Genomic DNA, 57,671 nt, shown 5'->3' with positions numbered 1-57,671 from the left:
TGCTCGATCAGCAGATGTTCGCCACGCAGCTGTGGCGCCTCAGCCGCCAGCGTCACCAACCGATCCTGGCCATTGCAGCTCAAATGCAGCGAAACTTCGGCAGGCAACCCGGCGCGAAACCCTCGTGTATCCGCCCAAGGCCCATCACTCTTCGGCACGCTCTGAATGAAGGCCGCGCCTGCCGCTTGCCAAAATTCATTACACAATTCCCCAGGTGCTGGCAGCAGCTGCTCCTGATAGCGCGGAATAAACCCGGTATCCAACTCAGCCGCCGCAAACGCCGGGTGCCCGATGATGCGCCGCAAAAATCCCAGGTTGGTCTTCAGCCCGCCGATGGCAAACTCGTCCAGCATGGTCAGCAACCGCAATCGCGCCTGTTCACGGTCTTCACCCCAGGCAATCAGCTTGCCGAGCATGGGGTCGTAGAACGGCGACACACTGTCGCCTTGCTCCACACCGCTGTCCACGCGGCGCCCAGGACCCGGTGCGGACTCACGGTACAGCGCCAGGTGCCCGGTGGCGGGCAGGAAGTCATTGGCGGGGTCTTCGGCATACAGCCGCACTTCGATGGCATGGCCGATCAGCGGCACCTGCTCCTGGGTGATCGGCAGCGCTTCGCCTTGGGCGACACGGATCTGCCAGGCCACCAGGTCCAGGCCGGTGATCGCTTCGGTCACCGGGTGTTCCACTTGCAGCCGCGTGTTCATCTCCATGAAGAAGAACTCGCCGCGGGCGTCCAGCAAGAATTCCACGGTGCCTGCGCCGACATAGCCGATGGCCTGGGCCGCCCGCACGGCGGCTTCGCCCATGGCCTTGCGTTGTTCAACACTCAGGCCTGGTGCTGGCGCTTCTTCGACGACCTTCTGGTGGCGACGCTGGATCGAGCAGTCACGTTCATTGAGGTACAGGCAATGCCCGTGCTGGTCGGCAAACACCTGGATCTCCACGTGACGTGGCTTGAGCAGGTACTTTTCCACCAGCATCTGCCCGTTGCCGAAGGACGACAGCGCCTCGCGCTGTGCCGAGGCCAGGGCTTCGGCCAACTGGCTGACATCCTCGACTACCTTCATGCCCTTGCCGCCACCACCCGCCGTAGCCTTGAGCAGCACGGGATAGCCGATGCGCTCGCAGGCGGCGCGGAAGGTTTCCAGGTCCTGGGCTTCGCCGTGATAACCCGGCACCAAAGGGACTCCGGCGGTTTCCATCAAGGCCTTGGCGGCCGATTTGCTACCCATGGCATCGATGGCCGAGGCGGGCGGGCCGAGGAAGATCAAACCTGCTGCTTCAATCGCACGGGCAAAACCGGCGTTCTCCGACAAAAAACCGTAACCCGGATGAATCGCCTGGGCGCCGCTGGCCTGGGCCGCCGCGATCAGTTTGTCAATTTGCAGGTAGCTGTCCGTGGCCTTGCTGCCGCCCAGGTCGACGCGGATATCCGCCTCACGGCTGTGGCGTGCATCGCGGTCAGTGGCGCTGTGCACCGCCACGGTGGTCAGGCCCATGGCCTTGGCGGTGCGCATCACCCGGCAAGCAATCTCGCCCCGGTTGGCCACCAGCAGGGTCGTCAACGTACTCATGAACGCGGCTCCTGCGATTGCCAGCTGGGTGGACGTTTTTGGAGGAAGGCGCGCAGGCCTTCCTGGCCTTCGGCGCTGACACGAATGCGCGCGATGGCATTTTCGCAATAGCGGCGCAGGGCCGGGGTGAGGGCGCCGTGGCCCACTTCGCGCAGCAAGTCCTTGCTGGCGCGCATGGCCGCCGGGCTGTTTTGCAGCAGGTTGGCGATCCACTGTTCGACCTGCTGATCCAACTCGCTGATCGGATAGCTTTCCGCCAACAGGCCTATCTCCCGCGCACGCTGGCCACCAAAGCGCTCGGCGGTCAGCGCATAGCGCCGTGCCGCACGCTCGCCGATGGCTTGCACCACGAACGGACTGATCACCGCCGGCGCCAGGCCAATACGTACTTCCGACAGACAGAACTGCGCATCGTCCGCGCCAATCGCCATGTCACAGCAACTGATCAACCCCAGCGCTCCGCCGTAGGCCGCACCTTGCACCACCGCCAGGGTCGGGATTTTCAGCTTGGCCAGGTTGTACATCAACTCTGCCAGTTCGCGGGCATCGTCCAGGTTGGTGTGGTAATCCAGCTCGGCCGATTGCTGCATCCAGGCCAGGTCGGCCCCGGCGCTGAAATGCTTGCCGCGCCCGCGCAGCACCAGAAAACGCAGGGCCGGGTCACCCTGCACCTGGTCGAGGGCGATGATCAGTTCGCGGATCATCTCGGCATTGAACGCGTTGTTCTTGGCTTCACGACTGAACCACAGCGTGGCAAAGCCACGGCGGTCGGTGATCAGTTCGAGGGTGTTGAAATCGCTCATGGGATACAGCTCCATTTACATGCGGAACACGCCGAAGCGGCTCGGCTCGATGGGGGCATTCAGCGAAGCGGACAAGGCCAGCGCCAGCACGTCTCGGGTCTGCAACGGATCAATCACACCGTCGTCCCACAGGCGCGCGCTGGAGTAGTAGGGGTGGCCCTGGGTTTCGTACTGGTCGAGGATCGGCTGCTTGATGGCGGCCTCTTCTTCGGCGCTGAACCCTGTGCCTGCGCGCTCAGCCTGCTCGCGCTTGACCTGCACCAGCACGCCGGCCGCCTGCTCGGCACCCATCACGCCAATGCGCGCGTTTGGCCACATCCACAGGAAGCGCGGATCATAGGCGCGGCCACACATGCCGTAGTTGCCGGCGCCAAAGCTGCCGCCAATGATCACCGTGAACTTCGGCACCTTGGCGCAGGCCACTGCGGTGACCAGCTTGGCACCGTGCTTGGCGATGCCCCCGGCTTCGTATTTCTGGCCGACCATGAACCCGGTGATGTTCTGCAGGAACAACAGAGGAATGCCACGCTGGCAGGCCAGCTCGATAAAGTGCGCGCCTTTTTGCGCGGCTTCCGCAAACAGGATGCCGTTGTTGGCCAGGATCGCAATCGGGTAGCCGTGCAAATGCGCAAAGCCGCACACCAGGGTGGTGCCGAACAGTGCCTTGAACTCATCGAATACCGAAGCGTCCACCAGCCGTGCGATCACTTCGCGCACATCGAAGGGCTGCTTGGCGTCGGCCGGGATCACGCCGTACAGCTCCTCACTGCTGTATAACGGCGCCACGGGCGGGCGTTGTAGCAACTCGCCCTGTTTGCGCCAATTAAGATTGGCCACGCTGCGCCGAGCCAGCGCCAGCGCGTGTTCATCGGTGTCGGCATAGTGGTCGGCCACGCCAGAGATCTTGCAGTGCACATCGGCACCGCCGAGGTCTTCGGCACTCACCACTTCACCGGTCGCGGCCTTCACCAGCGGCGGGCCGGCGAGGAAGATGGTGGCCTGGTTGCGCACCATGATCGCTTCGTCGGCCATGGCCGGCACATAGGCGCCACCGGCGGTGCACGAGCCCATCACCACCGCGATCTGCGGGATGCCCTGGGCGCTCATGTTGGCCTGGTTGAAAAAGATCCGTCCGAAGTGCTCGCGGTCGGGGAACACTTCGTCCTGACGCGGCAGGTTGGCGCCGCCCGAATCCACCAGGTAGATGCACGGCAGGCGGTTCTGCTCGGCGATGGTCTGCGCGCGCAGGTGTTTTTTCACGGTGAGTGGGTAGTAGGAGCCGCCTTTCACCGTGGCGTCGTTGGCGACGATCATGCACTCGACGCCTTCCACCCGGCCGATCCCGGCAATCACGCCAGCGGCAGGCACGTCTTCGCCGTACACCTGATGGGCGGCCAATTGGCTGAGTTCGAGGAACGGCGAACCGGGGTCGAGCAAGCGATTGATGCGCTCGCGGGGCAACAGTTTGCCGCGTGAGGTGTGCCGCTCCTGGGCCTTGGCGCCGCCGCCTTGCTGCACGTGGGCGAGCAGGCTGTGCAGGGCGTCGACCTGTTGGCGCATCGCCGCGCTGTTGGTGGCAAACTCTGCCGAACGCGGATTGAGTTGGGTGTGCAGGGTGGCCATGGTGCGCTCCTTCAGCGGGTTTCGTTGAAGAGTTCGCGACCGATCAACATCCGGCGGATCTCACTGGTGCCGGCGCCGATTTCATACAGCTTGGCGTCGCGCAGCAGCCGACCGGCGGGGAATTCATTGATATAGCCGTTACCGCCCAGGATCTGGATCGCGTCGAGTGCCATCTGCGTGGCGCGCTCGGCGCTGTAAAGGATCACCCCAGCCGCATCCTTGCGCGTGGTTTCGCCACGCTCACAGGCCTGGGCCACCGCGTACAGATAGGCGCGGCTGGCATTGAGCTGGGTGTACATGTCCGCAACTTTGCCCTGGATCAGCTGGAATTCGCCGATGCTCTGGCCGAACTGCTTGCGGTCGTGGATGTAGGGCACGATCAGGTCCATGCAGGCCTGCATGATCCCGGTGGGGCCGCCGGACAGCACCACGCGTTCGTAGTCCAGGCCGCTCATCAGTACTTTCACGCCGCCGTTGAGCACGCCGAGGATGTTTTCTTCGGGCACTTCCACGTCATCGAAGAACAGCTCGCAGGTGTTGGAGCCGCGCATGCCCAGCTTGTCGAACTTGTTGCTGCGGCTGAAGCCTTTCCAGTCACGCTCGACGATGAAGGCAGTGATGCCGTGGGGGCCTTTCTCCAGGTCGGTCTTGGCGTAGATCACATAAGTGCTGGCGTCGGGACCGTTGGTGATCCATGTCTTGCTGCCGTTGAGCACGTAATGATCGCCGCGTTTGTCGGCACGCAACTTCATCGAGACCACATCGGAACCGGCGTTCGGCTCGCTCATGGCCAGGGCGCCGACGTGTTCGCCGCTGAGGAGTTTGGGCAGGTACTTGAGTTTCTGGGCGTGGTTGCCGTTGCGGTTGATCTGGTTCACGCACAGGTTGGAGTGCGCGCCGTAGGACAACGCCACCGAGGCCGAGCCGCGGCTGATCTCTTCCATCGCCACCACATGGGCCAGGTAACCCAGGCCGGCGCCGCCGTATTCCTCCGGGACGGTGATGCCCAGCAGGCCCATGTCGCCGAATTTCTGCCACAGGTCGGCGGGGAACAGGTTGTCGCTGTCGATCTGCGCCGCGCGCGGCGCGATTTCCTTGCTCACGAAGGACTGCACCTGGTCGCGCAGCATGTCGATGGTTTCACCGAGGGCGAAGTTCAGGGACGGGTAACTCATGGACAGGCACCTTAATGTGAGCGTTGTTTTTGTGTGGAGGACGCGCCAGGGGAGGGCGCTCACCTTTACGTTAACGTAAGCTTGCGTTGCGGCGCTGTCAATCGTAGTTTACGTTTACGTCAACCTACAAAAAAGACAACAGGGGTCGTTATGGATCAACCGAACCAGAGCTACAGCCGTGGCTCCCAGGACAAGACCTTGCTGGCCATGACCATTGGCCAAGCCTTTGACCGAACCGTCGCGCAATTCCCGGAGGGCGAGGCCTTGGTGGTGCGCCATCAACAGCGCCGCTACACCTGGCGGCAACTGGCCGAAACGGTGGATTTGCACGCCCGTGCGTTTCTCGCCCTGGGCATGCAGGCCGGCGATCGCCTGGGCATCTGGGCACCCAATTGCGCCGAGTGGTGCATCAGCCAGATCGCCAGCGCCAAGCTCGGCGTGATCCTGGTGAACATCAACCCGGCCTACCGCAGCAGTGAATTGGACTACGTGCTCAAGCAATCCGGCTGTCAGTGGCTGGTGTGCGCCGGGTCGTTCAAGACCTCCGATTACCATGCGATGCTGCTGGAATTGATGCCCGACCTACGCGGCATGATCAGCCTCGACCTCAGCCCACCCACAGGATTCATGCCCTGGTCGCAGCTATCGGCCCTCGGCGCAGGCATACCGCCCGAACAGCTGCACACCCGTCAGGCCAGCCTGCATTTCGACCAGCCCGTGAACATCCAGTACACCTCTGGCACCACCGGTTTTCCCAAGGGCGCCACCCTCAGTCATCACAACATCCTCAATAACGGCTACATGGTCGGTGAAAGCCTGGGCCTCATGGCGCAAGACCGCCTGGTGATCCCGGTGCCGCTGTATCACTGCTTCGGCATGGTCATGGGCAACCTGGGTTGCATCACCCATGGCACCACCATGATCTATCCCAATGACGGTTTTGACCCGCTGCTGACCCTCAGCGCCGTCGCCGAAGAACGCGCCACTGGCCTGTATGGCGTACCCACCATGTTCATCGCCATGCTCGATCACCCGCGCCTCGGCGAGTTCGACCTGTCCACCCTGCGCACCGGCATCATGGCCGGCGCCACATGCCCTATCGAAGTCATGCGCCGCGTGATCAGCGAGATGCACATGAGTGAAGTGCAAATTGCCTATGGCATGACGGAAACCAGCCCGGTGTCCTTGCAGACCGGCGCGGATGACGACCTGGAACGCCGCGTGACCACAGTGGGTCGGACTCAGCCACAGTTGGAAAGCAAGATCATCGACACCGACGGCAACACCGTTGCACGCGGCGAGATCGGTGAACTCTGCACCCGTGGCTACAGCGTGATGCTCGGCTACTGGAACAACCCCGACGCCACCCGCGAGGCCATCGACGCCGCGGGCTGGATGCACACCGGCGACCTGGCGAGCATGGACGCCCATGGTTACGTGTGCATTGCCGGGCGCAACAAAGACATGATCATCCGTGGCGGTGAGAACGTGTACCCGCGTGAGCTGGAAGAATTTTTCTTCACCCACCCGGCAGTGGCGGATGTGCAGGTGATCGGCATTCCGGATGAGCGCTACGGTGAAGCCATTGTCGCCTGGGTCAAGTTCCACCCCGGCCATGTGGCCAATGAGCTTGAACTGCAAACCTGGTGCAAGGGCCGCATCGCGCACTTCAAGACGCCCAAGTACTTCAAGTTCGTGGAAGAGTTTCCGATGACGGTCACCGGCAAGATCCAGAAATTCCGCATGCGTGAGATCAGTATCGAGGAGCTGCGCGACGACGCCTGACACGCGGTGCATGTCTACGGCTCCATGCTGAAACGCGATGCCTAAAGTGGCGGATTATTTCGCCACTTGAAGGCTATACCGATGACAAGTCCCACGATTGATGCTGCGACGCGGCCTGTTCAGGCTGAGCAGAGCCCCCATGCGCGGGTGATCAGCGACAACACACCGGACTGGTACACCGATGCGCTGGACTCGCGCAAAACCGAACTGGGGGCGTTGGCCCTGCGCATCCCCGATTGGTACAAAAAGGCGTCGACCACTGCGCGCGACCGCATGAGGGCGGTCCACCTGCGCAGCCGGACGTCATTGAACCAACTCGATCAGATGTTCAGTGACCTCAAGGGGCCGGCAGAATACGCCGAGCCGTTGCTGACGGCAGCGATCGAAAAACAGTTCGGGCAACGGCTGGACACCAGAACCGTGTTCTATGCCCGCAAGATGGAACAGAAAGAGTGTGAACCTGGCCCCCGGGAGCTCCCGACCACCCACGCCAGTACCTTGGCCCCGCAGTTCTACTTCTACCGAGGTATCAGCCTGCTGGAAGCGGCGCTGAACAACTTTACCTCGGACGAAGCCAGCGAGCCGGTTTGCACGGATTGCCACCTGATTACCTATTACAATTTTTATAAGTATCCCTCGACCAAGGTGCATTCCCCCGGCAACGTCCAGTCACTTCCGCTGCGTATCAAGGCGCATGAGTTTGCGAAACTGTGTCGGGACCTGGACCTGGGGAGCTCCTACTACGAGTACGTACGCACCTTTATCAACAACCAGATTCGGATAACCACCACACCGGCTGGGATTGGCAAGCTTTACAGCACCCTGATCACCAGCCATCGGAACCAGTTGAAACTGGCCGCCGAGATCGCCTTGATGAAGGGTGACATCGGAACTGATCACCATCAGGTGATCAATGATCTGCTGATTGACCAGGTGAAGAGCAAGTGGCAAGGAGAGGCGGTCAAGTGTTCGCCGTTGCGATTACTCAACGTTGTGATCGAGAACATCCTGATCATCGGGCCGGTTGTGTGGCGGGCAAATGTGAGGAATGCAGAGCTCGTGCCCTTGCCGTGCTTGATCTATATCCCTGGCGATCCACTTCATCCGCTCAAGGTCTATGACCATATCGCGGCCTTTACCGACCACCTGACGACGCGACTGTGTCGGCTCGAATACCGCAAGTTCTTCAGCCAGTTCGTGCCGCTTGCCGATCAGGATGCATTCTTCACGCAACTGAAGGCGTTGCTGGACCCCGGCGCGCTGTATGCCCACGACCAGGATTTTGCCCCGGCACAGAAAAGCCGCATCCACCGCCAGGGCACCTACGCGCCACCGTGGCACGATGCCTGGATGGACTGCGCGATGCAGCGAATACGGCTGATCATGAGCAATGCCAGCACCAGCGTGGTGGCAACCCAGGATGTCGACGATCGTGTGTTCAACGCCTGGCTCTGGTCGTTTGGTAGTGCAGCCCTGGATATTCTCAACCTTGCCGCTTTTGTGGTGCCGTTCCTGGGCGAGGTGATGCTGGTCGTCGCCGCTGTGCAGGTGGTGTATGAAATAGGCGAAGGCATTGATGCCTGGTCCCACGACGACGCCCAAGCGGTCTGGGCACACTTTTCAGCAGTGGGCTTGAATCTGGCAGGTCTGGCGGTGCCCAAAGTGCTGGTGGCCGCCAAAGACACGGCGTTCATCAAGCGCCTGGCGCATATAGAACTCGGCGGGCACCCGCGTTTGTATGATTTCAACCCAAGCCGCTATGTGCACCGAATCGCGTTGCCCGAAGGGCAGCGGCCGAACGCGCAAGGCCTGTACGCCCATGAAACTGGCCTGTACCTGCCGACGCAGGACGGTGGTCACTACAAGGTCCAGGCCAGCGGCACTGATAATGAGTTCAGGCTGCTGCACCCTGAAGGCGATTCCCGATATGCGCCACGCCTGCGCCACAACGGCGAGGGCGCCTGGGTGCATGAGTTCGAAGACCCTTTGAGGTGGGATCGCAAGACCCTGTTGCGCCGCATGGGGCATACCGTCGATCGCCTGAGCGATAGCCAGCTTGAGCAAGCCAGGGCGATCAGTGGTGTGACAGATGATGAGTTGCGTCGGGTATTTATCGAGCATCGAGCGCCTGCGCCGCTGTTCAAGGACATGCTCCGGCGGTTCGAATGCGCGAACAGGTATCAAGCATTTATCGACCAATTAACGCACCCTAATCCTGAGGTTTTCAGCCAGGTCGATTGGTACACACAAGTACAGTTGTTGGTCGAGTGTGGGATGTGGCCCGAGTCGCGTGTGTTGGTGGCGCTCGATGAAGAGGGTAATCAAGTGTGGTGTTCAGCCGACCCGAGTGATTCAACCTCGACGGTCACGCTCGGACATGAAGAGCTGGCCAATGGTCGCCTTTTTCCATCATTCAGGGAGCAGTTGACGGAACCTGAGATTCGCCACCTGTTGGGCGAGAAGGCGATGACACAAGAGGCAATATCAAACCTGTTCGTAAGGACACGAGACGTTTCGTCCGACCCACCTGCATCTTCTGGCGAAACACTTGCAGGTGACGATGAAGAGGCTGATTCGCTGATGCAATATTTGCGTACTCCCTTCGCCAGGGTGATGCGCTACCGGGACTGCTTGCTGGAAGCGGCGTACAGCACCAAAGGCGAGCTGTTCAATCGCGAGATAGCCGCCGGTGATGTATCCAGTGACGCCAATGTTCAATTGATTCAGCGTGACTTTCCAAGTCTGCCCAAACTGGTCGCCGAAGAAATAGTCAGCCATGCCAACAGTCAGGAGTTGGCCAGCCTGCAGTCCCACTCACGTTTGCCGTTGCGCCTGGCCGAGGAAGCGCGTGTTTACGTGCAGAAAGCACGTGTCATGCGGGCACATGCCGATCTTTTATTCGACACCCCACTCACGGTGGACGGCGTACGCCTGGCCCTGCACAAGATGGCTTCCCTGCCCGAACTTCTGGAGGGGGTCGCCCTGGAGCTGCGCAGCGGGACTTACGACGGCCCATTACTGGACCGCGTAGGCGATTTGGACGCCCCCCGGCAACTGCGTCTTTTCCACTCTGACCTGAAGGAGTGGAGACTCTACAACGGTCCGGAAAAAACAGAGTATTGGCGCAGTGACAAGGATGCTTTCTTTAATGCGCTCTGGATGGCGAGCAGTGGCAAGTTCACACGGTGGGCTGAGTTCAATAGGGCTGCGCAACATTTAAAGGTGCGGCTAGCGCAACAGCCGTTGAGTGAGCCGGCGAGCCGGCGTGCACTGGGCTTGCAAGCGATCAAGCCTGGCTTCAAGTCACCCATGCGTTTGGCTGACGGGCGAGTCGGGTATCCGCTCAGCCCGGTGGGTGGCGCGGCTGAGCGACCATTGGCCTGTAAGCGGGCGGCGATGTCAGCCTATCCCTCCAAATCCATGGAAGAAGTCGAGGCAATGCTGGGGTTGGGGGACGCAAGCGATGCTGTACTGCTGGAGAAACTGACCCAGCTTGAAGCGGAGTTTGTCGAGCTGGACAAGGCGCTGATCACTTGGCAGCGGGAAGGTGGGGTGGGCTACGCAAGCGCCAGGCGCAGAGTGTCGGGCACCCTCAAAGCCGCCTGGCGCCGAACGGGGGCTCAGGCGTTGGCGGGGGACGGTACGCCAATCGGCTATGCACTTGACCTGTCGGATGAGGCGATCGGTGAGCTGCCAGCGATTACCGCAAATATGGATCACGTGGGCAGACTGGTGTTACGACGAATGGCACTGTCGGACAGTTCACTGCCGTTTCTGAAGGCATTCGGTGGTTTGCGCTGGCTGAACATGAGCGACAACCACCTCACGCAACTACCGGAATTCGCCAATGGCGGGGCAGGGCTGACGAAGCTCAACTTGAGTAGAAATGATATCCAGCTGACCGAACCGAGCCGTCTGCGCCTTGAAGGTATGCAGAGTTTGAAGATTCTCAAACTGGCAGACAATCGTCGCCTGGGTTGGCAGGCCGACCTGCGCCGCCTGCGCCATTTGAACCAGCTTTATCTGGCGGGCACCGACACCACCACCTTTCCCGTCGGCGCCGAGCAACTGCCCAACCTGGCCCGCATCGATCTGCATTCAAACCGGATCACTACCTTACCCGAGTACGCCTACCAGCATCTTGAGCGCATCAATGTGCATGACAATCCCTTGTCGGCCGCTACGGTTGCCCGACTGGGTGAGCCTTTCAATCCGGTGCAGTGGGGTGAGCACATCACTGTGGACGAGGCACGTGGCTTGTGGCTGGAGGGAATGCCACCCGAGGAGTTGGCGCGGCGTGGAGATGTCTGGGATGAACTGAAAGGCAGCCCTGAGTCTGCGGCGTTTTTTACTGTCGTGGCCGATATCACCCGCAGTGCCGAGTACGCCAGCCAAGTGGCCCGTCCGGTATTGGCCGAGCGGGTGTGGGACATGCTGGAGGCCGCGAGCGAAAGCCAGGACATTCGTGAGGCGTTGTTTACAGCCGCCGATGATCGGGTGACCTGTGGGGACGGCACGTCGGTCGAGTTCATGAACCTTGAGAGTGAGTTGATGGGAGCAAGGGCACTTGCGCTGGCAGGCACGGAAAATGCCGAGGGGGCATTGATTGGCACGGCTAGAAAATTGTTTCGTTTAATGCTGGTAGACGCCATTGCGCTACGGGATGTTGCGGCGAGAGGGCCAGGGTTCACCGAGCAGGTTGAAGTCGTACTGGCCTATCGGACGCGACTTGCAGACCGACTGGCGTTGCCGGTCAAATCCCGCGAGATGTTGTTTCCCCAGCAGGCTGATGTGGCCGAGACAACGCTCAATGCGGCTTACGAACAGGTGCTCAGGGACGAACGCAACCCCGCTGATGAGGAAGCCTTTTTTGTCGGACGCCCATTCTGGGAGAAACACCTTCGTGCACGCTACCTTCAGGCGCTCAACGCGCTGATGGGGCCGGAGCTTGAGCCGATCAATGAGAAAGTTGATGCATTGTTCGAACTCTCAGAGCTGGAACGTCAGCAGGACGCAAGCCCTGAGTGGCAGACCACCCACGACGAGGCGGCCGACCGCCTGGCGGGCCTGTTGGGCAAGCGCAGGGATGGAATCCTGGTGAATGGCTCGATGCAAAGTGCGTTCTACCGGCGAGAGCTCGATCAGGGGGTGGCCGAACGGTATGCGCTGGAGCAAAGATCCCTGAAAGTGTTGACGCGAAGGGTACTGAACAACTTCGCGGCAACAGACGGAACATCGCTCTAAACGGTTAGTGCAGACAGCACAAAGGGGACCCGAGGGTCCCCTTTAATTTGTCGTTGCGTGCTCTTTTTTTATTATTGAGGGGCGGTCTATTGTTGTTTTTGGCAACCGTTACCCTTTACCGCTGTTTTTGGCGACCCCCATCCGGGGTCAAGAGCAAACGTATTTTTTTGAGCGCTGATCTGCTTCTTCGTTAACGATCCAACCAGTGGGTAGCTACCTGAGGTAGTTTTATTTTTCTCTAACCGGTTGCGGGTTTCGGCACGCCGTACCCTGCGAAGCACATCTTCTCCAAAAAAATCTGTTAGCTGCGTCTCTGCCGTGTTGTTTTTGTTATGTCAGAGTCGTTTCGTCTTATTTTTATTAGGTTTGGCGCTTTTTATTCTTGTTATGCCATAGAGATAGCAGAAGCCGTGCCAACTTTTAAAAATCCTTTAAAATCAATGGTTTGATTTTTATGTAGGATTTGGCCTGCAGAAAATACGACAAAATATGTTCCCGTGTTACTCGATGTGTAGGCGTGCGGTAACACATTGTCACGGCTAAGCGACTCAACCGGCGTTACGCGCCTTGGCTACGCGTGACCCTGTCGGCCGGCCCAGCACGTTGCTGATTTGCTGGCCCGCGCCAATCAATGCCTCCAGGTCGATACCCGTCTCGATACCCAGGCCGTTGAGCAGGTACAGCACATCTTCTGTGGCGACGTTACCGCTGGCGCCCTTGGCGTATGGGCAGCCGCCGAGGCCCGCGATAGAGCTGTCGAACACCGTGATTCCTTCCAGCAGGCTGGCGTAGATGTTTGCGATGGCCTGGCCATAGGTGTCATGGAAGTGCCCGGCCAATTTCTCTCGAGGCACCTGCGCGCCGACCACCTCGAACAGCCGCCGCGTGGCGCCCGCCGTACCGGTGCCGATGGTGTCACCCAGGGACACCTCGTAGCAGCCCATGGCGTACAACTCCCGCGCGACTGTTGCCACTTGTTCCGGTGCGATCTGGCCTTCGTACGGGCAACCCAACACGCACGACACATAACCTCGCACGCTGATCCCATGTTGCTTGGCCGCCGCCATGATCGGTGCGAATCGCTCCAGGCTTTCGCTGATGGAGCAGTTTATGTTGCGCTGGGAAAACGCCTCGGAAGCCGCCGCAAACACCGCCACTTCCTTTACGCCCGCCGCCAGCGCGTCCTCAAAACCACGCAGGTTCGGCGCCAGCGCGCCATAGGTGACGCCGGGTGTGCGCTGGATCTGGGCAAACACCTCGGCGGAGCCGGCCATCTGCGGCACCCACTTGGGCGATACAAAACTGCCGACTTCGATATAGCTCAAGCCCGCCGCGCTGAGGGCGTCCACCAACCGGACCTTGTCGGCCACGCTGATGGGTTGGGCTTCATTCTGCAAACCGTCGCGCGGGCCGACTTCCACCAGGCGCACGTGTGTGGGGAGGGACATGGCGGTTACCTTCTGATCAATGGCCAGCCTGGCGCAGGGTGTGGGCCAGGGCCTGGGTGCAGCGCTCTTCGGCGGTGTCCAGTTCCAGCTTCATCTGTTCGATATCCAGCAGTTGCTGTTCCAGCTGCTCACGGCGCTCGGCGATTTTTGCCAGCATGCTATTGAGTTGCACGTGGTTGCCGCTGGTGGGGTCGTAGAGTTCGATGAGTTCACGGCATTCGGCCAGGGAGAAACCGATGCGCTTGCCCCGCAGGATCAGCTTGAGGCTGACCTTGTCCCGCGCCGAGTAGATGCGCTCCTGGCCCCGACGTTCCGGGGCCAGCAGGCCTTGTTCTTCGTAGAAGCGAATGGCGCGGGTGGTGATGTCGAGCTCGCGGGCGAGGTCGGAGATGCTGTAGGTGGTGCTCATGGATGTGCCCGAGAAAATGTCTTGGGTGCTAAGCTAATGGCTGGTTGACGTTAACGTCAAGGCTCGCATCTTTTGTGGTGAGCGGGCTTACCCCACAACAAGCCCATTCACCACAGGTCAAGCCTGCTTGCCATCCAGTTTCTTCTCATGAGCCGTCACCTGCTGGCACAACTCGATCATCTGCTCGCGCATCCAGCGGTTCGCCGGGTCCTGGTCGGTGCTTTCGTGCCAGTACAGGTGGGTTTCCACCGGCGGCACGTCGTTGACCGGCAGGTTGAACCAATGCAATTCGTGGCGGCGGGCGAAGCGCTCGGGCACGGTCATGACCATGTCGGTCTGCTGCAAAACCTGCGACGCCATCAAATAATGCTGGGAACGCAGGGCGATCTTGCGCTGCAGGCCCATCTTGCCCAGCGCCAGGTCCACATGGCCCAGGCCGTTACGGCGGCTGGAGATATGGATGTGCGTCAGCCCCAGGTAATCATCCAGAGTCAGCTTGTCCTTGCCTGCCAGCGGGTGGCCCTTGCGCATGGCGCACACGTAGCGGTCTTCCATCAGCTTGACGTGGCGCACCTGCGGGTCGGTGTTAAGTGGTGCATCCACGGCAAAGTCCAGGCGCCCGGCGGCCAGCTCCTTGGTGGTTTCGCGGCGTTTGGACAGGAAACTCTCGATCACCACCGTGGGCGCCAGGCGGCGCAGGCGCTGGAACAGCAGCGGTAGGATCACCGCTTCGGTGAGGTCGGTCATGCTGATGCGGTAGGTCTTGGCCGCCTGCTGCGGGTTGAAGATGCGGCTCTCTTGCACCGACACCCGCAGCAACGACAACGCATTGCGCACCGGCCCGATGATGTTCTGCGCCATCGGCGTGGGCACCATGCCTTGGGCGGTGCGCACGAACAGCGGGTCGTTGAAGGTTTCCCGAAGACGTGCCAGAGCGTTGGACACCGCCGGCTGGGTGATGCCGACAATCTGCCCGGCGCGGGTCAGGTTGGCTTCGGTGTAGATCGCGTCAAAGACGATAAACAGGTTGAGGTCGACCTTGCTCAGATTCATTTCGTAGCGCTCTTATTGTTAGGTGGCCATACGTCGATCATATATCGGTGATGAATGTTAATACACGCCGAGAATAGGCTAGGTAAATTATCAGCGCTGTTCTAGCATCGATTGCATGACCTAAACAACCTCTCAGAGAAGGGAGCTGCTCATGGATTTCGCCTATTCGCCCAAGGTTCAGGAACTGCGTGAACGCGTCACTGCGTTCATGGACGCTTACGTTTACCCGGCCGAGCCGGTGTTCGAACGCCAGGTCAGCGAAGGCGACCGCTGGCAGCCCACCGCAATCATGGAAGAGCTGAAGGCCAAGGCTAAAGCCGAAGGCCTGTGGAACCTGTTCCTGCCGGAATCCGAGCTGGGCGCCGGCCTGACCAACCTTGAATACGCGCCGCTGGCTGAAATCATGGGCCGTTCGCTGTTGGGCCCGGAGCCGTTCAACTGCTCCGCCCCCGATACCGGCAACATGGAAGTGCTGGTGCGCTACGCCAACGAAGAACAGAAACAACGCTGGTTGCAGCCACTGCTGCGCGGCGAGATCCGCTCCGCGTTCGCCATGACCGAGCCGGATGTGGCGTCTTCGGACGCTACCAACATGGCCGCCCGCGCCGAGCGCCAGGGCGACGAGTGGGTGATCAATGGCAAGAAGTGGTGGACCTCCGGCGCCTGCGACCCGCGCTGCAAGATCCTGATCTTCATGGGCCTGAGCAACCCGGACGCACCGCGCCACCAGCAGCACTCGATGATCCTGGTGCCGGTGGACACCCCCGGCGTGAAGATCGTGCGCCCACTGCCGGTGTTCGGCTATGACGATGCGCCCCACGGCCATGCCGAAGTGCTATTCGACAATGTGCGCGTACCGTATGAAAACGTGCTGCTGGGTGAGGGTCGTGGCTTTGAAATCGCCCAAGGGCGCCTTGGCCCTGGCCGTATCCACCACTGCATGCGCTCTGTCGGCATGGCCGAGCGCGCGCTGGAATTGATGTGCAAACGTTCCGTCAGCCGGACTGCATTCGGCAAGCCGTTGGCGCGGCTGGGCGGCAATATCGACAAAATCGCTGACTCGCGCATGGAAATCGACATGGCGCGCCTGCTGACCTTGAAGGCGGCGTACATGATGGACACCGTGGGTAACAAAGTCGCGAAAAGCGAAATCGCCCAGATCAAGGTGGTCGCGCCGAATGTGGCCTTGAAGGTGATCGACCGTGCGATCCAGATCCATGGCGGTGCGGGTGTTTCCAATGACTTCCCGCTGGCCTATATGTACGCCATGCAACGTACCTTGCGCCTGGCCGATGGCCCGGATGAAGTGCACCGGGCGGCGATCGGCAAGTTCGAGATTGGCAAATATGTGCCTAAAGAACTGATGCGCAGCGGGCAATAAACAGCAATAGGTGGGGAGGTTGGGTATTCAATATACCCAAACCTCCACCCGCCGATTCTTGATCCGCCCTTCATCCGCCGTATTCGCCGCCACCGGCATCTGCGCGCCAAACCCGCGGATATCGCGCAGCACCACGCCGTTCTTGACCAATTCCCGGCGCACCGCCATTGCCCGCAACTTTGACAGCAACGCTGCCCGCTGCGGATCGTTCTTGGCATCACCAAAGCCCACCAGCGTCACCTGCTTGTCCAGCTTGTTGTGGCTTTTGAGGTACGCCACCACCCGCTGCAAATCCTGGCGGGCCTTGTTGTCCAGGCTGGCGCTGCCTTCCTCGAAACGAAAATTCACCGTCAGGCGCTGGGCATCCCGCGCAATCGTTTGATAGTCCGCAGGCATCGACGTACGTGGCTCCACGGCCATCGCCTGCACCTGCTGGGCGATAAAGCCATTGGCGGCCACGATTGCCTGGCCTTTGCTGCTCTGGCTGAAGTCCACCAACGCCTTGGCCCAGGGATTGCGACTCGATGGCGGCCAGTAAAAGAACAGCCGACGTGACAGTGGATAATCCTCGGTCGCAATCAGGCTGTTCAACGGCAACATGGGTTGCGAGTCGCCATCCACAATTGCCACCGCCTTGGCCTGGCGGACGTAGGGCAGGCCGATAAAGCCAATGCCCTGGGGATCCTGGCTCACCGCGTCGGACAATTGCTCGCTGGACTCGAAACGCTTGGCGCCCGGCGCGAGCGGCTTGCCACGCAGGCGCAGTACCAGTTCCTTGAAGGTGTCGTAGGTGCCGGATTGGTCATCTCGCGCATACAGATGAATCGGCCCGCCGACGCCACCCAGCGCCTCCCAGGTGCTGACTTCGCCATTGAAGATCTGCGCCAGTTGCTCGGTATTCAGGGTGTTCAGCGGATTTTGCGGGTGGAGGATGATGGCCAGGCCATCGATGGCGATCACCTGTTCGGCTTCGGGGCTTTTCAGGTCGCCAAGGGGTTCGAGGTCGACCAGTTCGCTGTCCTTGATCGGACGTGACGAGGCCGCCAGGTCGGCTGTGGTTTTTTTCAGTGCACTGAACCCCGTGCTGGAGCCATGCGCGGCGACTTCGATGATCACCGTCTTGCCTTGGCGCGTCTTGCCGATCACGCGCTGTTCATTGGCACCCTCGGCCGGTTCGCTGTGCACCGCCAGCAACCCCTGATGCTCCATCAAGCCCTTGACCAATGCCGGGCCAAGCGCTGCGCCAATGGTATTGGAGCCTTGGATACGCAAGGCAGGACCTTGATCAGGAACCGGGAGGGGAGCGGACACAGCGACGAGGGGAAACAGCACCAGCAGGAACAGAACGCGCAGCCTCATGCCGGCACCTTCTCAAGCCAAAGGGAGTGCCGCGAGAATAAGTCAGGCAGGTTGCATAAATATGACGGGGCCGAGGGTTCGGCCCCGTCAGGGGATCAGCTCAGTTCCAGCCAGATCGGCGCATGGTCCGACGGCTTTTCCAGGCCGCGTAATTCGTAGTCCACCCCGGCATCCTTGACCCGCGACAGCAGGCCGTTGGAGGCCAGGATCACGTCGATGCGCAGGCCACGCTTGGGTTCGTCCTCAAAGCCACGGCTGCGGTAGTCGAACCAGCTGAAGCGGTCTGCAACCTCTGGGTTGAGGTGACGGAAGCTGTCCACCAGACCCCAGTTCTTCAGGCGGGCCATCCACTCGCGTTCTTCCGGCAGGAAGCTGCATTTGCCGGTCTTGAGCCAGCGCTTGGCGTTGTCGGCACCGATGCCGATATCGATGTCTTCCGGGGAAATGTTGATGTCGCCCATCACCACCAGCGCCTGGTCATTGCTGAACTGGCTTTCCAGCAACTGTTGCAGGTCTTCGTAGAAGCGCTGTTTGGCCGGAAACTTGGTGGGGTGGTCGCGGCTTTCGCCCTGGGGGAAGTAACCGTTCATGATGGTGACCGGTTGGCCGTTCTCATCGGCGAAGGTGCCCCAGATAAACCGGCGCTGGGCGTCTTCTTCGTCGCTGGCGAAGCCTTTGTGCAGGCTCAACGCCGGCTGGCGCGAGAGCAGGGCCACACCGTAGTGACCTTTTTGGCCGTGGTAGTACACGTGATAGCCAAGGGCCTGTACTTCGGCCAGTGGGAACTGGTCATCGTGGACCTTGGTTTCTTGCAGGCCGATCACGTCGGGCTGGTGCTTTTCAATCAGCGCCGCCAGCTGATGAGGGCGGGCGCGCAGCCCGTTGATATTGAAGGAGACGATTTTCATGGTCGGCAGTCCAGTCCTGGCAAAAGGGCGATGCTAGCGGACAAGTCGGACGGGGGCCAGCGTGGCGGTAGGGCAGTTGCACTGCTAATGTCTGGGAACGACTGATGCTGTGTAGGTTCGTACCCATAAGAACGCTGCCTTTTGAGCCGCGCCCAGGGAGATTGACGGTATGCCGGACACTTCAACTGCAACTGCTGAAATTCGCCTGCTCAACAGCGGCTATTCCCGCGAAGCCCGTTCCTTGCTGTACCAGGCTTATCGGCATGAGCCGACGTTTGCCTACATCTTCGAAGCCGAGCGTCCTGGCTATGAACAGCGGGTACGCGCCACCGTGCGTGAGCTGGTCAAGCAGCACTTCTTTCAGAAACTGCCGGCCATTGGTCTGTTCGTCAACGACCGGCTGATCGGCATCGCTTTGATCGCGCCACCGCAGCGGCGCCTGGGGATTACCGAAAGCTGGGCCTGGCAACTGCGCATGTGGTTGAGCACGGGCGTGCGCGGTACGCGACGTTACCTCGACTACCATCACGCCGTGCTGGCGTGCCTGCCCAGTGAGTCGGTGCATGTGCTGCCGTTGCTGGGCATTCACCCGCAATTCCAGGGCAAACACTACGGCGAGCAGTTGCTGGAGGCCGTGCACAACTGGTGCGCCGAAGACCCGCATTCGTCTGGCGTGGTGCTGGACACGGGCAACTCACGCTATCTGGAGTTCTATAAGCGTCAGGGCTATGAGGAAATCGGTGAAGTCGCTGTAGGACCTGTCCTGGAGCATGTGTTTTTTCACCCCAATCCCCAGTCGTTACATGCTGCAACGGCTTAGTACAGAATTATTCAGACATTTCCGAGTTCAAAGAGGCTCCCCAGGTCGTGTAGCATCCGCGCCTATGAAGTTTCCAGGAAGATTTACCAGCGGCTTGATTCTGCTGTTCACAAGCTGCGGCGCCTTGGCGCAAAGCGAACTGGACGTGCGGATCAAACCCTTAAACGACGCGTTGAAAGCCAACATCGAAGGCTATATCGGCGGGGTGGGCGATCGTGATGAAGAGGCCTTGCTGCGGTTCAGCCGTGGCGCCGAGGAGCAGGCGCGCAAAGCTGCCCAGGCCCTAGGCTTCTATCAACCACAGATCGAGAGTGACGTGAAGGGCGGCAAGAACCCGCGCCTGATCCTCACCATCGACCCCGGCGAGCCGGTGTATTTGCGTAACGTGACCATTCGGGTCGACGGCCAGGCCGCCGACCTCAAGGCCTTTCGCGTGCCCGTCAGCAACGACCTCAAATCCGGCGCCGTGCTCAATCACGGCCATTACGAAGACGCCAAGCGTCTGATCCAGAACCAGGCCTCACGCTACGGCTTTTTCAGCGGGCGCTTCACCAGCCAGAAACTCGCGGTCGACCCGCAAGCTGGCGTCGCCGATATCGAACTCATCTACGACAGCGGCCCGCGCTACACCCTTGGCAAAGTCAGCTTTGCTGGCGATACGCCATTTGACGAAGACCTGCTGCAACGCATGGTGCCGTTCAAAAGCGGCACGCCCTACGACTCCGAACTGATCGCCGAACTCAACCAGAACCTGCAAGGCAGTGGTTTTTTCGAAGGTGTGCGCGTGGACGCAGCACCGGCCGCTTCGACCAATGACATCATTCCCGTGGCCGTGCGCCTGGAGACCCGCAAGCCGCGCACCATGGGGCTTGGCCTGGGGTTTTCAACCGACGTCGGCCCGCGCGGCAAAGCCAACTGGACCCGTCACTGGGTCAACCCCCAGGGCCACAGTTATGGCTGGGAAGCCGAGCTGTCGGCGCCCCGACAGAACGTCGGCCTGTGGTACGACATCCCGCTCGATCCGCCGCTCACCGATAAGCTACGTTTTGCGGGTGGCTACCAGAACGAAGAAATCGCCAACACTGATACGGTCAGTAAATTGCTGACTCTCGGCCCTGAATGGCACAGCAAGTTGCCCAGCGGCTGGACCCGGGTGATTTCGCTCAAGTACCAGCGCGAAGAATACCGTTTGGGCAATGACTCAGGCCTGAGTAACCTGGTGATGCCGGGCGTCAGCTATTCCTACCTGCGCAGTGATAACCGCATCGACCCCCACAACGGCTACCGCCTGCAATTCGACACCAAGGTCGCCAAAGAAGGCCTGGGTTCCGATACCAACCTGCTTTATGGCACGGCCATGGTCAAAGGCCTGACCACCTTGTGGGACAACCACCGTTTCCTGGCCCGCGCCCAGGTGGGCGGCAGTGCCACCAACGGTTACAAATCGGTGCCGCCGTCGCTGCGCTTCTTTGCCGGTGGTGATCAGAGTGTGCGGGGCTACGAGTACCAGACGCTGTCGCCCGAGAACGACCGCGGTGATCGCATTGGTGGCCGTTACATGGTGGCCCTGAGCGCTGAGTATCAATACTCCATCGCCGAGAAATGGCGGATCGCAACCTTTATCGACCAGGGCAACTCATTCAATACCCTGGAAATGCCCAGCCTCAAAACCGGCGTCGGTGTGGGTATCCGCTGGGTTTCGCCGGTCGGCCCGATCCGCCTCGACCTGGCCCATGCCCTCGAAGATCCGGGCGGCATTCGATTGCACTTTTCCATGGGGCCTGAGCTGTGATGCGTGGTGTGAAAATAGCGGGGCTGGCCGTGGTGGCCATCCTTGCCGTGCTGTTGTTGGCACTGTGGACGGTGCTCGGCACCCAGGCGGGCAGCCGCTGGGCGTTGGGCCGTGTACCGGGTTTGACGGTAGAAAATTTCCAGGGGCATCTGGGTGGCCAATGGAGCGCCGACCATTTGTTGTGGCAGCAGGACAGCAGCCGCGTCGAACTCAAGGCCCCCACCTTTGATTGGTCGCCAGCATGCCTGTTGCGCATGACACTGTGCATCAATCAACTGGATGTGGAACAGGTCAGCCTGCAATTTCCACCGAGCACCGAAGAAAGCAGCGGTCCGATCCAACTGCCGGATTTGAAACTGCCGCTAGCCATCCAGCTGGGCGACGTTCGCGTTGGTAGCCTTCTGTTTAATGGCAGCGAAGAACTCAAGGGGCTTCAACTCGCGGCGCATTGGACGGCGGCCGGCATGCAGATCGACTCGGTACACCTGCAACGGGATGACCTGGTGCTGGACCTCGCCGGCCTGCTGCAACCCACCGGCGACTGGCCATTGAGCGTCACCGGTAACCTGAGCCTGCCCTACGCACCGGGCGGCGCAGCGTGGAAGGTGGCGCTCAAGGTTGATGGCGACCTGCTCAAAACCCTCAAACTCGACGCCGACAGTACGGGCTACCTACCAGCCAAGCTCACCGGCAAACTGCAACCCCTTGCGGAAAACCTTCCAGCCCAGGTGCACATCACCGCAGACGGTTTCAAACCCAGCGCCGATCTGCCCGACACCCTGCAACTCAACCAGCTTGACCTCACCGCCAAAGGCGACTTGAGCCGCGGCTACCAACTGCTGGGCAAGGCCGTGCTGCCTGCGGAAAAAGGTCCGGTGGACTTGCTGCTGCAAGGTCGGGTCGACGCCAAGGGCGCGCAGATCGCCGGCCTGGACCTGAATGCCGGTGACAAACAAAGCCTCAAGCTGACGGCCCAATTGGATTGGCAACAGGGCTTCAGCGCCGACGCCAAGATTGACTGGCTGGACTTCCCTTGGCATCGCCTCTACCCAGTGATCGACGAGCCGCAAGTCGCGCTGCGTACTTTCAATGGTGAGATTTCCTACAAGGACGGCAACTACTTGGGCAACCTCAAGGCCGACCTCGACGGCCCGGCGGGCAAGTTCAATGTGGTCACGCCATTCAGTGGCGACCTCAAGCAAATCTTCCTGCCAGAACTCAAACTCACCGCCGGCCAAGGCAAGGCCGAAGGCCACCTGAACCTGCAATTCGCCGACGGCATTGCCTGGGACACCGAGCTGGACCTGTCGGCACTGAACCCGGCGTATTGGGTCGCAGAACTGCCGGGCACCCTGGCCGGGCCACTACGTAGCAAGGGCGAGTTCAAGCACGAGCAACTCAAGCTGAACGCCGACCTCGACCTCAAGGGCCGCCTGCGTGGGCAAACCGCTGTGTTGGCGGTCAAGGCGCAAGGCGCGGGCGAGCAGTGGACGCTGGCCAACCTGGATATCCGCCTGGGAGACAACCGCATCAATGGCAGCGGCAGCCTGCAACAGCGCCTGGCCGGGCAGATCGATATCAAGCTGGCGCGCCTGGCCCAGCTCTGGCCGCAATTGCGCGGGCAGGTCAACGGTCGACTCGACGTGGCCGGCAGCCTCAACGCCCCCCAGGGCAAGCTCGCTCTCAAGGGCCAGCAACTGGCATTTGCCGACAACCGCCTGCAAAACCTCACCCTCGACGCCAACCTCGACAGTGCCCAGCGCGCCAAGATCGACCTGAAAGGCAGCGGCATTCAATCCGGCGACACTCAGGTGGGCACCCTGACCGCCAGCGCCCAGGGCGATGTCAAGAACCAGAAGGTCCAACTGGACCTGGCCGGGCCGCTGGTCAAGCTCGCCCTGGCGTTGGACGGCAACCTCGACAAAGGCAACTGGCGCGGGCGCCTGGCCAGTGGCGATGTCCAAGCCGGTGGCCAGGACTGGAAGCTGCAAGCTCCGGCGAAGATCGAACGCATGGCCGATGGCAAGCTGACATTTGCTGCGCACTGCTGGGTGTCCGGCCCGGCCAGCCTGTGCGGCGAAGACCAGCGCCTGATGCCTGAGCCAAAGCTGCGTTACCACCTCAAGCAATTCCCCATCGACAGCCTGGCGGCGTTTTTGCCCAAGGATTTCGCCTGGCAGGGCAAGCTCAACGCCGACTTGCAACTGGACCTGCCCGACAGCGGCCCTAAAGGCGTGGTCGCGGTGGATGCCAGTGGTGGCACTTTGCGCGTGAAGGACAAGGACCAATGGCTGGACTTCCCCTACGACACGTTCAAGTTGGAAACCACCCTCAATCCCAAGCGTATCGACACGCAGCTGAATTTCCGTGGCGGCAAGCTTGGCGAATTGATGGTGCAGGCGCAGATCAACCCGCTGCCGAAGAACAAGCCGATCACCGGCAACTTCAGCCTGGTCGGCCTCGATCTCGCCGTGGCGCGGCCGTTTGTGCCGATGGTGGAAACCCTCAGCGGCAAGCTCAATGGCAACGGGCGCATCTCCGGTGGCCTGTTGGCACCCCAGGTCAACGGCAACGTGAACCTGGTGGGCGGCGAGATTTCCGGTCCGGAACTGCCGATCAGCCTGGAAGGTTTGAACGTGCAGGCGCTGATCGCCGGTGAAAGCGTGCAACTCAACGGTGGCTGGCGCAGTGGCAAGGCCGGGCAGGGTAGCCTCAAGGGCCAGATCGACTGGGGCCAGGCGCTGGCGGTGGACCTCAGCCTGCAAGGCTCGCAACTGCCGGTCACGGTGGAACCCTACGCCGTGCTGGAAGTGGCGCCCGACCTGAAAATCAGCCTGAAGAACGACAAGCTGGCCATCGCTGGCAAAGTGCACATTCCGCGCGGCGATATCACCGTACGCGAACTGCCGCCGTCCACCGTCAAGGTCTCGGATGACACCGTGATCATCGGCAGCCAGACCGAGGAGGGCAAGCCGCCGATGGCGATGGCCATGGACATCGACGTGGTGGTGGGTGAAGACAAGCTCAACTTCTCAGGCTTCGGCCTCACCGCCAAGGTGCAGGGCCAGGTGCATATCGGTGACAACATGGACACCCGTGGCGAGCTGTGGCTCAACGATGGGCGTTACCGCGCCTACGGCCAGAAGCTGGATGTGCGCCGTGCGCGGTTGCTGTTTGCCGGGCCGTTGGACCAGCCGTACCTGGACATTGAAGCGATCCGCAAGACCGACGATGTGATCGCCGGTATCCGCCTGAGCGGCAGCGCCGAACAGCCCACTACGCAGATCTTCTCGGAGCCGGCCATGAGCCAGGAGCAGGCGCTGTCGTACCTGGTGCTGGGGCGTCCGCTGAGCACCACCGGTGAAGATAACAACATGTTGGCCCAGGCCGCGTTGGGCTTGGGTTTGATGGGCAGCGCCGGGGTGACGTCGGACCTGGCGAAGAACCTGGGTATCCAGGACTTCGAACTCGACACCCAGGGCAGCGGCAACAACACCGCCGTGGTGGCCAGCGGCAAGATCACCGAGAAACTAAGCCTGCGGTATGGGGTAGGGGTGTTCGAACCGGCCAGTACGATCGCCTTGCGCTACTTGTTGAGCAAGAAGGTGTATCTGGAAGTGGCCAGTGGGGTGGCCAGTTCCCTGGATATCTTCTACAAACGCGATTTCTAAACCTTACTCGGTAAAAAATGTAGGAGCGGGCTTGCTCGCGAATGCGGTACATCAGTCATAAATTCCTTGACTGACACACCGCATTCGCGAGCAAGCCCGCTCCCACATTTGCTTGGATTCAAAACCGCTCATCGCGCAATTACCAAGCAAGCTAATAATTCCATTTGACATTCGCTGCCTAAGCAGTAACATCTTGTCATACATTCACTGCCTAGGCAGTAATAAGGTGACTTCCGATGTCTCACTTCACTCCTGACAGTTTTCGCAACTGTCATCTTGGCTTGCTTCTGGGCCGGGCGGCGCTGCTCAAGGACCGCATTATCGACACCCATATGGAGCCGCACGGTGTAACCGCCGCGCAGTTCAAGGTGTTGATCATCATTGCCCAGTTCGACGTCGACACCCCGGCGGAGCTGTGCCGCAACCTGTCCCTGGACAGCGGCTCCATGACCCGCATGCTCGACCGCCTGGAACAGAAGGGTCTGCTGGCGCGCCAGCGTTCCGAGCAGGACCGGCGCCAGGTGCGGCTGGTGCTCACCGAAGACGGCCAGCGCCTGGCGGACATGTTGCCGCACATCGGCGCGCAGTCGATGAACGAACTGGCCGGCGCCCTGGAGCCCGGCGAGTTGCAGACCCTGGAACGGATTCTCAAGAAAATTCTGGTAGCTGCCGGTGACGCCATCGTCATCCAGCGGGTAGGTAATGAATGAACAGACGCGCACTTAGCCTGGTGCTGGTGGCCATGAGCATGGCCGGTTGCGCCAACTACAGCGGCCTCGATACCCAAGGCAAACGGCTCGACGCTGGCACCCTGCAAACCGGCAAGACGTTGAGCGGCGTGACCCTGTCGAGCGCGGCCTGGCCCAGCGCCGATTGGTGGAAAAGCCTGGGCGACCCACAGCTTGACGGCCTGATCCAGGAAGCCCTGCAAAACAGCCCTGACATGCAAGTCGCCAGCGCGCTTGCCCATCAGGCTGAAGCCGCTGCCTATGCCGCCAACGCCGAGCGCATGCCGACCCTGGATGCCAGCGCCGGTGTGACACGCTCGCGCCTGGCCAAAGACCAGGACCCACGGGGCGAAGGCGATGCCTATTCCACCGTGCGCAACATCGGCGCCAGCTTCAACTACAACTTCGACCTCTGGGGTGGCCAGCGGGCCGCCTGGGAAGCGGCGTTGGGCGAAGCGCGTGCCGCCCAGGTCGATCAACAGGCCGCGCGCCTGACCCTGGCCGCGAACGTAGCCAAGGCCTACAGCGATCTGGGCCAGGCCCATATCGTGCGGGACTTGGCCAACGACGACCTCAAGCGCACCCGGCAGATGCTTGACCTGGGCCAGCGCCGCCTGAACTCGGGCATCGACAGCCACTATCAGTACCAGCAGACCGAAAGCCTGGAAGCCAGCTCGCAGTCGCAACTGATCGACGCGGAAAAACAGCTGCAAAGCGCCAAGATCGCCCTGGCAGTGTTGCTCGGCAAAGGCCCGGACCGTGGCAGTGAACTGGCTCGGCCCAATGTGCTGAAACCCAGCGCTGTCGCCGTGCCCTCGGTGCTGCCCGCCGAGCTGCTGGGCCGTCGCCCAGACCTGATCGCCGCGCGCTGGCGCGTCGAAGCAGCCGGCAAGAATATCGATGCGAGCAAGACCCGCTTCTACCCCAACCTCAACCTGAGCGCGAGCGCCGGGGCCGAGTCGTTGCTGGGGGATGCGATGTTCGGTTCGGCCAGCCGCTTCTTCAATATTGCGCCGACGATCTCGCTGCCGATCTTTGACGGCGGTCGCCTGCGCGCCGACCTCGATGCCCGTGACGCCGACTACGACCTGGCGGTGGCGCAGTACAACAAGACCCTGGTGCAAGCCCTGGGCGATATCGGCAACACCCTTTCACAACTGCGCGACACCGGCCGGCAGATCCAGGCCCAGCAACATGCCGCGGACATTGCCCAGCAGTCCTACGACACCGGTGTGCAGCGCTACAGCTCCGGCATCGGCAACTACCTGGATGTGCTCAGCATCGAGCAGCAATTGCTGCAGGCCCAGCGTCAGCTGGCGACGCTGAATGCCGCGCAGATCGATCTGTCGATTCAATTGATGCAGGCCCTGGGTGGCGGATACGACGCCAGGAACATGGCCGCGACCACCCCCGCCCGCTCGGAATAATTTGAGGTATTTGTCATGGCCACTGCCGAAAACACCCACGCAACTGAACAACCCCAGGACAACAACCCGCGCAAACGCAAAGTGATGCTGATCGGCCTGGCGCTGATCGTCATCCTGGCGGTGGTGGGCGTGTGGGGCTGGTACGAACTCTACGGCCGCTTCAACGAGAGCACCGACGATGCCTATGTGAATGGCAACGTGGTGGAAATCACCCCGCTGGTCACCGGCACCGTGGTCAGCATCGGCGCCGACGATGGCGACTTGGTCCACGAAGGCCAGGTGCTGGTCAACTTCGACCCGAACGACGCCGCCGTCGGCCTGCAAAGTGCCCAGGCCAACCTGGCCCGCACCGTGCGCCAGGTACGCGGCCTGTACAGCAACGTCGACGGTATGAAAGCCCAGGTCAACGCACAGAAAGCCGATGTGCAAACCGCCCAGGACAACTTCAACCGTCGTAAAACCCTGGCCCAGGGCGGGGCGATTTCCCAGGAAGAACTGTCCCACGCCCGTGACAGCCTGACCGCGGCGAAAAACGCGCTGACCAACCTTGAGCAGCAACTGAAAACCACCAACGCATTGGTGGATGACACCGTGATCTCGTCCCATCCGGACGTGCAGGCCGCCGCCGCGCAATTGCGCCAGGCCTACCTGACCAATGCGCGCAGCACCTTGATTGCACCGGTCACCGGGTACGTGGCCAAGCGCACCGTGCAACTGGGCCAGCGTGTGCAACCGGGCACCGCGTTGATGGCGGTGATCCCGCTGAACCAGCTGTGGATCGACGCCAACTTCAAGGAAACCCAGCTGCGCGACATGCGTATCGGCCAGCCGGTGGACATTGAGTCGGACATCTACGGCAGCGACGTGAAATTCAGCGGCACCATCGACAGCCTCGGTGCGGGCACGGGCAGCGCATTTGCCCTGCTGCCGGCACAGAACGCCACCGGTAACTGGATCAAGATCGTGCAACGGGTGCCGGTGCGCATCCATATCAACGCCGATGAGCTGGCCAAGCACCCGCTGCGCGTGGGCTTGAGCACCCTGGTCAACGTCGATTTGCACGACCAGAGCGGCCCGGTCCTGGCGCAACAGGCGCCGCAGAAAGCGTCGTTCACCACCAACGTGTATGACCGCCAACTGGCTGAAGCCGACGCCATGATCACCCAGTTGATCCATGACAACAGCCTCGCCGCGCCCAAGGCTGTGCAACGCTGATGAGCAATAACGCCTCCTTCACGCCACCCAGCCTGTTGATGGCCACTATTGGCCTGTCGCTGGCGACCTTTATGCAGGTGCTCGACACCACCATCGCCAACGTGGCGTTGCCGACCATTTCCGGCAACCTTGGCGTGAGTTCGGAGCAGGGCACCTGGGTCATCACCTCGTTTGCGGTGAGCAACGCGATTGCCTTGCCGCTGACCGGCTGGCTGAGCCGCCGCTTTGGCGAGGTGAAGCTGTTCCTGTGGGCGACCATCCTGTTTGTGCTGGCTTCGTTCCTCTGCGGTATTTCCACCTCGATGCCCGAGCTGATCGGCTTTCGGGTGCTGCAAGGCTTAGTCGCCGGGCCGTTGTACCCGATGACCCAGACCCTGCTGATCGCGGTCTATCCCCCAGCGAGGCGTGGCATGGCCCTGGCGTTGCTCGCGATGGTCACGGTGGTGGCACCGATTGCCGGGCCGATCCTCGGCGGCTGGATTACAGACAGCTACAGCTGGCCGTGGATCTTCTTCATCAACGTACCGATCGGCATTTTTGCGGTGATGGTGGTGCGTTCCCAACTGAAGAAACGCCCCGTGGTCACCAGCCATCAGCCGATGGACTACGTGGGGTTGTTGAGCCTCATCGTCGGCGTCGGCGCGTTGCAGATCATCCTCGACAAAGGCAATGACCTGGACTGGTTCGAATCCAACTTCATCATCATCGGTGCGGCGATTTCGGTGATTGCCCTGGCGGTGTTCATCATCTGGGAACTCACCGACAAACACCCGGTGGTCAACCTGAAGCTGTTCGCCTACCGCAACTTCCGCATCGGCACCATTGTGCTGATCCTGGGTTACGCGGGCTTCTTCGGGATCAACCTGATCCTGCCGCAATGGCTGCAGACCCAGATGGGCTACACCGCCACCTGGGCGGGGTTGGCGGTAGCACCGATCGGGATTCTGCCGGTGTTGATGTCGCCGTTCGTGGGCAAGTACGCGCACAAGTTCGACCTGCGCCTGCTGGCGGGCCTGGCGTTCCTGGCGATTGGCCTGAGCTGCTTCATGCGCGCCGGCTTCACCAATGAAGTGGACTTCCAGCACATCGCCCTGGTGCAGCTGTTCATGGGCATTGGCGTGGCGCTGTTCTTCATGCCGACCCTGAGCATCCTGATGTCCGACCTGCCGCCGCACCAGATTGCCGATGGCGCTGGCCTGGCCACCTTCCTGCGGACATTGGGCGGTAGTTTTGCGGCGTCGCTGACCACCTGGATCTGGATCCGCCGGGCGGACCAGCACCATGCTTACATGAGCGAAAACATGACCACCTACGACTCCGCCACCCGCGATGCCTTGCAGGCACTGGGCGGGGCAGGGCAGAAGGCCTACACGCAGCTGGATCAGATTCTCACCAGCCAGGCGTACATGATGTCCACCGTGGACTACTTCACGTTGCTGGGGTGGATGTTCATGGGGTTGATGTTGCTGGTGTGGTTGGCGAAGCCGCCGTTTACCGCGAAAGCGGGGCCAGCAGCTTCCGGCCACTAACTGGGAGGTTAACCCTGCTTTTTTGTGGTGAGCGGGCTTGCCCGCGCGAGGCAAGCTCGCTCACCACAGAAGAGCGAACCGGCACGCGGTGTATCAGGCGCCGGGTAGCGCCAACTGCGGGTTCACAAAATCAAACGCCGCCAACTGAAACCCTTGCTCATCCACCTGCAACGCCCAGCCCTGCTTGTCCCAATCCCCCAGCACAATGCGCTTGGCCGCCTGGTCACCAATCTGCAACTTATGAATGGCGGGGCGGTGGGTGTGGCCGTGGACCAGGGTGCGCACGCCGAACTGCTGCATCACCCGTGGCACTTCCTCGGGGGTGACATCAACAATGTCGTTAGCCTTCATGCGCGTTTGCGCCCGGCTTTCGCTGCGCAGCTTGCGCGCCAACTTGTGGCGGGTGCTCAAAGGAAGGTGGCGCAGGATAAACAGCACAATCGGATTGCGCAGGATGCGCCGCAGCTTCATATAGCCGACGTCGCGGGTACAGAGGCTGTCGCCGTGCATCAACAGCACGGGCTCGCCATGGAGCTGCACGACACTCGGGTCCTTGAGCAAGGTGGCACCTGCGGCTTTGCAGAACGCCTTGCCGATCAGGAAATCGCGGTTGCCGTGCATGATGAAAATCGGGGTGCCGCTGTCGCTCAGCTCGCGCAGAGCCTCGCAGATGGAGCGCTGGAAGGGCGTCATCCCATCGTCGCCAATCCAGGCTTCAAAGAAGTCCCCCAGAATGTACAACGCCTGGGCGCCACGGGCGCGGGTGTGGAGCAGATCCAGAAACGCCCGGGTGATATCCGGGCGCTCCTCTTCCAGATGCAAATCTGAAATCAGCAATATCACCCAACGATCTCGGCTTTCTCGACGATAACGTCTTCTACCGGAACGTCCTGGTGACCGGCTTTACCGGTGGTCTGCACGCCTTTGATCTTGTCAACGACGTCCTGGCCTTCGGTGACTTTACCGAATACCGCGTAACCCCAACCCTGCACGTTCTTGCCGCTGTGGTTCAGGAAGGCGTTGTCGGCGACGTTGATGAAGAACTGCGCGGAGGCCGAATGCGGCTCCATGGTACGGGCCATGGCGACGGTGTACTTGTCGTTGGAAAGGCCGTTGTCCGCTTCGTTCTGGATGCTTGGACGCTTGTCTTTCTTTTCTTTCATGCCAGGCTCGAAACCGCCGCCCTGGACCATGAAGTTGCCGATGACACGGTGGAAAACAGTGTTTTCGTAGTGGCCGGCGTTCACGTACTCGATGAAGTTGGCGACGGTGATCGGCGCTTTCTCGGCGTTCAGCTCGATGACGATGTCACCGTGGTTGGTGGTCAGTTTGACTTGAGTCATGTTCACTACTCTTTTCAGGGAATTCGTGGGTTTGGGTGCCTGGGCACCACGACCGGTATGGCGAAACTGCGGCCAAGGCGCGCAGTTTAGCGTGCCCTGCAGGAATTTCGAGGTGGTTTTTTACCGCCGGTGCAATAAATGCAGCAGTTTTTGGCCGCGCTCTGTCAGGTACTTGACAGCATCGGCTATGATATCGCCTTTGTTTTGTCGGCCTAGCCCGGCCACGTACTTGTCTGTTCAAGGATCCTATGAGCAAGCCCACTGTCGACCCTACCTCGAATTCCAAGGCCGGACCTGCCGTCCCGGTCAATTTCCTGCGCCCGATCATCCAGGCGGACCTGGATTCGGGCAAGCACACGCAGATCGTCACCCGCTTCCCGCCAGAGCCCAACGGCTACCTGCACATCGGTCACGCCAAGTCGATCTGTGTGAACTTCGGCCTGGCCCAGGAATTCGGTGGCGTCACGCACCTGCGTTTCGACGACACCAACCCGGCCAAGGAAGACCAGGAATACATCGACGCCATCGAAAGCGACATCAAGTGGCTGGGCTTCGAATGGTCCGGTGAAGTGCGCTATGCCTCCAAATACTTCGACCAGCTGTTCGACTGGGCCGTCGAACTGATCAAGGCCGGCAAGGCCTATGTCGACGACCTGAGCCCGGAACAGGCCAAGGAATACCGTGGTACCCTGACCGAACCGGGCAAGAACAGCCCGTTCCGCGACCGTTCGGTGGAAGAGAACCTGGACTGGTTCGCCCGCATGCGCGCCGGTGAGTTCCCGGACGGCGCCCGCGTGCTGCGGGCCAAGATCGACATGGCCTCGCCGAACATGAACCTGCGCGACCCGATCATGTACCGCATCCGCCATGCCCATCACCACCAGACCGGTGACAAGTGGTGCATCTACCCGAACTACGACTTCACCCACGGTCAGTCGGACGCCATCGAAGGCATCACCCACTCCATCTGCACCCTGGAGTTCGAGAGCCATCGTCCGCTGTACGAATGGTTCCTGGACAGCCTGCCGGTGCCAGCGCACCCGCGCCAGTATGAGTTCAGCCGCCTGAACCTGAACTACACCATCACCAGCAAGCGCAAGCTCAAGCAACTGGTGGACGAGAAGCACGTCCACGGTTGGGATGACCCACGCATGTCCACCCTGTCGGGCTTCCGCCGCCGTGGCTACACACCGGCGTCGATCCGCAACTTCTGCGACATGGTCGGCACCAACCGTTCCGACGGCGTGGTCGATTTCGGCATGCTCGAATTCAGCATCCGCCAGGACCTCGACGCCAACGCCCCGCGCGCCATGTGCGTGCTGCGTCCGTTGAAAGTCGTGATCACCAACTACCCGGAAGACAAGGTCGACAACCTTGAGTTGCCGCGTCATCCGCAGAAAGAAGAACTCGGCGTGCGCAAGCTGCCGTTCGCCCGTGAAATCTACATCGACCGCGATGACTTCATGGAAGAGCCGCCAAAAGGCTACAAGCGCCTGGAGCCAAATGGCGAAGTGCGCCTGCGCGGCAGCTACGTGATCCGTGCCGACGAAGCGATCAAGGACGCCGATGGCAACATCGTCGAACTGCGTTGCTCCTACGATCCGGACACCCTGGGTAAGAACCCTGAAGGCCGCAAGGTCAAGGGCGTGATCCACTGGGTGCCGGCGGCTGCCAGCATCGAGTGCGAAGTGCGCCTGTACGATCGTCTGTTCCGCTCGCCGAACCCGGAAAAGGCCGAAGACAGCGCCAGCTTCCTCGACAACATCAACCCTGACTCCCTGCAAGTACTCACTGGTTGTCGTGCCGAACCCTCGTTGGGCGAAGCACAGCCGGAAGACCGTTTCCAGTTCGAGCGCGAAGGTTACTTCTGCGCGGATATCAAGGACTCGAAACCAGGTCGCCCGGTATTCAACCGTACCGTGACCTTGCGTGATTCGTGGGGCCAGTGATTCTCTAAGGAAGCCGTTGTGCTAACGATCTACAACACACTCAGCAAGACCAAAGAAGTCTTCAAGCCGCTGGATGGCAACAAGGTGCGCATGTACGTGTGCGGCATGACCGTGTACGACTACTGCCACATCGGCCACGGCCGCAGCATGGTTGCCTTCGACCTGGTGACCCGCTGGTTGCGTTTCAGTGGCTATGACTTGACCTACGTGCGCAACATCACCGACATCGACGACAAGATCATCAACCGCGCCAACGAAAACGGCGAGTCGTTCGACGCGCTGACCGAGCGCATGATCGCCGCGATGCACGAGGACGAGGCCCGCCTCAACATCCTCAAGCCGGACATGGAACCGCGCGCCACGGACCACATCCCGGGCATGCACGCGATGATCCAGACCCTGATCGACAAGGGTTACGCCTACGCCCCAGGCAATGGCGACGTGTACTACCGCGTCGCCAAGTTTATGGGCTACGGCAAACTGTCGCGCAAGAAAATCGAAGACCTGCGTATCGGTGCCCGCATCGAAGTCGACGAAGCCAAGCAGGATCCGCTCGACTTCGTACTGTGGAAAGCCACCAAGCCGGGCGAGCCGAGCTGGGAGTCGCCATGGGGCGCCGGTCGTCCGGGCTGGCACATTGAGTGCTCGGTGATGTCCACCTGCTGCCTGGGCGAGACCTTCGACATTCATGGCGGCGGCAGCGACCTCGAGTTCCCGCACCACGAAAACGAAATCGCCCAGAGCGAAGCCGCCACCGGCAAGACCTACGCCAACGCCTGGATGCACTGCGGCATGATCCGCATCAATGGCGAGAAGATGTCCAAGTCCTTGAACAACTTCTTCACCATTCGCGACGTGCTGGAAAAGTACCATCCAGAGGTTGTGCGTTACCTGCTGGTGTCGAGCCACTACCGCAGCGCCATCAACTACTCGGAAGACAACCTCAAGGACGCCAAGGGCGCCCTGGAGCGTTTCTACCATGCGTTGAAAGGCCTGCCAGCCGTGGCGCCAGCCGGCGGCGAAGCCTTCGTGGCCCGCTTCACCGAAGTCATGAACGACGACTTCGGCACCCCGGAAGCCTGCGCCGTGCTGTTCGAGATGGTGCGCGAGATCAACCGTTTGCGTGAGAGCGATCTCGACGCGGCGGCGGGTCTGGCGGCGCGCTTGAAAGAACTAGCTAGCGTGCTGGGGGTTCTGCAAATGAAGCCTGAAGATTTCCTGCAAGCCGGCGCTGAAGGGCGTGTGGATGCGGCTGAGGTTGATGCGTTGATTCAGGCGCGTCTGGCTGCTCGTGCTAATAAAGACTGGGCGGAATCCGACCGTATCCGCGACCAACTGACCGCCATGGGCGTGGTGTTGGAAGACGGGAAGGGTGGGACGACGTGGCGGTTGGCTGATCAGGTTTGATCGGTAAACGCTGAATGAAAACGCCCCGACTGGTTCGGGGCGTTTTTTTGTTTTGGAATTAGCATGCGTAAAATTATCTGGATTTATAGATTCTCCATCAAAACCACCATCTGATTTCCCATCTAACTGGCAGAGCCCCCGCGTGAACGGGTATACAGAAAAAAGCAATCCATCCAATGAAAGGATAATTTGATATGAGGTCTGGGTTGTATCCGAGTAAGGGGAATTTGTTTTCTTCGATCATGCTTATGTAGGTGGTTGCAAAAAAACCATTAAATATTAAACAGAGTAGAAACTTGGCAAGAAAATACTCAGCTCCAGAAAAACGTATTTTCAGTGTGTATGCGCAAAGAACTCCCCATGTGGCGAATATCGGGAAAGTCCAGGCGAACCAAAGTGTCAATGCTTTTCCTCGTCGAGTATCTGCTTTAACGTTTGAAAGTCTGTATAGGCTTCGATTCCCATCGTAGTTGGGGTCATTGTTTTGTATGCTCGGATGTAATCGGTTGGGATGTATCTAAATAGGCGCCAAGCATCAGGTTTAAGTACATGTCTAGCTGCACTGTAGACGGACAGTCCAATATCAACTGAACCATAGGCAATATTGGCCCCTCCCTCGTCATAACCCATAGCTGATGCTGCCGACTGATATGCGCCACGTACCGGCCCCACCGTATCCGATTGCCCTGTCATCAGGTTACGCGAACCCTCATATACGTTATTTGCACCATGCGCCAGCAGCGGCACGCCCGCGATAAGGCAGAGCGTGCCAACGGAGGCGTAACAAATTCCAGCCCCTGTGGCCATTTGCAGCGCGCCTGCGACAACTCCAATGCCTTTGCGGCCAATTTCCATTGACTGGTTCAGCAGGCTTTGTTGTTCGGCTTTTATCTCTATCAGGCCCTGATTGACCGTCTTTTTCCCCTGCTCCACATCTCTGACGATGCTACGAGCATAATACGCAACCTCACGATTGAAGATTGACCGTGTAATACCATCCTGAAGATGGCGCGCGCTGATCGTGCACGCTTGGCTGGTCAATCTTCCTGCAGCGTGGCTGACTTCCCATAAGTCATGAAACGTTGGGGTCGGGCTTTTGTTTTTCGATTTTATCGCCCGGCTTCCCATGAGCCGTAACCACTGGTGCCCGCGAGATGATGGGTCCAGATGATCTCCCGATAACGAATGGCCAGATGTTCCTGCGCTTCTACATCGGTTAACAGAACAGCGTGAGGCACTTCGACCGTCAGGCTGGCAATGATGCAGCCCCTGATATCGACGGTGTAGTATTTCTCGCGCTGACGAAACTGCGAGGTACGATAAAAGTTAATCACGCAGTTCAGTTCTTCTCGGTTTGATAATGCCACGGCCAACAAGGGCGATGATTTATCAATATTCTTTGTAATCACCACCGGCCCATGGGTAGATGCCCTGACATTGCCTGTATTAAGCATGTTGTGGTTAAAGGACATCACCATGATTTCGTCTCGGTGTCCCTCCTGGCACTTATTGCCGATAGAGTCCTGGGTCGAGCAGCCAGCCGAAATCAGGCCTTGGGATTGTCCTTTGATGGACATGTAGCCGTGGTATGCCATGGGGTAAACACTCTGGATTGTTTACCCTGAACATACGCAAGAAAGTAAATAGGAAATATCAGACGCTTCGCTTTTTATAGTGCGAGCTGGATGTAGGAATATTCGATATTTTAGTCTGGAGATCTAGGGCGAACATATCTAACCCTTAAAGAAGGCCACTGCCTCCCCAACCCTGTAGCGGCTTTGGACAAACCCATTGTCCGACGCATACGTGCCGAGATGGTGAAGTTCACGCTCGCTGCCTTCCTGGCTGAATAACGGGATCCCTTTGCCCAGCACCACCGGAATACGCGTGATGATCAACTCGTCGATCAGACCCGCATCAAGAAACGCCTGGATCGTCTGGCCACCGTCGATATACAGATGCTGCATGCCGCGCTCGGCTAACGTCGCCACCAATGTGGTCACGTCTCCCGCCATGACCTGAACCTTGCCTTCCAGATGCGCCGGGATTTCCAGTTGCTGGTGAGACAGGACAATGACCGGCGTACCCTCATAGGGCCATTCCGGAAAGGACAGGACCTTCTCCAGGGTTTTTCGGCCCATCACCAGCGCATCCACGGTGGCGATGAAGCTTTCATAGGTCACGCCGTTCAACTGGGCGGCTTCATACTCTGGTCGGTGTAACCATTCGATATCACCGTCCGGACGGGCAATGAAGCCATCGATGCTGGCTGCGATAAAGACTGAGCATTTGATATCCATGGCGAAAACTCCTTTTTGTGCGCTTGGACGCTAATGATAATTTAATCCTGACCTGCAACAACCGAGCTTCTAAGAAATTGCCCTGATGCCCCTGTCTGTCGTGCGAGGATGTATGCGAAGTTGGTTGATCCGTTACCGTTACGCAATCATGTTCTGGGTGTGCTTCGGCGTTTTCCGTACCTCCCTGGCCGATTGGAATCCGATTCCCTCCGGCTCCATGCGCCCGACCTTGCTGGAGGGCGATGTGGTGCTGGTCAACCGTGTGGCCTATGACCTCAAGGTGCCGCTCACCGATATTTCCCTGGCCAAAATCGATAGTCCCCAGCGCGGCGATGTGGTGACATTCTCGTCACCCAAGGACGGCATACGTCTGATCAAGCGCATCGTCGGCATTCCCGGTGACACCCTGGAAATGAAAGATGAGGTGCTGTGGGTCAATGGCGTACCGGCCATTTACAGTGATGCGCAGGACATCAGCGAGCCCATCGTGCCCGGCCACACGGTGCCGGGGATCAAGCTGAAGGAGCTGGCGGCCAGCCGTCAGCGCACGGTGCAGTTCATGCCGACGGTGCGGGCGTTGCGCAGTTTTGGCCCGGTCACTGTGCCGGCTGACAGTTACTTCATGCTGGGGGATAACCGCGATAACAGCGACGACTCCCGGTATATCGGTTTTGTGCCGCGCCGGTTGTTGATCGGGCGCGCGCATCACATTTTGGCATCAGCGCAGATCCTGGATCACTGGATGCCACGCCTGAACAGATTTGGCGCGCCGATTCTCTGACTACGGGTTCGCGGCCAGCGCTCGGATTGCAAACACTGCGATATTGCCCAACTGCTCCACGGTGGCACCGCCCTTGCCGGCGATTTTCATGCCGCTGAGGGTGGCCATCAGAAAATCGCAGGCGCCCGATAAATCGGTGCCGGGGGCCAACTGTCCCTGCTCCCGTGCGCGGCCTAAGGCGCGCTCCAGCGCATCGCGCAAGCGTTCGGCGCTGTGGGTGGTGAGTCGGTTGATTTCTTCGTCTTCCTGGCCGAATTCGCAGATGGCATTGACGCCCATGCAGCCCGCGGTGCCTTCGCGCAAGGCGCGGGTGGCGAAGGATTGCAAGGTGTCGTGAATGGCCTGCAGCGGCGTCTGGCCCTGGTTGAGGCGCCCGATCAGATCGTCAACGCCATTGCGCTGATACTCGGCCATGGCCTGCAAGTACAACTGACGTTTGTCGCCAAACGTGTTGTACATGCTTTGGCGACTGAGCCCCATGGCCTGCATCAGTTCCTCGGTAGACGCTGCAGCGAAGCCCTTGTCGCAGAACACACGTATGGCCTGTTGCAGCACCTGGTCGCGGTCGAATGCTCTGGGTCTTGCCATGGGGTACCTCTGCAAATGAAGGATCAGGCCAGGTAACCACCGTCGATGGTCAGGCTGGCACCGGTGACAAAGGCGGCTTCCTCGGACGCGAGGTAGGCAACCATGCCGGCGATGTCGTCGGCGGTGCCCAGCCGACCCAGCGGGACCAGGCTTTTGACCAGGTCGGAATGCGGTCCGTCGGCGGGGTTCATGTCGGTGCTGGTCGGGCCGGGCTGGACGTTATTGACGGTGATGCCACGTGGGGCAAAATCAATGGCCAGGCCGCGAATCATACCGGCGATCGCGGCCTTCGTCATGCTATAGACACTGGCACCCGGAAAGCCTGAACGTTGCGCCACGACACTGCCAACGGTGATGATGCGATCACCGCTGTGCATGATCGCAGAACTGGCTTTGGCCGCCGCAAATGCCGCACGGACGTTCACCGCAAACATGCGGTCGAAGTCTTCCAGGCTGAACTCATCGACGGTACCGCGCAGCAGGATACCAGCGTTGTTGACCAGGATATTCAAGGCGCCAAAACGCTCCATGGTATGCGCTACCGCGCGCTCGATTGCTGCCACATCAGCGCTGTCAGCCTGGATGGCCAGGGCTTTGCCGCCTTGGCTTTCGATCTGGCTGACAAGCGTATCGGCCTTTGCGCTGGAAGAAGTATAAGTGAAGGCCACCGCAGCGCCTTCGGCGGCGAGACGGCGAACGATGGCTTCGCCGATACCGCGGGAACCGCCGGTGACCAAGGCGACTTTGCTGTGGAATCGAGAGAGTTGAGCAGTCATGGTGATGCCTGTATTAGTGGATTAATTAATCCACTAAACCCTATCAGGCCTCTTAGAGTGCGCCAAGCTATTTTTGGATTAATTAATCTTTAACTGGTTTGTCCCTTGCTCATGGCCTGCGCCCTCCTGAAGCCCGATACTTACTTTTGAGTGAGCCCATTACCTTTTCGTGCGTTCTTGTGGCCTGTCCATCACGTTCCTATCCTGGGGTCTTCGTTTACCCAGGAGGAGTTTTCATGAGCTTTGATCTCGGACTGACAGGCCTTCGCGCGCTGGTCACGGGCGGCACCAAGGGCATCGGTGCGGCGGTGGTTGCCGTGTTGCAGGAACAGGGCGCCCAGGTGATTTCGGTCGCGCGTTCGGCAGCGGGTACGCCACCCGAGGGCGTGCATTTCATTGCCGCCGACCTGGGCACTGCGGCCGGTTGTGCCAGCGCCACCGAGGCGGTGACGGCGCAGTTTGGCGGTGTGGATATCATCGTCAATGTCCTCGGCGGTTCCAGTGCGCCAGGTGGGGGTTTTGCGGTGCTCGATGATGAGCAGTGGATGAATGCGCTGGGCCAGAACCTGATGGCGGCGGTGCGGGTGGATCGGGCGCTGTTACCGGGGATGGTCGAGCGCGGGGCCGGGGTGATCATTCATGTTACGTCGATCCAGCGGGAGCTGCCGTTGCCGGAATCGACCACGGCCTATGCCGCTGCCAAGGCGGCGTTGGCGACGTACAGCAAGAGCCTGTCGAAAGAAGTGACGCCCAAGGGCGTGCGGGTGGTGCGGGTTTCGCCGGGCTGGGTGGAGACGGACGCGGCGGTCGCGTTGGCAGAGCGTCTGGCAGATGAGGCGGGCACGGATTACGAAGGCGGCAAGCAGATCATTATGCAAGCGTTGGGCGGCATTCCGCTGGGCCGGCCGGCCAAGCCTCAGGAAGTGGCGGACTTGATCGCGTTCCTGGTCTCGCCCCGCGCCGGGTCGATCAGTGGCACCGAGTACGTGATCGACGGCGGCACCGTGCCCACGGTCTAGATCACAGGCTTGGCGGCCTGCCATTTAAGCAGGCCATCCAGCACCGGGCACAGGCTCTGGCCCCATTCGGTCATGCGGTATTCCACTTTCGGCGGCACCACCGGGTAGACGGTGCGCTGCACCAGGCCATCGGCTTCAAGCTGACGCAGTTGTTGGGCGAGCATCTTCTGCGAGATCTCCGGGATCAGCCGCTCAAGGTCGGAATAACGCTGCACCTGGCCGCCGAACAGATGAAACAGGATGATCAATTTCCAACGCCCGCCGAGCCAGGCGAGGGTGGTTTCGACGTCGGCTGCGGCGGTGGCAGGGGTGTAGGTTTTGCTCATCGCATACGTCCTTAGGACATGTCTGAAAGTTTCCATTTGCTTTGACGCCCGCCCCATCCTGGCTTTAGATGGTCGCCACGACCCAACTGGCGGAGATTCAAATGGAATGTATTTTCTGCAGCATTGTTCGAAAAACTTCCCCGGCGCACATCCTGTGGGAAGACGAGCAGCATATGGCATTTTTGTCGATTTTCCCCAACACGCCGGGTTTCAGCGTGGTGATTCCCAAACAGCATTACGGCAGCTATGCGTTTGCGCAGTCGGATGAAGTGTTGGCCGGGCTCGCGTTAGCGGCGAAGAAGACCGCGTTGCAGATCGACCGGGCGTTTCCCGATGTGGCGCGCACGGGGCTGATCATGGAGGGGTATGGCGTGGATCATCTGCATGCGAAGTTGTTTCCCATGCATGGCACCGGTTCGGACAGCGGGTTCAAACCGTTGAGTTCGAAGGTGGACAAGTTCTTCGAGGCGTATGAAGGCTATATCTCGTCCCATGATCATGGGCGGGCGGATGATGCTGAGTTGTCCGAACTGGCGGCGCACATTCGATCTTTTGCCTAGCACAAAACCAAATGTAGGAGCGGGCTTGCTCGCGAAAGCGGAGTGTCAGTCACTGTATGTGTTCCTGATACACCGCTTTCGCGAGCAAGCCCGCTCCCACATTTTTGACCGCGTACTTTTCAGGGATCAGCGCCGGCTGCTGACCTCGGCAGGCACATCGTCACCGGCCATGCGCTTACGGAACAATGCCGTACGCGCCAGCAGCAACGTGGTCACCGGCACCGTGATCGACAACAAGATCGGAATCAACCAGCCGTGCAACACCGGGCCGGACTTGAGCACCGAAAAGTAGATGATCGACGCCAACGCCACACACCACGCCCCCAACGTCGAAGCCAATGCCGGCGGGTGCATGCGCTGGAAGAAGTCCTTCATCCTTAGCAAGCCGATCGCGCCAATCAATGCAAACACACTGCTCAACACCAGCAGCACGGCCACGACGACTTCCATCCATAACGGCATCATTCAATCACCTCCCCACGCAGCAGGAATTTCGCCAGGGCAAACGAGCCGACGAAGCCGAACAGCGCAATCAGCAGCGCCGCTTCAAAGTAGGTGTCACTGGCGTAGCGAATGCCCAGCACCAGCATCATCAGCATCGCCAGGATGTACAGGTAGTCCAGCGCCAATACCCGGTCCTGGGCCGAGGGGCCTTTGAACAGGCGCACCAAGGTCAGCACCATGGCCAGCGAGAACAGGAACAGGCTGAGCAGGATCGCATTGGAGAGCAGGGCGCTCATTCGAAGATCTCCATCAGGGGCCGTTCGTAGGTGGACTTGAAGTGCTCGATGAAGGGCGCTTCATCCTCCAGATCAAACACGTGCAAGAGCAGGATGCTGCGGTCCAGCGCCAGTTCCGACCAGATGGTGCCGGGCACCACGGTGGTGATCATCGACAACGCCGCCAGGCCGTTGGCGTCGCGCAGGTCCAGGGGGATCTTGATGAAGCGCGAACGCGGTGGACGGGAGCTGCAGATCAGCACGCCCCAGGCCACTTGCAGGTTGGAGATGATCACATCGCGGCCCACCAGGAAGAACAGGCGAATGATCACCCCAGGGCGGCGAATGCGGATCGGCAACGGCCGCAGCGGCGCCATCATCAGCGGCGCCAGAAAACCCAGCAGCGCGCCCAGCAGCAGGTTGCCGGGGCTCACGGACAGGTTGAGCACCAGCCACAACAGCCACAACGCCAGCGACAACCACGGAGCAGGGAACAGACGCTTCATGGCTGCACCTCCAGCGCGGCGGCCTTGGCTTCAGGGCTCGGCACCGGGCGCGTGGCCATCACCGCCATCACGTAGTGTTCCGGGTTGTTCAGGCTGACGGCCGTGTCCTGGGTGTAGCGCATCAGCGGCTCAGCCTTGAAGGTCAGCAGGATGCTCAGGCCCAGCAGGAAGAAGATCGGCAGGCACTCGTAGCGACGCAGCAGCGGCGAAGGACGCTCTTCCGGGGTCCAGAAACGCTGGATGCCGAGGCGGGCGAAGGCGATCAACGAGGCCAGGCCCGAGAGGATCAACAACGCCACCAAGCCCCAGGCCGCCGGGCGGATCGGCGCGTCAACACTGACGCCCAGGCCCAGCGGATTGACCAGTGCACTCAACAGGCTGAGCTTGCCGATAAACCCGGAAAGCGGCGGCATGCCGATGATCAGCAGGGCGCAGGCGATAAAGCTCAGCCCCAGGAAGGCCATGGTCCAGGGAATCACCTGGCCGACCACGGCTTGCTGTTCATCATCGAGGTTGACGCCGGGACGTGGGTGCAGCGATTCCATGGCTTTGGGCAGCGCATCGATCTCTTCATCCAGCGGCAGGTCGTTGGCCGAGCGCGAACGCTCGATCAGTTCGGCCAGCAGGAACAGCGCGCTTAATGCCAAGGTAGAACTGACCAGATAGAACAGCGCGCCCGCGGTCAGGCTTGGCTGGGCGAAACCGACTGCCGACAGCAGGATCCCCGCCGACACCAGAATGCTCAAGCTGGCCATGCGCTCCAATCGCTGCGCCGCCACCATCGCCAACCCGGCGCAGATGATGGTCGCCATGCCGCCATACACCAGCCAGTCCCCGCCAAACAGCGCCGACGCGCCGGCCTGGCCGGAGAACAGTAGAGTCCACAGGCGCAGCACGGTGTACACGCCGACCTTGGTCATGATCGCGAACATCGCCGCCACCGGCGCACTCGCCGAAGAATACGCGGGCGCGAGCCAGAAGTTCAGCGGCCACATGCCTGCCTTGGCCAGGAACGCCGTCGCCAGGATCGCCGCACCGGCGTGCAACAGGCCACGATCTGCCTCCGGCACCAGCGGAATTTTCAGCGCCAGGTCAGCGAAGTTCAGCGTGCCAGTCACCCCGTAGATCATCGCCGCGCCAATCAAAAACAGCGACGACGCGAGCAGGTTGATCGCAATGTAATGCAGCCCCGCCGACACCCGCGCCCGGCCCGAGCCGTGCAGCATCAAGCCATAGGACGCCGCCAGCAGCACCTCGAAGAACACGAAGAGGTTGAACAGGTCAGCGGTGAGGAACGCGCCGTACAAGCCCATCATCTGCACCTGGAACAGCGCGTGGAAACTGGTGCCGGCTCTGTCCCAGCGGGCCATGGCGAACAACAGCGCACTCACGCCGATGATGCCGGTGAGTACCAGCATCAGCGCCGATAACTGATCGACCACCAACACGATGCCAAACGGCACTTGCCAGTTGCCCGGCAGGTACACGCCAATCGAGCCGGGGCCGCCTTTTTGCGTCCAGTACAGCAGCAAGGCTGCGATGCCCAGGCCGATCATGCTGGAGAACAGGTTGATGCGCGCCTTGAGCGGACGGTGCTTCTCGCCGAGCATCAGCATCAATGCGGCGGTCAGCAACGGCAGCAGGATCGGCGCGACGATCATTTGATTCATCCACGTCATTCCTTGGGCTCCCGGCCGTCCACATGGTCCGTGCCGGTCAAGCCACGGGAGGCGAGCAGCACCACCAGGAACAAGGCGGTCATGGCGAAGCTGATCACAATGGCCGTCAGCACCAGTGCCTGGGGCAGGGGATCGGTGTAGTTGAGCAGGTCTTGCGGCACACCGTCCTTGATGATCGGCTCCTTGCCGATAAACAGGCTGCCCATGCTGAAAATGAACAGGTTGACCCCATACGACAACAGGCACAGGCCCATCACTACCTGGAAGGTCCGTGGCCGCAGGATCAGCCAGACGCCGGAGGCCGCCAGGACCCCAATGGCAATTGCGATGACTTCTTCCATCAGGCGGCTCCTTCCGTTGCGGCAACCACTTTGGCCTGGTTGCTCGGTTTATGGGCCCGCACGGACTGGTGACCGAGGGCGGTGAGCATCAGCAGCGTCGAGCCGACGACCATGGCGTACACGCCGACGTCGAAGAACAAGGCGCTGGCGATATGGATGTCGCCGAGCAGCGGCAGGCTGAAGTGCCAGGTGTGGGTGGTGAGGAATGGATACCCGGCAAACAGCGCTCCGAGGCCGGTCAGCGTCGCCGAGAACAGCCCGAAGCCCATCCAGCGCATCGGCCGCAGGCTCATCTGCGCCTCGACCCACTGCGTACCGGCGACCATGTATTGCAGGATAAACGCCACCGACATCACCAGGCCGGCGACAAACCCGCCGCCCGGTTGGTTGTGGCCGCGCATGAACAGGTAGAACGACACCACCAGAGCAATCGGCAGCAGCAGGCGCACCAGCACCGCCGGCACCATCATGAAGCCCAGAGCGGTGTCGCTGGCCTGGCGTGGGTTGACCAGGTCGGTGGCCACGTCCGGCGCCAACTGGCGCTGTTGCGCGGGCAGTTGCATGCTTTCCTTGGAGGGACGGAAGCGGCGCAACAGGGCGTACACGGTCAGCGCCACGGCGCCGAGTACGGTGATTTCACCCAGGGTATCGAAGCCGCGGAAGTCCACCAGCATCACGTTCACCACATTGCTGCCGCCGCCTTCGGGCAGGGCACGGCTTAAGTAGAACGAGGAAATGTCGTTGGGCGTCTGGCGCGTCAGCATCGCGTAGGACAGCAGCGCCATGCCGCCACCCACCACGGTCGACAGCAAGAAGTCGCGCAGGCGGCGAATGCGTGCCTTGCGCAGCGAACTCGGTAGTGGCGACACTTCTTCGATCCGTCGTGGCAGCCAGCGCAGGCCGAGCAGGATCAGCACCGTGGTGACTACCTCGACGACCAACTGGGTCAGCGCCAGGTCCGGCGCCGAGAACCACACGAAGGTCACGCAGGTCATCAGGCCGCACACGCTGACCATGGTCAGGGCCGCCAGCCGGTGGTACTTGGCTTGCCAGGCGGCACCGAGGGCACAGGCAATCGCCAGCAGCCACAGGGTCACGAATACGATGGAACCGGGGATCTTCGGCCGGTCGCCCCAGCTGAGGCTGCTGTGCAGCATCGGGATCAAACCGGCGATGACCGCCGCCAGTACCAGCAGGAACAGCTGGGTTTGCAGGCGTTTGGTGCTGACGAGCTTCTCGATCTTGCGCGTGCCACGCATCAACACCACCAGGCAGCGCTCGAAGCCGCGCTTGCCATTGAAGTAGCTGATCACGGGCGGGTACTTGAAGCGGCCACGCTTGAGTTGCTTGCGCAGCAATAAATACAGAACGACGCCAGCGGACATGGCCACCAGGCTCATGATCATCGGCGCGTTCCAGCCGTGCCAAATGGCCAGGCTGTATTCCGGCAGCACGCCGCCGACGACAGGCAAGGCAGCAGCGGCGAGGATCGAACCGACCACCTGGGCCGGGAAAATTCCCACCAGCAGGCAGGTGAACACCAGCAGCTCGACCGGCGCACGCATCCAGCGCGGCGGTTCGTGGGGCGTGTGCGGCAGGTTGGTGGCAGTCGGGCCAAAGAACACATCAATGGTGAAGCGCAGCGCGTAGACCACGCTGAATGTACCGGCGACCGTCGCGATCACCGGCAGGGCAAATTCCACCCAGGCGGTGGAGGAGATGAACACGGTTTCGGCGAAGAACATTTCCTTGGACAGGAAACCGTTGAGCAACGGCACCCCGGCCATGGACGCACTGGCAACCATCGCCAGGGTCGCGGTAAAGGGAATCAAGCGGACCAAACCGCTGAGTTTGCGGATGTCGCGGGTGCCGCTTTCATGGTCGATGATGCCTGCGGCCATGAACAACGAGGCCTTGAACGTGGCGTGGTTGAGGATATGGAACACCGCTGCAACGGCGGCCAGTGGGCTGTTGAGACCCAGCAATAAAGTGATCAAGCCAAGGTGGCTGATGGTGGAATAGGCCAGCAGGCCCTTGAGGTCGTTTTGAAAGATCGCGCAGTAAGCGCCGAGAAGCAGGGTAATCGCGCCGGCACCGCCGACGATATAAAACCATTCTTCGCTGCCAGACAGCGACGGCCACAGGCGGGCCAACAGGAACACGCCGGCCTTCACCATCGTTGCCGAATGCAGGTACGCCGACACCGGCGTGGGCGCCGCCATTGCGTGAGGCAGCCAGAAGTGGAAGGGGAACTGCGCGCTTTTGCTCAAGGCACCGATCAGCACCAGAGCCAGCATGACCGGGTACAGCGAGTGCGCGCGAATCTGATCGCCTGCTGCCAGCACCTGGTCCAAGTCGTAGCTGCCGACGATATGCCCCAGCAACATCACGCCCGCCAGCAGGCATAAGCCGCCCGCGCCGGTGACCATCAACGCCATGTACGCGCCGCGTCGCGCGTCGGCGCGGTGGTGCCAATAGCCGATCAGCAGGAACGAGAACAGGCTGGTCAGTTCCCAGAAGAACACGATCTGGACCAGGTTGCCGGAGATCACCAGCCCGAGCATCGCGCCCATGAAGGCCAGGAAAAACGCAAAGAAGCGCGGCACCGGGTCGTCCGGTGACATGTAATAGCGCGCATACAATGACACCAGCGTGCCGATGCCCAGCACCAGCATCGAGAACAGCCAGGCAAACCCATCCATGCGCAGCACGAAGTTCAGCCCGAGGCTGGGCAACCACATGAATTCTTCGCGGATCACGCCACCGTGGGCGATCTGGGGGTAGAGCAGGGCGACTTGAATGGTGCCAACCAGGGCCACAAGGCCGGCCAACAGGGATTCGGTGTTACGTGCATTGTGCGGCAGCAAGGCCGCCAGACAGCTGCCAGCGAACGGCAGAAGCAGTAGAACTATCAGGGACATAGGCTTCTAATCTGCGGGAGTTTGGGATGCATCATACGTGCCGCTTTCTCGATCACCAAACGGCAAGATGTGGCAGGATCCTACAAGGTAGGCCGAAAACTCCCATTTGGCATTGTTTCAATGCCTCGCTTAGCCCTGATGTTCCTGCTCCAGCTCATTGTCCACTGCAAGCGCCTTTTGTGCCTTGGTCTTCATTTCACTGACAATCACCGCCGCCACAATCAACGCCGCGCCCAGCATCGCAATCGGCGGGAAGCGCTCCCCGGCGATCCGTCCCACCACGCCTGCCCACACCGGCTCACCAGCATAAATCAACGTGGCTCGGGTGGGCGAAACGCTTTGCTGCGCCCAGTTCATGGCGACCTGGATCACCGCACTGGTCAAGCCCAGGCCCACCGCACTGAACAGCAGCAGCCACGAAAACCCCGGCAAGGCCTCGCCCATCGGCACCACCATCAGGAACGACAGCAACGACGCCGTGGCCAGTTGCACCACGGTCACCCGGCGCACATCCACCTGCCCGGCAAAGGCGCTGATCAGGATGATTTCAGCGGCAATCGCGACGGCGCCGATCAACGTGGCGATTTCACCGGGGCTGAAATTCAGCGAAGCGCCCGCCGGCCCGGTCAGCAGCATCAAGCCGGTAAACGCCAGCATGATGCCAATGCTCGGCATCAAGCCTGGACGGCGTCCCAACACCAGCCATTGCAGCAACGGCACGAACGGCACATATAACGCCGTGATAAACGCCGATTGGCTGCTCAGGATCGTCTGCAAGCCAATGGTTTGCAGCCCGTAGCCAAACATGATCGCCACGCCGATAAACACGCCGGCCTTCAACTCGAACAGCGTCAGGTCACGCAACGTGCGCAAGGAAAAGAAGCCGACCACAATCGCTGCCGCCGCAAACCGTAGCCCGACGAAAAACATCGGCCCGCTGACGGTCATCGCGTGTTGCACCAGCAAAAAGGTGCCGCCCCAGATCATGGTGATCACCACCAGGATGCATTCGGCTTTGCTGAAACGGTTGAAACGAGGGGAGGCGTTCGCGGTGGTCATGGCGGCTCGGTCTTGCAAGGGAAGGGCACGGACCGCACAATGCGCCGCACGCTGGGCAGTATACTGCGCACACCCACCCATTGAGCAATATAGTGCACAAAGAAAATCCACACCGGGCCTCGGTCCTGCAGCACGTCAGCCAGAACGTGCGTCGCCTGCGCCATGCCGCCGACCTGAGCCAGACCGCGCTTTCGGAAAAATCCGGGGTCAGCCGGCGCATGCTGGTGGCCATCGAGGCGGGGGAGAAGAATGTCAGCCTGTCCACCCTCGACCGCGTGGCCGAAGCCTTGGACGTGGCGTTCAGTGACTTGATCCAGGCGCCGGATGCCCCTGACCACAGCCGTATCAACGAGTTGGCCTGGGCCGGTGAAATTCCCGGCAGCAAGGCGGTGTTGCTGGCCAAGGCTACGGCACGGCGTGAAGTCGAGTTGTGGGAGATGCAACTGGAACCGGGCGATCGCTACAGCCCCGATCCCGACCCGGAAGGCTGGAGCGTGCAACTGTTCGTGTTCGAAGGCTGCCTCACCCTGCTGGTGGGCGAGGAAGAAAAACACGTCGCCGCTGGTGAGTTTTACATGTTCGCCAGCCGCCACGTGCATGGCTATCGCAATGACGGCGATGTGCCTGTGCGGTTTGTGCGCAACGTGGTGATCTAACTGTTCGCCCGGCAACAGTGGATGGACACTTTGCTGCTTTGAAACGCGCCATGTTGCGCTGAATGACCAGCAAATCGCTGATTTTATTGGCGATTACATTCAGGCACGACTCCTGCAATCACTCCAGTATCCCCTCGGAGCCTGGAGTCGGCCCATGTCAGCCCACCCTCAACACCCTGCCCATATCATCCGCTCGGACGCGGAAGCCATCGAGGTCGCCACGCGCCTGGCTGCACGGTTCGCGGTCGACGCCAGCGAGCGCGACCGTGAGCGGCGCCTGCCCATTGCCGAACTCGACGAATTTTCCGCGAGCGGCTTGTGGGGCATCACCATTCCCAAGGTTTACGGCGGTGCCGAGGTGTCGTATGTGACAGTGGCTGAGGTGATCAAGTTGATCTCCGCCGCCGACCCCTCCCTGGGGCAGATTCCGCAGAACCACTTAGGCGTGGTCGACATTCTGCTGCAGACGGCCACCGAGGAACAAAAACACTACTACTTCGGCAAAGTCCTCGCCGGCTATCGCTTCGGCAATGCCTTCTCCGAAGCCAAGAGCAAGAACGCCGGCACCTTCGACACGCAGATCCGTTTCCACGGCGACACCGCGCAAATCAACGGCGAGAAGTTCTACTGCACCGGCGCGTTGTTCGCCCATATAGTGCCCACCGTCGGCAACAACGAAAAGGACCAGGCTTTCATCGCCTTTATCGAGCGCGATGCCCAAGGCCTGAGTGTGATCGACAGCTGGGACGGCTTCGGCCAGCGCACCACCGCCAGCGGCGGCGTGACCCTTGACGGCGTAACCGTGCCTCTCAGCGCGGTGATCCCCGCCCACCAGGCCTTCGACCAACCCACCGCCAACGGCCCGATTTCACAGATCATCCAGGCGGCCGTCGATACTGGCATCGCCCAGGGCGCCCTTGAACAGGCCAAGATCTATGCACGCCAGGCGCGGCCGTGGATCGACAGCCAGCAGGATCACGGCTGGCAGGACCCGTTCACCATCGCCGCAATCGGCGACCTGGAATGGCGCGTGCACGGCACCGAAGCCATCCTCGCCAAGGCCGGCCTGGCGGTGGACCGTGCCCTCGCCGAGCCAAGTGAAGACAGCGTGGCCCAGGCCTCCTTGGTGGTTGCCCAGGCCAAAGTGCTGTCGGCCGAAACCGCCTTGCTCGCCAGCAGCAAGCTCTTCGAACTGGCTGGCACCCGGTCGGTCACCGGCAAACACAACCTCGACCGCTTCTGGCGCAACGCACGCACCCACACCCTGCACGACCCGGCGCGCTGGAAGTACCACCTGATCGGCAATTTCGTGCTCAACGGCGTGAAGCCCGCGCGGCACGCCTGGAACTGAGGATTAACCATGACCGCACTGAGCCTTGCGCGCCAACTGTTGGACAGCACCCGCCGCCATGTCGAGACAAGCGCTGACCCTTATGTGATCAGCCGCTTCGGCGATCTGCAGATCCGCGTTGACGTGGCCGCCGCCTTGCTGGAACGCGCTGAAACCCACCCAAGCCCGGTGGCCGCCACTGAAGCGCAGATCGCCGCCGCCGAAGCCTTGATTGCTGCGAGCAACGCCGAATTCGAACTGACCGGCCAACGCACCGCACTGCCGTCGACCCTTGACGACCCGCTGCGCTGGAAATACCAGGTTGTCGGCAACTACCACCTCAACGGAGTGCTTTGATGTCCCGTGAAATACGCTTGAATGCCTTCGACATGAACTGTGTCGGCCACCAATCGCCCGGCCTGTGGGCGCACCCGCGTGATCGTTCGTGGCAGTACAAGGACCTGGAATACTGGACCGACCTCGCCAAGATCCTTGAACGCGGCAAGTTCGACGGCCTGTTTATCGCCGACGTGCTGGGCATTTATGACGTGTACAACGGCAACGGCGACGCGGCGATTCGCCAGGCGGCGCAGGTGCCGGTCAATGATCCGTTGTCGCTGATCGCGCCGATGGCCTTGGTCACCGAGCATCTGGGTTTTGGCCTCACCGCTTCGTTGTCCTTTGAGCATCCCTACCCGTTCGCCCGCCGTCTCTCCACCCTGGACCACCTGACCAAGGGCCGCATCGGCTGGAATATCGTCACCTCCTACCTGGAAAGTGGCGCCAAGAACCTCGGCCAGAAAGCCCAGACCGAACACGATGCGCGCTACGACTACGCCGAGGAATACCTGGAGGTTTGCTACAAACTCTGGGAAGGCAGCTGGGAGGAGGGCGCCGTGTTGCGTGACCGCGAGCGCCGGATTTTCAGTGACCCGAGCAAGATCCACGAGATCCGCCATGTCGGCAAACACTTCCAGGTGCCCGGTATTCACCTGTGTGAACCCTCGCCGCAACGTACGCCGGTGCTGTACCAGGCCGGCGCGTCCAGCCGAGGTAAACAGTTCGCCGCCGAGCAGGCCGAGTGTGTGTTCGTCGCCGCACCGTCCAAGGTGCTGCTGAAAAAGACCGTCGCCGACATCCGCCGGCGTGCCGCCGAGGCGGGGCGTGATCCGAAGAAAATCCTGATCTTCAACCTGCAGACCGTGATCGTCGGTGAGACCGATGCCAAGGCCAAGGCCAAGTTCGACGAGTACAAATCCTACGTCAGCTATGAAGGCGCGATGGCGCTGATCTCCGGCTGGACCGGCATCGACTTCAGCCAGTTCAAACCTGACGAACCCCTCAAGCATGTGCACACCAACGCTATCCAATCGGCGGTGGAAGCCTTCTCCACTGCCGACCCGAACAAGGTCTGGACGCCCAACGAGCTGGCCGATTGGGTCGGCATCGGCGGCTTTGGCCCGCTGTTTGTCGGCGGCCCGGAAACCGTGGCGGACCTGTTGCAGGAGTGGGTCGAGGAAACCGACGTAGACGGCTTCAACCTGGCCTATGCGCTGACCCACGAAACCTTCATCGACGCCGTGGACCTGCTGGTGCCGGAGTTGCAGAAGCGCGGGGTGTACAAGACTGAATATGCCCAGGGAACGCTGCGCGAGAAGTTGTTGGGTGACGGTGCGCGGTTGGGCGCCAATCACCCCGGCGCCGGTTACCGCGACCTCAAGGTCAACGCAATCTAACTGATCACCCCGCCAGCGGACCACCGCACGCACACAACCTGAATAGGAGAACCTCCCTATGAGCGTGCACGAACTCAAACGTCCGCTGGCCCTGGAATGGCCCGCCGAACTGCTCGGCAACCTACCCAAGGCGCTGGAACAACTGCACCACTGGGCACAGATCACGCCGCTGCACACCGCCTTGCGCCACAAACGCCAGGGTCAGTGGCATGCGTGGCGCTGGATCGACACCTTGCGGGATGTGGAACGCCTGGCCGATGGCTTGCGCCAGCAGGGCTTTGACGCGCAATCGCGCTTGGCCCTCAGCGGGGCGTTCGAGCCGAACCTGTTGCTGTTGGCACTGGCGGCTCATTCCATCGGCGGGCAAGTCCTGACCCTGGCTGACGACCTTGTGGTCGACGCGTTGCAACAACAGCTGTGGCGCATCCGTCCCACCCATTCTTACACCCAGGACCGCCAGCAAGTGCGGCATTGGCAATCGGCCAACCTGCTGGACTTCGCCCAATTGCTGGGTCCGGTTGACCCGGCTCAACACCTCGCCCGCTGGTGGCAACCCAGCGGCGAAACCGCATTGTGGAGCGAAGAGGGCACGCACTGGCAGGGCGGCCTGGCGGTCGTGCTGGAGCAATGGCTGAACAGCGGCCATGGCCTGGCCTTCCCGGAAAGCCCAGCCTCAGCCCGGCGTGATCGCAGTGAAGTGGCGCCCACCGGCCTGCTGTTATCACCCGCACGTTTGCAGCACCTGGCCGACGAAATCGAAAGCCGCCTGGCACCCCATGGCACCTGGCGCCGACGCCTGTGCGACTGGGCCATCACCCACCCGCAAAGCGGCCTGCGTCGCCTGTTGAAAAACCGTGTGCGCAAGCTGCTCGGCTTCCAGCGCCTGGCCTATATCTGGCAACCCCTCAAATCCACCCCTTCGCCGGTGTGGCTGGCGGAATTCAAACGGGACATCGCATGAGCCAAGCCATTCTCCAGGTGCGGGATATCTCGCTGTCGTTCAAGGGGGTCAAGGCGATCAATGCCTTGTCCTTCGACGTGGCGCGCGGCGAGATCTGCGCGCTGATCGGCCCTAACGGTGCAGGCAAAAGTTCGTTGCTCAACGTACTCAATGGCGTGTATCGCTTCGATGCCGGCGAGATCGTCTTCGAAGACCAGCACTTCCACCGCATTGACCCGTTGGGCGCCGCGCGCCGGGGCATTGGTCGCACCTTCCAGAACAACGCGCTGTTCAAGAAGATGAGCGTACTCGACAACATCCTTACCGGCCTGTCGCGGCACCTGCGCAGCAGCTTTATTGAACAAGCCCTGGGCTTACCCCGCGCACGCCGGGAAGCCGAAGCGTTCCGCCTGCGCGCCCAGGGCATTCTCGAATTTCTTGAGTTGCAAGCTCAACGTGATGTGCTGGTGGGCAACCTCTCTTACGGCCTGCAAAAGCGCGTTGAGCTAGGCCGCGCCTTGATCGCCGGACCCAGCCTGTTGCTACTCGACGAACCCATGGCGGGCATGAACGCCGAGGAAAAACAGGAAATGGCGCGCTTCGTCGCCGACGTGAACCGCGACCTCGGTACCACCGTGGTGTTGATCGAACACGACATGGGCGTGGTCATGGGGCTGTCCGATCATGTGGTGGTGCTCGATTACGGGCGCAAGGTCGGCGACGGCACGCCCGCTGAAGTGCAGGCCAATCCCGAGGTGATCGCGGCCTACCTGGGAGTGGTGCACTGATGACGTTTTTCTTTGAAACCCTGCTCGGCGGTCTGCTCGCCGGCACCATGTATTCGCTGGTCGCCATCGGTTTCGTGCTGATCTACAAAGCCAGTGGCGTGTTCAATTTTGCCCAGGGCTCGATGCTGCTGTTTGCCGCGCTGACCTTTGTCAGCCTGCATGATCAGGGCGTGCCGTTTGCCTTGGCGCTGCTCTTGACCGTGATCGTGATGATCATTGGCGCCTTACTCATCGAGCGCTTGGTGTTGCGGCCGCTGGTAAACCGTTCACAGATCACCCTGTTCATGGCCACCTTGGGCCTGTCGTTCATTATCGAAGGCCTGGCCCAGGGTTTGATGGGCTCGCAAGTGCGCGCCCTCGACCTGGGCATCGACGACGTGCCGCTGTTCATCGGCCCGCTGATGCTCAGCCAGTTCGACCTGATCGCTGCGGCCGCTGCGGTGGTGCTGGTGACCGTGCTGGCGTTGCTGTTCAACAAGACCCGCATCGGCGTGTCGCTGCGCGCGGTAGCGGATGACACCACAGCGGCGCTGTCCATCGGCATCAACCTCAACCGTATCTGGCAGATCGTCTGGGCGGTAGCCGGGATTGTCGGGCTGGTGGCCGGGCTGCTGTGGGGCGCGCGCCAAGGGGTGCAGTTTTCGTTGTCGCTGGTGGTGCTCAAGGCCTTGCCGGTGTTGATCATCGGCGGTTTTACCTCGATTGGCGGGGCGATTGTCGGCGGGTTGATCGTCGGCGCGGCGGAGAACCTGGCCGAGGTGTACATCGGCCCCTTGATCGGCGGCGGCATCACGCCGTGGTTCGCCTACGTACTGGCCCTGGCCTTCCTGTATATCCGTCCCGCCGGCCTGTTTGGCGAGCGCGCCATCGAGCGAGTCTGAAACCATGTCGATTCCCGTTGCTCAAGAAACCGCGCCGTTGCTGCTGATCCAGCGGCGCATTCCCTGGGGCCTGATTGGCCTGTTGGCGCTGGCCTTTGTCGTAGTGCCGCTGTGGGGCAATGACTATTGGCTCAATGCGATCCTCATTCCTTTCTTAGTGCTGTCGTTGGCCGGGTTGGGCTTGAACCTGCTCACCGGCTATACCGGGCAAACCTCGGTGGGCGCTGCCGGCTTCATGGCCGTCGGCGCGTTCGCCACCTACGGTTTTTTGCTGCGCCTGCCGGAACTGGGCTTGCCGGTGGCGCTGCTCGGCGGCGGGATTATCAGCGCGTTGGTTGGCCTGTTGTTCGGCCTGCCCAGCTCGCGGATCAAGGGCTTCTACCTGATGGTCACCACCCTGGCCGCGCAGTTTTTCCTGGAGTGGCTGTTCGTCAAATTCCCCTGGTTCTACAACTACGGCTCGTCCGGGACCATCTCCGCGCCGAAGCTTGCGCTGTTCGGCCACGACCTCAACACGCCGCTGGGCCGTTACCTGCTGACGTTGGTCACGGTGCTGCTGCTGACCTGGACCGCGATCAACCTGGTGCGCAGCCAGGTCGGGCGCAACTGGATGGCGATCCGCGACATGGACACCGCCGCCGCCGTGGTCGGCATCCCAGTGGTGCGCTACAAGCGCCTGGCGTTTGCAGTCAGCTCGTTTTACCTCGGCATCGCCGGCGCGCTGTGGGCCTTTGCCTACCTGGGCACGGCCAGCGCCAGCAGCTTCGATATCAATCGTTCATTCCAGATCCTGTTCATCATCATTATCGGTGGCATGGGCAGCATCGCCGGCAACTTTGTCGGCGCGGCTTTCATCAGTTTGTTGCCGATTTTCCTCAGCCACGCCGGGCAGGCGCTGTTTGGCGGTTCGGTGGATGCGGGGCAGTTGCAGAACCTGCAGAAAATCATCTTTGGCGTGTTGATCATCGTGTTCCTGATCAAGGAACCCGAGGGCTTGATTCGCCTGTTGCACAACCTGCGTGACCGTGTGCGGCAGTGGCCGCTGCGTTTCTAACATTCCCTCAAGAGAATTCCCATGCGTGCATCCTTGAAACGTTCCCTGGCCGGCGCTGCGTTTGCGCTGGCCGCCCTGGCCGGTGCTGTTCCCCAGGCGATGGCCTCGCCGGACCAGCAATTCATTCCCCTGGCCACCTACCGCGTCGGCGCCTATGCCTCCAGCGGCGTGCAGGTGTGGGCCGGGATGATCGACTACTTGCGTTATATCAACGAGGTCGAAGGCGGCATCAATGGCGTTAAATTGGTGTGGCAGGAATGCGAGACCGAATGGACGGCGGAGAAGGGCATCGAGTGCTACGAGCGCTTCAAGAATGGCCTGGATGGCGCGCCGGTCGCGGTGTACCAGCCTAACGGCGCGCCGGCGGCGTATGCCCTGAGCGAGCGCGCGGAAGTGGACAAGATCCCGCTGATCACCCTCGGCTACGGCCGCACCGAAGCCACCGACGGCACCGTGTTCCCCTACAACTTCCCGGTGATGCTGACCTTCTACAGTGAGGCCTCGACCCTGGTGAACTACATCGCCCAGCGCGAAGGTGGTTTCGATAAGCTCAAGGGCAAGAAGATCGCCACGGTCTACCACGACTCGGCCTATGGTCGCGAAACCCTCGGCCCGTTGAAATTGCTGGCGGAAAAGTACGGCTTTGAAAACATCCAGATCCCAGTGGCCGATCCCGGCAACGAACAGTCCGCGCAATGGCGCCAGGTGCGCCAAGCCAACCCGGACTGGGTGTTCCTGCGCACCTGGGGCGTATCGACCCCGGTCGCGGTGAAGACCGCCGCGCGCTTCGGCTTCCCGGTGGACCACATCATCGGCGACATCTGGGCCAGTTCCAGCGAAGACGTGTTACCCGCAGGTGCCGCCGCCAAGGGCTACCTGGCGCTCACGCCGTACCCGGCGGGTGCCGACTTCGAGATCCACAAGCGCCTCAAGCAATCCATCCTCGACAAGGGCCACAGCGACCTCAAGGACCTGAAAAACTTCGGCAGCGTCTACTACAACTCCGGCCTGGTGAACGCCGCCGTGGCGGTGGAAGCGATCCGCACCGGCCAGGCCAAGTTCGGCAAGCGTCCGCTGAATGGCGAAGAGGGCCGCTGGGGCCTGGAACACCTGAACATTGACGACGCCCGCTTGAAGGACATGGGCTACCTGGGCCTGATGCAGAACCTCAAGCTGTCGTGCCGTGACCACGAAGGTGGCGGCTCGGCGCGGGTGCAGCAGTGGGACGGCGCCAACTGGACGCTGATCAGCGAGTGGATCGCCGCCGACCGCGCGCTGCTGCGTCCCTTGATCGATGAAAAATCCGCCGCCTTCGCCAAGGAAAAAGGCCTGACACCGCGCACCTGCACCGGGGATGAATAAAGCATGAGCCAGCCCGCCGCTGAATCCGCCAGCCCGTCACTGTTGACGGTCAACGACATCGAAGTGATCTACGACGGCGCGATCCTCGCGGTGGCCGGGGTGTCGCTGAGCGTGCCCAAGGGCGCCATCGTCGCCTTGCTCGGTGCCAATGGCGCCGGCAAGAGCACCACGCTCAAGGCGATCTCGGGGTTGGTACGCGCCGAGCGGGCCGAGGTCAGCCGGGGCGTGATCGAATACGCGGGCCTGGACCTGGCCGGTGTCGATCCTAGCCAGCGCGTGCGCCAGGGTATGGTCCACGTGCTGGAAGGTCGTCATGTGTTCGGCCAACTCACGGTCGAAGACAACCTGCGCAGCGGCGGCTTCGTGCGGCGTTTGAGCCGCAAGGACATGGAACAGGACCTGGAGCGCCTCTACGCCTGGTTCCCAAGGCTCAAGACCAAGCGCCACACCCGCGCCGGGCTCACCTCGGGCGGCGAGCAACAGATGGTCGCCATCGGCCGGGCGTTGATGACGCGTCCTACTTTGGTACTGCTCGACGAGCCGTCCATGGGTTTGGCGCCTATGATCGTGCAGGAGATTTTCGAGATCATCGCGCAACTCAACCGTGAGCAGCAGGTGAGCTTCCTGATCGCCGAGCAGAACATCAATGTCGCACTGAGCTATGCGTCCCACGGCTACGTATTGGATACTGGCCGCGTGGCCT

At 61.0% G+C, this 57,671-nt stretch carries 49 protein-coding genes (2 of these 49 only partly in view); 25 read left to right on the top strand and 24 right to left on the bottom strand.

Annotated features, from left to right (window positions below; translation table 11 throughout):
- The 4 genes in view from HX823_RS15185 to HX823_RS15170 are tightly spaced (at most 15 nt apart) and all read right to left on the bottom strand, a layout consistent with a single transcriptional unit that may run on beyond the window.
- Positions 1-1,577, bottom strand: the 5' portion of a protein-coding gene (locus tag HX823_RS15185; RefSeq protein ID WP_038844093.1) for an acetyl/propionyl/methylcrotonyl-CoA carboxylase subunit alpha. Its footprint begins 349 nt before the window's first position; the window shows 1,577 of its 1,926 coding nt (coding positions 1-1,577); the start codon lies at positions 1,575-1,577; its stop codon lies off the left edge, out of view.
- Positions 1,574-2,380 (bottom strand): gamma-carboxygeranoyl-CoA hydratase, encoded by an 807-nt coding sequence (locus HX823_RS15180; RefSeq protein WP_177075332.1) that lies wholly within the window; start codon positions 2,378-2,380, stop codon positions 1,574-1,576. Before HX823_RS15180 ends, HX823_RS15185 begins: the two co-directional genes overlap by 4 nt.
- Positions 2,381-2,395: 15 nt before the next feature.
- Entirely contained in the window at positions 2,396-4,003 is a 1,608-nt protein-coding gene (locus HX823_RS15175) for a carboxyl transferase domain-containing protein (protein ID WP_177075331.1), read from the bottom strand.
- An 11-nt stretch (positions 4,004-4,014) separates the two neighbouring features.
- On the bottom strand, positions 4,015-5,178 hold the full coding sequence (locus HX823_RS15170) for an isovaleryl-CoA dehydrogenase (protein ID WP_038844098.1): 1,164 nt from the start codon (positions 5,176-5,178) through the stop codon (positions 4,015-4,017).
- A 150-nt stretch (positions 5,179-5,328) separates the two neighbouring features.
- Here HX823_RS15170 and HX823_RS15165 point away from each other — a divergent pair, with 150 nt between their 5' ends.
- Positions 5,329-6,963: an AMP-binding protein gene (locus HX823_RS15165; protein ID WP_177075330.1), complete on the top strand. Its 1,635-nt coding sequence runs from the start codon at positions 5,329-5,331 to the stop codon at positions 6,961-6,963.
- Positions 6,964-7,044: 81 nt separating this feature from the next.
- Positions 7,045-12,207, top strand: a complete 5,163-nt coding sequence (locus tag HX823_RS15160) for an NEL-type E3 ubiquitin ligase domain-containing protein (protein ID WP_177075329.1) — start codon at positions 7,045-7,047, stop codon at positions 12,205-12,207.
- 548 nt (positions 12,208-12,755) lie between these two features.
- Here the strand turns inward: HX823_RS15160 and HX823_RS15155 are convergent.
- From HX823_RS15155 to HX823_RS15145, 3 genes are all read right to left on the bottom strand, one after another.
- Positions 12,756-13,655 (bottom strand): hydroxymethylglutaryl-CoA lyase, encoded by a 900-nt coding sequence (locus HX823_RS15155; protein ID WP_177075328.1) that lies wholly within the window; start codon positions 13,653-13,655, stop codon positions 12,756-12,758.
- A 16-nt stretch (positions 13,656-13,671) separates the two neighbouring features.
- On the bottom strand, positions 13,672-14,064 hold the full coding sequence (locus HX823_RS15150) for a MerR family DNA-binding transcriptional regulator (protein WP_038844104.1): 393 nt from the start codon (positions 14,062-14,064) through the stop codon (positions 13,672-13,674).
- A gap of 117 nt (positions 14,065-14,181) precedes the next feature.
- Positions 14,182-15,117 (bottom strand): LysR family transcriptional regulator, encoded by a 936-nt coding sequence (locus tag HX823_RS15145; protein WP_016974062.1) that lies wholly within the window; start codon positions 15,115-15,117, stop codon positions 14,182-14,184.
- A 151-nt stretch (positions 15,118-15,268) separates the two neighbouring features.
- Here HX823_RS15145 and HX823_RS15140 point away from each other — a divergent pair, with 151 nt between their 5' ends.
- Positions 15,269-16,498, top strand: a complete 1,230-nt coding sequence (locus HX823_RS15140; protein ID WP_033903227.1) for an acyl-CoA dehydrogenase — start codon at positions 15,269-15,271, stop codon at positions 16,496-16,498.
- A gap of 27 nt (positions 16,499-16,525) precedes the next feature.
- On the opposite strand, the gene HX823_RS15135 is transcribed toward HX823_RS15140, so the two are convergent.
- Positions 16,526-17,857, bottom strand: coding sequence for a substrate-binding domain-containing protein (locus HX823_RS15135; protein WP_177075327.1), 1,332 nt, complete (start codon positions 17,855-17,857; stop codon positions 16,526-16,528).
- A gap of 95 nt (positions 17,858-17,952) precedes the next feature.
- Positions 17,953-18,765, bottom strand: coding sequence for an exodeoxyribonuclease III (gene xthA / locus HX823_RS15130; protein ID WP_016977422.1), 813 nt, complete (start codon positions 18,763-18,765; stop codon positions 17,953-17,955).
- A gap of 169 nt (positions 18,766-18,934) precedes the next feature.
- On the opposite strand from xthA, the gene HX823_RS15125 reads away from it, so the two are divergent.
- The 7 genes from HX823_RS15125 (at position 18,935) to HX823_RS15095 (ending at position 29,947) form a co-directional block, all read left to right on the top strand.
- Entirely contained in the window at positions 18,935-19,585 is a 651-nt protein-coding gene (locus HX823_RS15125; protein WP_016977423.1) for an N-acetyltransferase, read from the top strand.
- Between the two features lie 64 nt (positions 19,586-19,649).
- The gene (locus HX823_RS15120; RefSeq protein WP_177075326.1) at positions 19,650-21,377 is read left to right on the top strand and encodes an autotransporter assembly complex family protein; all 1,728 of its coding nucleotides are present in this window, start codon (positions 19,650-19,652) and stop codon (positions 21,375-21,377) included.
- Positions 21,377-25,048, top strand: coding sequence for a translocation/assembly module TamB domain-containing protein (locus tag HX823_RS15115; protein ID WP_177075325.1), 3,672 nt, complete (start codon positions 21,377-21,379; stop codon positions 25,046-25,048). Before HX823_RS15120 ends, HX823_RS15115 begins: the two co-directional genes overlap by 1 nt.
- Positions 25,049-25,284: 236 nt before the next feature.
- A complete protein-coding gene (locus HX823_RS15110; RefSeq protein WP_016977433.1) occupies positions 25,285-25,758 on the top strand; it encodes a MarR family winged helix-turn-helix transcriptional regulator in 474 nt (157 codons plus the stop codon).
- Complete coding sequence (locus HX823_RS15105; protein ID WP_177075324.1) at positions 25,755-27,203, top strand: efflux transporter outer membrane subunit; 1,449 nt, start codon at positions 25,755-25,757, stop codon at positions 27,201-27,203. The genes HX823_RS15110 and HX823_RS15105 overlap by 4 nt, the downstream gene beginning before the upstream one ends.
- A 15-nt stretch (positions 27,204-27,218) precedes the next feature.
- On the top strand, positions 27,219-28,418 hold the full coding sequence (locus HX823_RS15100; protein WP_038849492.1) for an efflux RND transporter periplasmic adaptor subunit: 1,200 nt from the start codon (positions 27,219-27,221) through the stop codon (positions 28,416-28,418).
- Positions 28,418-29,947, top strand: a complete 1,530-nt coding sequence (locus HX823_RS15095) for a DHA2 family efflux MFS transporter permease subunit (protein WP_038849489.1) — start codon at positions 28,418-28,420, stop codon at positions 29,945-29,947. Before HX823_RS15100 ends, HX823_RS15095 begins: the two co-directional genes overlap by 1 nt.
- A 93-nt stretch (positions 29,948-30,040) precedes the next feature.
- Here the strand turns inward: HX823_RS15095 and lpxH are convergent, their stop codons facing one another.
- Together lpxH and HX823_RS15085 are read right to left on the bottom strand one after the other, a co-directional pair.
- Positions 30,041-30,790 (bottom strand): UDP-2,3-diacylglucosamine diphosphatase, encoded by a 750-nt coding sequence (lpxH, locus tag HX823_RS15090; RefSeq protein ID WP_016977437.1) that lies wholly within the window; start codon positions 30,788-30,790, stop codon positions 30,041-30,043.
- Positions 30,787-31,290, bottom strand: a complete 504-nt coding sequence (locus tag HX823_RS15085) for a peptidylprolyl isomerase (RefSeq protein WP_016977438.1) — start codon at positions 31,288-31,290, stop codon at positions 30,787-30,789. The genes lpxH and HX823_RS15085 overlap by 4 nt, the downstream gene beginning before the upstream one ends.
- A gap of 248 nt (positions 31,291-31,538) precedes the next feature.
- Here HX823_RS15085 and HX823_RS15080 point away from each other — a divergent pair, with 248 nt between their 5' ends.
- Together HX823_RS15080 and cysS are read left to right on the top strand one after the other, a co-directional pair.
- The gene (locus HX823_RS15080; protein WP_177075323.1) at positions 31,539-33,239 is read left to right on the top strand and encodes a glutamine--tRNA ligase/YqeY domain fusion protein; all 1,701 of its coding nucleotides are present in this window, start codon (positions 31,539-31,541) and stop codon (positions 33,237-33,239) included.
- An 18-nt stretch (positions 33,240-33,257) separates the two neighbouring features.
- Positions 33,258-34,646 (top strand): cysteine--tRNA ligase, encoded by a 1,389-nt coding sequence (cysS, locus tag HX823_RS15075; RefSeq protein ID WP_177075322.1) that lies wholly within the window; start codon positions 33,258-33,260, stop codon positions 34,644-34,646.
- Positions 34,647-35,045: 399 nt separating this feature from the next.
- Here cysS and HX823_RS15070 read toward each other — a convergent pair whose 3' ends face one another.
- From HX823_RS15070 to HX823_RS15060, 3 genes are all read right to left on the bottom strand, one after another.
- Positions 35,046-35,759: a DUF4225 domain-containing protein gene (locus tag HX823_RS15070; RefSeq protein ID WP_177075421.1), complete on the bottom strand. Its 714-nt coding sequence runs from the start codon at positions 35,757-35,759 to the stop codon at positions 35,046-35,048.
- Complete coding sequence (locus tag HX823_RS15065) at positions 35,756-36,241, bottom strand: Hcp family type VI secretion system effector (protein WP_177075321.1); 486 nt, start codon at positions 36,239-36,241, stop codon at positions 35,756-35,758. Before HX823_RS15065 ends, HX823_RS15070 begins: the two co-directional genes overlap by 4 nt.
- A 138-nt stretch (positions 36,242-36,379) precedes the next feature.
- Positions 36,380-36,946, bottom strand: a complete 567-nt coding sequence (locus HX823_RS15060) for a dihydrofolate reductase family protein (protein ID WP_177075320.1) — start codon at positions 36,944-36,946, stop codon at positions 36,380-36,382.
- 112 nt (positions 36,947-37,058) lie between these two features.
- Between HX823_RS15060 and lepB the strand changes: the two genes are divergently transcribed.
- Positions 37,059-37,727 (top strand): signal peptidase I, encoded by a 669-nt coding sequence (gene lepB, locus HX823_RS15055; protein ID WP_177075319.1) that lies wholly within the window; start codon positions 37,059-37,061, stop codon positions 37,725-37,727.
- On the opposite strand, the gene HX823_RS15050 is transcribed toward lepB, so the two are convergent.
- A complete protein-coding gene (locus tag HX823_RS15050) occupies positions 37,728-38,315 on the bottom strand; it encodes a TetR/AcrR family transcriptional regulator (RefSeq protein WP_177075318.1) in 588 nt (195 codons plus the stop codon).
- Positions 38,316-38,338: 23 nt separating this feature from the next.
- Positions 38,339-39,091, bottom strand: coding sequence for a 3-oxoacyl-ACP reductase family protein (locus HX823_RS15045; protein WP_177075317.1), 753 nt, complete (start codon positions 39,089-39,091; stop codon positions 38,339-38,341).
- Between the two features lie 236 nt (positions 39,092-39,327).
- Between HX823_RS15045 and HX823_RS15040 the strand changes: the two genes are divergently transcribed.
- Entirely contained in the window at positions 39,328-40,110 is a 783-nt protein-coding gene (locus tag HX823_RS15040) for an SDR family oxidoreductase (RefSeq protein ID WP_177075316.1), read from the top strand.
- On the opposite strand, the gene HX823_RS15035 is transcribed toward HX823_RS15040, so the two are convergent.
- Entirely contained in the window at positions 40,107-40,436 is a 330-nt protein-coding gene (locus tag HX823_RS15035; RefSeq protein ID WP_038849474.1) for a helix-turn-helix domain-containing protein, read from the bottom strand. The genes HX823_RS15040 and HX823_RS15035 overlap by 4 nt on opposite strands.
- A gap of 101 nt (positions 40,437-40,537) precedes the next feature.
- Here HX823_RS15035 and HX823_RS15030 point away from each other — a divergent pair, with 101 nt between their 5' ends.
- A complete protein-coding gene (locus HX823_RS15030) occupies positions 40,538-40,996 on the top strand; it encodes an HIT family protein (protein ID WP_177075315.1) in 459 nt (152 codons plus the stop codon).
- A 126-nt stretch (positions 40,997-41,122) separates the two neighbouring features.
- Here HX823_RS15030 and HX823_RS15025 read toward each other — a convergent pair whose 3' ends face one another.
- From HX823_RS15025 to HX823_RS14995, 7 genes are all read right to left on the bottom strand, one after another.
- Positions 41,123-41,461 carry a Na+/H+ antiporter subunit G gene (locus HX823_RS15025; protein ID WP_016977444.1) on the bottom strand — a complete coding sequence of 113 codons (339 nt, stop codon included), beginning with the start codon at positions 41,459-41,461 and terminating at the stop codon, positions 41,123-41,125.
- Positions 41,458-41,736, bottom strand: a complete 279-nt coding sequence (locus tag HX823_RS15020) for a K+/H+ antiporter subunit F (RefSeq protein ID WP_038846025.1) — start codon at positions 41,734-41,736, stop codon at positions 41,458-41,460. Before HX823_RS15020 ends, HX823_RS15025 begins: the two co-directional genes overlap by 4 nt.
- A complete protein-coding gene (locus HX823_RS15015) occupies positions 41,733-42,221 on the bottom strand; it encodes a Na+/H+ antiporter subunit E (protein ID WP_177075314.1) in 489 nt (162 codons plus the stop codon). The genes HX823_RS15020 and HX823_RS15015 overlap by 4 nt, the downstream gene beginning before the upstream one ends.
- Positions 42,218-43,900 (bottom strand): monovalent cation/H+ antiporter subunit D, encoded by a 1,683-nt coding sequence (locus HX823_RS15010; RefSeq protein ID WP_177075313.1) that lies wholly within the window; start codon positions 43,898-43,900, stop codon positions 42,218-42,220. The genes HX823_RS15015 and HX823_RS15010 overlap by 4 nt, the downstream gene beginning before the upstream one ends.
- Complete coding sequence (locus tag HX823_RS15005) at positions 43,897-44,241, bottom strand: Na+/H+ antiporter subunit C (RefSeq protein WP_003192163.1); 345 nt, start codon at positions 44,239-44,241, stop codon at positions 43,897-43,899. The genes HX823_RS15010 and HX823_RS15005 overlap by 4 nt, the downstream gene beginning before the upstream one ends.
- Positions 44,241-47,162 (bottom strand): monovalent cation/H+ antiporter subunit A, encoded by a 2,922-nt coding sequence (locus HX823_RS15000; RefSeq protein WP_177075312.1) that lies wholly within the window; start codon positions 47,160-47,162, stop codon positions 44,241-44,243. Before HX823_RS15000 ends, HX823_RS15005 begins: the two co-directional genes overlap by 1 nt.
- Positions 47,163-47,291: 129 nt before the next feature.
- Positions 47,292-48,221, bottom strand: a complete 930-nt coding sequence (locus HX823_RS14995; RefSeq protein ID WP_038846035.1) for a DMT family transporter — start codon at positions 48,219-48,221, stop codon at positions 47,292-47,294.
- A gap of 92 nt (positions 48,222-48,313) precedes the next feature.
- Between HX823_RS14995 and HX823_RS14990 the strand changes: the two genes are divergently transcribed.
- From HX823_RS14990 to HX823_RS14945, 10 genes are all read left to right on the top strand, one after another.
- A complete protein-coding gene (locus HX823_RS14990; protein WP_038846038.1) occupies positions 48,314-48,877 on the top strand; it encodes a helix-turn-helix domain-containing protein in 564 nt (187 codons plus the stop codon).
- Between the two features lie 154 nt (positions 48,878-49,031).
- Positions 49,032-50,228: an SfnB family sulfur acquisition oxidoreductase gene (locus tag HX823_RS14985; RefSeq protein WP_177075311.1), complete on the top strand. Its 1,197-nt coding sequence runs from the start codon at positions 49,032-49,034 to the stop codon at positions 50,226-50,228.
- A gap of 9 nt (positions 50,229-50,237) precedes the next feature.
- Complete coding sequence (locus HX823_RS14980; RefSeq protein WP_177075310.1) at positions 50,238-50,564, top strand: acyl-CoA dehydrogenase; 327 nt, start codon at positions 50,238-50,240, stop codon at positions 50,562-50,564.
- Positions 50,564-51,943, top strand: coding sequence for an LLM class flavin-dependent oxidoreductase (locus HX823_RS14975; RefSeq protein ID WP_177075309.1), 1,380 nt, complete (start codon positions 50,564-50,566; stop codon positions 51,941-51,943). Before HX823_RS14980 ends, HX823_RS14975 begins: the two co-directional genes overlap by 1 nt.
- A 58-nt stretch (positions 51,944-52,001) precedes the next feature.
- Entirely contained in the window at positions 52,002-52,904 is a 903-nt protein-coding gene (locus HX823_RS14970) for an AMP-binding protein (protein ID WP_177075308.1), read from the top strand.
- Positions 52,901-53,671 (top strand): ABC transporter ATP-binding protein, encoded by a 771-nt coding sequence (locus HX823_RS14965; protein ID WP_177075307.1) that lies wholly within the window; start codon positions 52,901-52,903, stop codon positions 53,669-53,671. Before HX823_RS14970 ends, HX823_RS14965 begins: the two co-directional genes overlap by 4 nt.
- On the top strand, positions 53,671-54,552 hold the full coding sequence (locus HX823_RS14960; protein WP_061448941.1) for a branched-chain amino acid ABC transporter permease: 882 nt from the start codon (positions 53,671-53,673) through the stop codon (positions 54,550-54,552). The genes HX823_RS14965 and HX823_RS14960 overlap by 1 nt, the downstream gene beginning before the upstream one ends.
- 4 nt (positions 54,553-54,556) lie before the next feature.
- Positions 54,557-55,606 carry a branched-chain amino acid ABC transporter permease gene (locus HX823_RS14955; protein WP_177075306.1) on the top strand — a complete coding sequence of 350 codons (1,050 nt, stop codon included), beginning with the start codon at positions 54,557-54,559 and terminating at the stop codon, positions 55,604-55,606.
- A gap of 21 nt (positions 55,607-55,627) precedes the next feature.
- On the top strand, positions 55,628-56,968 hold the full coding sequence (locus HX823_RS14950; protein ID WP_038846048.1) for an ABC transporter substrate-binding protein: 1,341 nt from the start codon (positions 55,628-55,630) through the stop codon (positions 56,966-56,968).
- 3 nt (positions 56,969-56,971) lie between these two features.
- On the top strand, positions 56,972-57,671 hold the 5' portion of the coding sequence (locus tag HX823_RS14945) for an ABC transporter ATP-binding protein (RefSeq protein WP_177075305.1). Its footprint extends 68 nt past the window's final position; 700 of the gene's 768 nt are visible here — the first part of the coding sequence; the start codon lies at positions 56,972-56,974; its stop codon lies off the right edge, out of view.

It is taken from the genome of Pseudomonas sp. P7759, from assembly GCF_013386445.1.
In the GTDB taxonomy this organism is placed as follows: domain Bacteria; phylum Pseudomonadota; class Gammaproteobacteria; order Pseudomonadales; family Pseudomonadaceae; genus Aquipseudomonas; species Aquipseudomonas azotoformans_A.
The sequence above is the reverse complement of the archived record's forward strand: the minus strand, read 5'-3'. Positions and strand labels throughout refer to the sequence as shown.

Coding starts and splice junctions, on each gene's coding strand:
- HX823_RS15180 (WP_177075332.1), bottom strand. CDS start 2,380: ATGAGCGATTTCAACACCCTCGAACTGATCACCGACCGCCGTGGCTTT.
- HX823_RS15175 (WP_177075331.1), bottom strand. CDS start 4,003: ATGGCCACCCTGCACACCCAACTCAATCCGCGTTCGGCAGAGTTTGCC.
- HX823_RS15170 (WP_038844098.1), bottom strand. CDS start 5,178: ATGAGTTACCCGTCCCTGAACTTCGCCCTCGGTGAAACCATCGACATG.
- HX823_RS15165 (WP_177075330.1), top strand. CDS start 5,329: ATGGATCAACCGAACCAGAGCTACAGCCGTGGCTCCCAGGACAAGACC.
- HX823_RS15160 (WP_177075329.1), top strand. CDS start 7,045: ATGACAAGTCCCACGATTGATGCTGCGACGCGGCCTGTTCAGGCTGAG.
- HX823_RS15155 (WP_177075328.1), bottom strand. CDS start 13,655: ATGTCCCTCCCCACACACGTGCGCCTGGTGGAAGTCGGCCCGCGCGAC.
- HX823_RS15150 (WP_038844104.1), bottom strand. CDS start 14,064: ATGAGCACCACCTACAGCATCTCCGACCTCGCCCGCGAGCTCGACATC.
- HX823_RS15145 (WP_016974062.1), bottom strand. CDS start 15,117: ATGAATCTGAGCAAGGTCGACCTCAACCTGTTTATCGTCTTTGACGCG.
- HX823_RS15140 (WP_033903227.1), top strand. CDS start 15,269: ATGGATTTCGCCTATTCGCCCAAGGTTCAGGAACTGCGTGAACGCGTC.
- HX823_RS15135 (WP_177075327.1), bottom strand. CDS start 17,857: ATGAGGCTGCGCGTTCTGTTCCTGCTGGTGCTGTTTCCCCTCGTCGCT.
- xthA (WP_016977422.1), bottom strand. CDS start 18,765: ATGAAAATCGTCTCCTTCAATATCAACGGGCTGCGCGCCCGCCCTCAT.
- HX823_RS15125 (WP_016977423.1), top strand. CDS start 18,935: ATGCCGGACACTTCAACTGCAACTGCTGAAATTCGCCTGCTCAACAGC.
- HX823_RS15120 (WP_177075326.1), top strand. CDS start 19,650: ATGAAGTTTCCAGGAAGATTTACCAGCGGCTTGATTCTGCTGTTCACA.
- HX823_RS15115 (WP_177075325.1), top strand. CDS start 21,377: ATGCGTGGTGTGAAAATAGCGGGGCTGGCCGTGGTGGCCATCCTTGCC.
- HX823_RS15110 (WP_016977433.1), top strand. CDS start 25,285: ATGTCTCACTTCACTCCTGACAGTTTTCGCAACTGTCATCTTGGCTTG.
- HX823_RS15105 (WP_177075324.1), top strand. CDS start 25,755: ATGAACAGACGCGCACTTAGCCTGGTGCTGGTGGCCATGAGCATGGCC.
- HX823_RS15100 (WP_038849492.1), top strand. CDS start 27,219: ATGGCCACTGCCGAAAACACCCACGCAACTGAACAACCCCAGGACAAC.
- HX823_RS15095 (WP_038849489.1), top strand. CDS start 28,418: ATGAGCAATAACGCCTCCTTCACGCCACCCAGCCTGTTGATGGCCACT.
- HX823_RS15085 (WP_016977438.1), bottom strand. CDS start 31,290: ATGACTCAAGTCAAACTGACCACCAACCACGGTGACATCGTCATCGAG.
- HX823_RS15080 (WP_177075323.1), top strand. CDS start 31,539: ATGAGCAAGCCCACTGTCGACCCTACCTCGAATTCCAAGGCCGGACCT.
- HX823_RS15065 (WP_177075321.1), bottom strand. CDS start 36,241: ATGGCATACCACGGCTACATGTCCATCAAAGGACAATCCCAAGGCCTG.
- HX823_RS15060 (WP_177075320.1), bottom strand. CDS start 36,946: ATGGATATCAAATGCTCAGTCTTTATCGCAGCCAGCATCGATGGCTTC.
- lepB (WP_177075319.1), top strand. CDS start 37,059: ATGCGAAGTTGGTTGATCCGTTACCGTTACGCAATCATGTTCTGGGTG.
- HX823_RS15050 (WP_177075318.1), bottom strand. CDS start 38,315: ATGGCAAGACCCAGAGCATTCGACCGCGACCAGGTGCTGCAACAGGCC.
- HX823_RS15045 (WP_177075317.1), bottom strand. CDS start 39,091: ATGACTGCTCAACTCTCTCGATTCCACAGCAAAGTCGCCTTGGTCACC.
- HX823_RS15040 (WP_177075316.1), top strand. CDS start 39,328: ATGAGCTTTGATCTCGGACTGACAGGCCTTCGCGCGCTGGTCACGGGC.
- HX823_RS15035 (WP_038849474.1), bottom strand. CDS start 40,436: ATGAGCAAAACCTACACCCCTGCCACCGCCGCAGCCGACGTCGAAACC.
- HX823_RS15030 (WP_177075315.1), top strand. CDS start 40,538: ATGGAATGTATTTTCTGCAGCATTGTTCGAAAAACTTCCCCGGCGCAC.
- HX823_RS15025 (WP_016977444.1), bottom strand. CDS start 41,461: ATGATGCCGTTATGGATGGAAGTCGTCGTGGCCGTGCTGCTGGTGTTG.
- HX823_RS15020 (WP_038846025.1), bottom strand. CDS start 41,736: ATGAGCGCCCTGCTCTCCAATGCGATCCTGCTCAGCCTGTTCCTGTTC.
- HX823_RS15015 (WP_177075314.1), bottom strand. CDS start 42,221: ATGAAGCGTCTGTTCCCTGCTCCGTGGTTGTCGCTGGCGTTGTGGCTG.
- HX823_RS15010 (WP_177075313.1), bottom strand. CDS start 43,900: ATGACGTGGATGAATCAAATGATCGTCGCGCCGATCCTGCTGCCGTTG.
- HX823_RS15005 (WP_003192163.1), bottom strand. CDS start 44,241: ATGGAAGAAGTCATCGCAATTGCCATTGGGGTCCTGGCGGCCTCCGGC.
- HX823_RS15000 (WP_177075312.1), bottom strand. CDS start 47,162: ATGTCCCTGATAGTTCTACTGCTTCTGCCGTTCGCTGGCAGCTGTCTG.
- HX823_RS14995 (WP_038846035.1), bottom strand. CDS start 48,221: ATGACCACCGCGAACGCCTCCCCTCGTTTCAACCGTTTCAGCAAAGCC.
- HX823_RS14985 (WP_177075311.1), top strand. CDS start 49,032: ATGTCAGCCCACCCTCAACACCCTGCCCATATCATCCGCTCGGACGCG.
- HX823_RS14980 (WP_177075310.1), top strand. CDS start 50,238: ATGACCGCACTGAGCCTTGCGCGCCAACTGTTGGACAGCACCCGCCGC.
- HX823_RS14975 (WP_177075309.1), top strand. CDS start 50,564: ATGTCCCGTGAAATACGCTTGAATGCCTTCGACATGAACTGTGTCGGC.
- HX823_RS14970 (WP_177075308.1), top strand. CDS start 52,002: ATGAGCGTGCACGAACTCAAACGTCCGCTGGCCCTGGAATGGCCCGCC.
- HX823_RS14965 (WP_177075307.1), top strand. CDS start 52,901: ATGAGCCAAGCCATTCTCCAGGTGCGGGATATCTCGCTGTCGTTCAAG.
- HX823_RS14960 (WP_061448941.1), top strand. CDS start 53,671: ATGACGTTTTTCTTTGAAACCCTGCTCGGCGGTCTGCTCGCCGGCACC.
- HX823_RS14955 (WP_177075306.1), top strand. CDS start 54,557: ATGTCGATTCCCGTTGCTCAAGAAACCGCGCCGTTGCTGCTGATCCAG.
- HX823_RS14950 (WP_038846048.1), top strand. CDS start 55,628: ATGCGTGCATCCTTGAAACGTTCCCTGGCCGGCGCTGCGTTTGCGCTG.